This is a genomic window from Collimonas humicola (genome assembly GCF_018304945.1).
Lineage (GTDB): Bacteria > Pseudomonadota > Gammaproteobacteria > Burkholderiales > Burkholderiaceae_D > Collimonas > Collimonas humicola.
Genome location: NZ_JAGQEE010000004.1, coordinates 1 through 57,671, shown reverse-complemented (window position 1 = coordinate 57,671; position 57,671 = coordinate 1). Strand labels below are relative to the sequence as shown.

Sequence of the window (57,671 nt, the reverse complement as noted above, 5' to 3'; positions counted from 1 at the left end):
AAGCCATTGCAAATGCCAGCGGCAAGCCGACTTTTCTGCGGACGCGGATCCGCGCCGCGAATTTGTTTTGTGACATCTAATTTGTTTTTTTAGTTGGATTGAACACGCATGACGCCAGCAGGAATGTGATTCCGGCCTCGCCTCCCCGAGTGCTTCATTGTTATATTTTTAAGCGCAACATTGTGAAATGTCAGGATACGAATGGTATTGAGAATGATTGCAATTAGCAATTACTATCAGTTCTGAACGGCAATTTCCGAGGAATTTGTCTTTTTCTTCCAACAGCTCACCGGCTGGCGGCATAAGGGTTGTTGAAACGCTTAGTTGAAAATTGCGGGAGCGGAACGAGACGCTGATCCGGGCAGGCCGATGTTTACCGGATTGAGCTTGATACGCGGACGAGTTGTGGAATTTCCTCGTCAAATCAACAGGATAAGGGCGGTTCCGGCGGCAGGGAGCGGGCCAGGAAAGGACATGTCGGCTATAATGCCTTCATCCTTTTATCTGAGCGCTTCATACGGGATTTGTCCCATTGGCCTTGCGCTCGGATGTCGAACGCTGGTGTTGTGACCGAATTCCCTTAAGGGCAAATCTGAGCCTGCCAGCGTTGCCTATTGCTAATTGAAATGCTATCAAACACCGCTGAAATCCCTGTGAATGCTGAGAAGTCGGCCAGCTACAAGGGGAGAAAAATATCTGTCGCCCCGATGATGGACTGGACTGACCGCCATTGCCGCGTATTCCACCGTCAAATCACCCGCCACACCTGGCTGTACACCGAAATGGTGACCACCGGCGCGCTGTTGCACGGCGACGTCCCGCGGCACCTGGATTTCGACCAGGTCGAGCATCCGGTCGCACTGCAGCTGGGCGGCAGCGAGCCGGCCGACCTGGCAAAAAGCGCCAAGCTGGGCGAGCAGTGGGGCTACGACGAGATCAACCTGAATTGCGGCTGTCCTTCGGAGCGCGTGCAAAAGGGGGCTTTTGGCGCCTGTCTGATGGCGGAATCGACGCTGGTGGCCGATTGCGTCAAGGCCATGCGCGACGCGGTTGCTATCGACGTCACCGTCAAGCACCGGATCGGCATCGACCAGACCGAATCCTATGAATTCGTGCGCGATTTCGTCGGCACCGTAGCGCAAGCCGGTTGCCAGACGTTCATCGTGCATGCGCGCAACGCGATCCTGAAGGGGCTCAGCCCCAAGGAGAACCGTGAAATCCCGCCTTTGAAATATGAATACGCCTACCGGCTGGCGCAGGATTTCCCTGAGCTGGAAATCATCATCAACGGCGCCATCAAGACCACCGCCGAGATCGATTTCCACCTGCAGCATGTCGATGGCGTGATGCTGGGGCGCGAGGCTTATCACAATCCCTACCTGATGGCGGATTTCGACGCCCGCTACTACGGTGCGGCCGACGCGCAGCCGAAGACGCGCGCCGAGGTGATCGAGGCGATGCTGCCGTATATCCGCAGCCAGCTGGCCTTGCACGGGCGCGACGGCCACGGCTTGCGCCTGAACAGCATCACCCGCCACATGCTGGGGCTGATGGCGGGCATGCCTGGCGCCAAGTCGTTCCGGCAGGCGCTGTCGGATTCGAAACGGCTGGCCCTGGGTGATCCTATGCTGCTGGCGGAGGCATTGGCAAACATGCAACCAATGGCGGCCTGAGCAGGCCTGTCTGGCAGCTGCACGGGGTTTTAGCGTGAAACTGCCGAAAGTAGTGTCCGTAAAACATTTTCAGTCTGCTAAATCCTTTAAAATAGCTACCTCTGGCTTACGCTTGGATAGCCAAGGGCGGCGGCGCTGCCGCTGCCGCTGCCGCAATTCTACTTAAAGTATTAACCTAAACATAATTCATGGCCCGCGCACTGCTCACAAGGCTTCCGTGCGGCTGTCTTCAAGGCGAAACATGTCAATTGCAACTACAGAGGAAATCATTGCTGAACTCCGTGCCGGCCGCATGGTGATTCTGGTGGATGAAGAAGATCGTGAAAACGAGGGCGACCTGGTGCTGGCCGCCGATTTCGTCACGCCGGATGCGATCAACTTCATGGTGCGCCATGCGCGCGGCCTGGTCTGCCTGACCCTGACCGAAGAGCGTTGCGACCAGCTCAACCTGAGCATGATGACCAGCCGTAACGGCACCGCCTACGGCACCAATTTCACGGTATCGATCGAAGCCGCCGAAGGCGTCACTACCGGCATCTCCGCCGCCGACCGCGCGCGCACCATCCAGGTTGCCGTGGCGGCCGACGCCAAGGCTGGCGATATCGTGCAGCCGGGCCATATCTTCCCGATCAAGGCGCGCAAGGGCGGGGTGCTGATGCGCGCCGGCCACACCGAAGCCGGTTGCGACCTGACCGAGATGGCGGGCCTGACGCCGGCCGCGGTGATTTGCGAAATCCTGAAGGAAGACGGCAGCATGGCGCGTTTGCCTGACTTGCTGGAGTTTTCCAAGGAACACGGCTTGAAGGTCGGCACCATCGCCGACCTGATCCACTACCGCGGCCAGCACGAAAGCATCGTCGAACGGCTGGCCGAGCGCACCACGCATACTGCGCAAGGCACCTTCAAGACCATCGCCTACCGCGACACGCCTAGCGGCGGCGCCCATCTGGCGCTGCTGCACGGCACGCCGTCGCCGGACGTGGAAACGCTGGTGCGGGTGCACCAGCCGGTCTCCATCCTCGACTTGCTGGAAACCGAGGCCACCAATCATTCCTGGAACATGGCCTCGGCCCTGGCGGCGATCGCGGCTTCGCCGTGCGGCGTGGTGGTGCTGCTCAACTGCGAAGAATCGGCCGACCAGATCTTCGCCAAGTTTGCCGCGCTGGAAGCTGCCTGCAGCGGCGTCAAGCCGCCACCGCCGCGGGTCGATCTGCGCACCTACGGCATCGGCGCCCAGATCCTGAAAGACCTTGGCGTCGGCAAGATGAAATTGCTGGCCAGTCCGCGCAAGATGCCGTCGATGACCGGCTATGACCTGGAAATCACCGGCTATCAAAACAAGCCGAATGCCTGATCGGGCAGGCGGCAAGCATTAGCAGTTTTTAGCAGTGCCCTCGCAACAGCAGCAAATGGCAGCACCCGGGAGCAACCGGCGGCAGCAATGTGTAGCAAGGCATTTTTGTAATCAATTTGAATGAAAAAAGCGCCTGGTGCGCATAAGAGGAAAGCCATGACAGTCGGAGTTTACGAAACCAACCTGGACGGTGCAGATCTGCGCATCGGCATCGTGCAAGCGCGCTTCAACGAGGATGTCTGCCACGGCCTGCTGGCGGCCTGCCTGGCGGAACTGAAGCATCTGGGCGTGGCGGATGAGGATGTCTTGCACGTTACCGTGCCGGGCGCCCTGGAAATTCCGCTGGCGCTGCAGAAGATGGCCGAAACCATGCAGTTCGACGCGCTGATCGCCATCGGCGCCGTGATTCGCGGCGAGACTTACCATTTCGAGCTGGTGTCCAACGAATCCGGCGCCGGCATCACGCGCGTCGGCCTCGATGCCGGCATCCCGATCGCCAACGCCGTGCTGACTACAGAGAATGACGAGCAGGCGGAAGCGCGGATGGAAGAGAAGGGCACCGACGCCGCCCGGGTCGCGGTGGAAATGGCCAATCTGTCGATCGCGCTGGAAGAACTGGCTGAAGCCACCGGCGAAGAATAAGATGGCCGCGCGGGTGTGGCGGCGTTGACGCGCCTGCCCGCGATGTGATTTCAAGTACGTTCAGATGATCTGCAAGCTCGCGGCCAAGCCGGCCGCCGGCGAGAGATGGAATGCAGATAAACAAGTAGCAACCCAAGCTGGAAAAATTATGACCACCACTAAAACTTTGCACGCCAATCCGAGCAAGAGCCGCACGCCGCGTCACCGCGCGCGCGAATTCGCGTTGCAGGGCCTGTATCAATGGCTGTTGAACAACGAAGACGTGACTGCCATCAGCGAGCATATCCGCCAGGCGCACGGCTTCGACAAGGCCGATGCCGAGCATTTCAATTCGCTGCTGTACGGCGCGATCAAGGATGTCGTTACCCTGCGCGCCGGCCTGGCGCCGCTGATCGACCGCAAGATCACCGAACTGTCGCCGGTGGAGCATGCCGCCTTGCTGATCGGCGCTTTCGAGTTGCAGAACCACGTCGAGATTCCTTACCGCGTCGTCATCAACGAAGCAGTCGAACTGACCAAGTCCTTCGGCGGCATCGACGGCCACAAGTATGTGAACGGCGTGCTGGATAAATTCGCCGCCAAAGCGCGCGTGGACGAAATCAGCGCCGGCAAGAAATCCTGAGCTGTCTTTGTAGGCGGGGCCGCTTTGCGTCATGCATGACGCCAGATGCAGGTCCTTGATGTTTCAGGCGGGACCAGCCGACGGTAACGGGGCGCGGTTCGCCAACCGGAAAATCTGTTCATGACATTCTCGCATCTGGCTTCACGCCTCGATAACATCGCACCATTCCATGTGATGGAACTGGCAAAAATGGCGGCAGCGCTGGAACAGCAGGGCCGCCATATCATCCACATGGGCATCGGCGAACCGGATTTCACTGCCGCGCCGCTGGTGATCGAGGCCGCGGCCAAGGCCATGGCCGACGGCAAGATGCAATACACCTCGGCCACCGGCTTGCCGGCGCTGCGCGAGGCGATTTCCGGCTACTATCGGCAAGTCTATGGCCTGGATATCGCCGCCGCGCGCATCGTCGTCACCGCCGGCGCCTCGGCCGCGCTGCTGCTGGCTTGCGCGGCTCTGGTGGAGAAGGGCAGCGAAGTGCTGATGCCTGATCCATCCTATCCCTGCAACCGCCACTTCGTCGCCGCCTTCGACGGCCGCGCGAAGATGATACCCAGCGGTCCTGCCGAACGCTTCCAGCTCTCCGACCAGATGGTGCGCGAGCACTGGGGCGAGGCCACGCGCGGCGTGCTGCTGGCTTCGCCCTCGAATCCGACCGGCACCTCGATCCTGCACGGCGAACTGGGCAAGATCATCGCCACCGTGCGCGCCAAGGGCGGTTTCTCCATCGTCGACGAAATCTATCAGGGTCTGAGCTACGACGAAGCGCCGTTCTCCGCGCTGTCGCTGGGCGACGACATCATCGTCATCAACAGTTTCTCCAAATATTTCAACATGACCGGCTGGCGTCTCGGCTGGCTGGTGCTGCCGCCGCAACTGGTGGCGCCGATCGAAAAGCTGGCGCAGAACCTGTTCATCTGCCCCTCCTCGATTGCGCAGCATGCGGCGCTGGCCTGCTTTGAGAAGGGCTCGCTGGACCTGTATGAAGCACGCAAGGATGAATTCAAGCGCCGCCGCGACTACCTGGTGCCGGCCCTGGTCGAACTGGGCTTCAAAGTGCCGGTGGTGCCGGACGGCGCCTTCTACGTGTATGCCGATTGCAGCGCGCTGCTCAAGGACGGCGGCGACGCCGACCGGCTGGTCAAGGATATCCTGAACCAGGTTGGCGTCAGCATGGTGTCGGGCCTGGATTTTGGCGCGCACACCGCGCAACGCTATATCCGCCTGTCCTATGCAACTTCGATGGAAAACCTGCAGGAAGCGGTGCGCCGGCTGGGCCAGTACATCAGCCAGAATCAACTACGGAATTGAGACATTGTCCGCTGCCGGCATCTCGGCAGTATTGAAAAAGGAGCCCTCATGCACTTCGTTTTTCCGCCCAAACCGGCAGCTGCGGTACCCGTAGCCGGTAGCGATCAATTGTTCCCTGTGCACAGAATCTACTGCGTTGGCCGCAACTATGCCGAGCATGCCAAGGAGATGGGCAGCAGCGGCCGTGAAGCGCCGTTTTTCTTCATGAAGCCGGCCGATGCGGTATTGCCGGTAGCACAGGGCAGCATCGGCGAAATGCCGTATCCGCCGATGACGCAAGACCTGCATCACGAAATCGAACTGGTGGTGGCGCTGTCCACCGGCGGCAAGAACATCCCGGCGGTGGAGGCCGTCAAGCACATATGGGGTTATGCGGTCGGACTCGACATGACGCGCCGCGATCTGCAAGGCGAAGCCAAGAAACTGGGGCGGCCGTGGAGCACCGGCAAGGGCTTCGACTATTCGGCGCCGATTTCCGCGATCCAGCCTGCCGGCGCCAGCGGCCTGATCGGACAGGGCGATATCCGCCTGAACGTGAACGGCGTTTTGCGCCAGCAAGGCGATATCAGCCAGATGATCTGGAACATCGCTGAAACCATCGAGCAGTTGTCCGACTACTTTGAACTGCAGGCCGGCGACCTGATTTTTACCGGCACGCCGGCAGGGGTGGCGGCGGTAATCAAGGGCGATCTGCTGGAAGGATCGGTAGCAGGCGTCGGCGAGTTGCGCGTGCGCCTGGTCTAGGTACATATCAATGAAACTGTATAGTTATTTCCGCAGTTCCGCCGCTTATCGCGTGCGGATTGCCCTGAACCTGAAGGGCCTGTCTTACGACATCGTGCCGGTGCATCTGCTCAAGCACGGCGGCGAGCAGCTGAGCCAGATGTACCGCACCCTGAACAGCGACGGCCTGGTGCCGACCCTGGTCGAGGAAGAGGCCGCGGGCGGCCAGGCTGTGCTGACGCAATCGCTGGCGATCCTGGAGTACCTGGAAGAAGTCCAGCCGGCGCCGGCCTTGTTGCCGGCGGCGGCGCTGGACCGTGCTTTTGTGCGCAGCATCGCGCTCGCTATCGCCTGCGACATCCATCCCATCAACAATCTGCGCGTGCTGCGTTACCTGGTGCACGAGCTGAAGGTCGATGAGAATGCCAAGAACGCCTGGTACCGCCACTGGTGCGAGAGCGGGCTGGCGGCACTGGAAACCACGCTGGCGCGCGATGGCCGGGCCGGCAAGTTCTGTTACGGCGATACGCCGACTTTCGCCGACTGCTGCCTGGTGCCGCAGATATTCAATGCGCAGCGCCTCAAATGCAATCTGGAGGCGATGCCGACATTGATGCGGATTTACCAGAATTGCCAGGAGCTGGATGCCTTCGTCCGGGCGGCGCCGCAAAACCAGCCGGACGCCGAAGCCTGAGGACCGGGCCACGCCATGAAAAAAGCCAGGATTCGCGAGAGTCCTGGCTTTTTTTTTCAGGCTGCGGCCCGGATTGGTTCCGCCGGATGAAAACTCTCGGCGCGCGCGATCGGCCAGTATTTTGCAAATACCGGATAGCGGTAATTCTGGTTCAGCAAATCGCCCGGCTGCAGGTAAGACAGCAGGTCGGACATCAGCTTCACTTCATGGTCGGAGGTGCGCCGCACGATGTGATGCGCGCGCAAGGCGGAAGCGTGCGGCAAGCCCGCAGCTTGCACCAGTTCCTGCAGCGCATGCAGGGTGCTCTCATGGAAGCGGTGCACGCGTTCGGCCTTGTCGGGCACCACCAGCGCCTTCTGGCGGCCGACATCCTGGGTCGCCACACCGGTCGGGCAGCGGTCGGTATGGCAGCTTTGCGACTGGATGCAGCCCAGCGAAAACATGAAGCCGCGCGCCGAATTGCACCAGTCGGCGCCGATCGCCAGCGTGCGCGCCAAGTCGAAGGCGGTGATCACCTTGCCGCTGGCGCCGATCTTGATACGGTCGCGCAGGCCGGCGCCGACCAGGGCGTTATGCACCAGCAGCAAGCCTTCCTGCAAGGGCATGCCGACGTGATCGACGAATTCCAGCGGCGCCGCGCCGGTGCCGCCTTCCGAGCCGTCCACCACGATGAAGTCAGGCAGGATGCCAGTCTGCAGCATGGCTTTGACGATGCCGAAAAATTCCCAGGGGTGGCCGACGCACAGCTTGAAACCAACCGGTTTGTCGCCCGACAGGGTGCGCAATTTCTGGATGAATTCCAGCAGGCCGATAGGATTCGAAAACGAGGAATGCGTGGCCGGCGAAATGCAGTCCACGCCCATCGGCACGCCGCGCGTCGCCGAAATTTCCGGCGTGATCTTGGCCGCCGGCAGTACGCCGCCATGGCCTGGCTTGGCGCCCTGCGACAGTTTTACCGTGATCATCTTCACCTGCGGCGAGGTCGCCTGCGCCACGAATTTCTCTTCGTTGAAACTGCCGTCGCCGTTGCGGCAGCCAAAGTAGCCGGAAGCAATCTGCCACAGCAGGTCGCCGCCGAATTCGCGATGATAGGGCGAGATCGAACCTTCGCCGGTGTCATGCGCAAAGCCGCCTTTTTTAGCGCCGTGATTAAGGGCGCGGATGGCGTTGGCGGACAAGGCGCCGAAGCTCATCGCCGAAACATTGAACACCGACATCGAATACGGCTGCGCCCGCTCGGCGCCCACCGTAACGCGGAAATCGTGGCTGGCGATGATGGTCGGCGACAGCGAGTGGCCGACCCATTCATAGCCGCGCATCTTGACATCGAGCTCGGTGCCGAACGGCCGGCTGTCTACCTCGCCCTTGGCGCGCTGGTAGACCAGGCTGCGCTCCTTGCGCGTGAACGGCGCGCCGTCGTTGTCGCTCTCGAAAAAATACTGCCGCATTTCAGGGCGGATCATTTCAAACAGAAAACGGAAATGCCCCATCAATGGATAGTTGCGCAGGATAGCGTGGCTGCGCTGGTTCATGTCCCAGATGCCAAGCGCGCTCAGCAGCGCCGGCGCCACCGCCCACCACCAGGAAATTTTTCCAAGCGCGGCGCCGGCGGCGAGCGCCGCCGTCAGCAACAGCACTATCCAGAAACTTAGGTAACGACTGACTTTCATGATTTCTTCCTTTTATCGCTGGTGATTGCGGCTGCGAGACGATTCGCCTGAGGGAGCAGTGCTTCGGCAGTGGCAAGCTGATAATTTTACACACTCGTGGCTCGCTTTGTGCCGGCAAACCTTCCGTTTGTCCTACATGTCTATCCGTTGCCGTCCTATAGGCCATCTGGCCGGGCTTGGTTAGTATGGATACAAGTTGCCGCGTACACGGCCGATAGAGCCAAGTGCGATGCGCTGGCGCTTTGCGCCGCTGCAGCTTTGCATGGCTGGAAAGAGTTGATTTTTACGAATTTGTTTACATTGATGCCGGGCAGCCGCACACTAAACATCAGGCAATGCCTTCCGCTTTGTCCCGGGCCTGCTGCTTGCAAGCGCCAGGCTGCGACAATGCCGGATAACTTAACTGATTGCGACGGTTGAACAGATGATAAAAATCCTGGTGGTTGATGATCATGCTGTGGTGCGCGCCGGCGTCCAGTTCTTCGTCGCTGACATTCCGGAGTACGAGATCGCAGGCGAAGCTGCCAATGCGCAGGAGGCGATACAGCTGGTCCGTGCCAATGACTATGACATCGTGCTGCTGGATATCGCGATGCCGGACAAGAGCGGGGTGGAGGTGCTCAAGCAGATCAAGCGCGAGAAGCCGAAGCTGCCGGTGCTGATGCTCAGCATGCACCCGGAAAGCCGCTATGCGGTGCAGGTGCTGCGCAGCGGAGCCGACGGCTATGTGCAGAAGGAGGCGCTGGCGACCGAGCTGGTAAAGGCAATCGGTACGATATTGCAGGGCCATAAATACATCAGCTATGGCGTCGCCGAATTGCTGACGGCGGACCCGGCAAGCAATGAGAACACGCCCTTGCACGAAACCCTGTCGGAGCGCGAGTATGAGATTTTTTACAAACTGAGCCAGGGCGAAGGCGTGACCAAGATCGCAGAGGAGTTGTGCCTGAGCGTAAAAACCATCAGTACCTATCGCACCCGCGTCCTGCAGAAAATGAGCATGACCAGCAATGCCGATATTATTTATTATGCAATCAAGAATAATTTGATTGACTAGACGTTTACTTTATTCAAAGGACAGCAAGCCGCACTGCAATCATCTGCATGATGCCGTACCGAGGGACTTGCCGGTCCCTGGCATCCGGTCCTGGCGCAATGCATGAAACAAACTCACCTGTCGTCAGCCAATATGGACCATACAACAGCTTCCAATACCATCAGATCGGGCGTCGCGCCGCTGCGGATTTTTCTTGTGGAAGATTCGGTCGACGTGCGCGATCTGATGATTGAAACCTTGAGCGAAATTCCGGGCGTGGTATTCGCCGGATTTTCCGAGGAGGAAGACGATGCTTTGCAAAAAATCGATGCCGACTCTTTCGATGTGCTGATCCTGGATATCGAGCTGAAGCAGGGCAATGGCATGAGCCTGCTGCGCACGCTGTCAAAATCGGCGAAGCCGCTCAATTCGCTGAAGATCATTTTCAGCAATAACGTCAGCAACGCCTTCAGGCGTGCGGGAGAACAATACGGGGTGCGGTTTTTCTTCGACAAGAGTTCTGAGTTTACCAAGCTGCGTAATTTGCTGGCAGCCTTGGGAACCGGTTTGCCGGATCATTGATTGTTCTGCCGTCGTTCCGGATATCATCGGTAATATCGGCCCGCTCGGCTTGAGCGGGCTTTTCATGTTTCTGAAGCCGCGGATTCATCCCGCTGCCGCGCGGGTCCCTGATGCCGGCATGCACATGCAGCGACGTTCCTGGAGGCGATTTGGATAATATAAAGAGCGAAGCAAGCACAGGCGGCAATCCGCATTATCAGGATTTGCTGAAGACGCGCGCGCTGGACAGCCTGGCCTCGACCAAAACCTATGTCTGGCGCACCACCGCGGCCGCGCTGGCAGTGAGCGTGCTGGTGCTGGCGGTGTCGGCGCTGGTGCTGGCCGCCTCCCTGTATCAGATCACGCTGCCGTTTTCCAAATCGCAGCTGACGGCCATGAGCGCCAACACCGCGGCTGGATTCTTGCTGGCGACCGTCAGCCTGATCGTGCAATGCCTGGTGGTGGGGCCGCGGCGGCTGATCATGCTTTTTGGCCAGTTGCTGGCGCTCTTGCTGCTGGTGCTGGCCGGCGCCGCCCTGCTGCAAAACTTTACGGGCGGCGCCGGCTGGCTCGACACCGTGCTTGACCAGCTGACGCCGCCGGCGAGGGCGTGGCTTGCCAGCGGCTTGCATCCGATGGTCGCCATCGGCTTCATTTTTGCGGGAAGCGCGCTGCTGCTGCTCGATTTCCGTCTCGGCAAAGAACAGTACGTCGCCGAATACCTGGCCATCTCCCTGCTGTTCCTCAGCGCCATTCCACTGCTCGGTTACCTGTACAACGTGTCGGCCATGACCCAGATGGTGTATGCAACCAGCATCCCGCTGCTGTCGGCGCTGGCGTTCCTGCTGTTCGGCCTGGCGCTCATGATGTCGCGTCCGCGCCATCGCCTGATGGCGATCATCACCCGCCATGCTCCGGGCGGCCAGATGCTGCGCCGTTCCTTGCCGCAGATGCTGATCCTGCTGGTCGGCCTGCACTGGCTGGCGGACTGGGGCACGCGCCAGGGCTTGTACGACCGCAGTTCGCTGCCGCCCTTGCTGACGCTGGTCGACGGTGTGCTGGTGCTGTTCATTTTCTGGCGCGCCGGCGGCAAGGTCGACCTTGAATACGGCGCGCGCCTGCAGAGCGCGGCAGAGCTGGCCGAAGCCACCGCGCTGCTGATTGCGGTCAGTGACAACACCAACGATCCGATCTTCGTCAAAGACCGCCTGGGGCGCCTGATCTTTGCCAATCCGGCCTGCCTGCGCCGGCTGGGGTTGAGCTGGGAGCAGGCGAAATACCGGCGCAGCCGCGAGATCCTGCCCTTGGCCGAAGATGCCGACAAGGTAGACCAGGACGATCTCCGCATCATGAATGGCGGCGTCTCGGAAACGCTGGCGCAAACCATGCAGCTGCCGGATGGGGTCGTGACCTTCCAGACCACCATATCGCCCTGGTTCGGCCAGCAGGGGCAAGTCATGGGCGTGGTCGGCATTGCCACCGACATCAGCGAGCGCAAGCGCGCCGAAGATTCCCTCAAGCAGCGCGAGCTGGAGCTGGAGCGCACCATCGCCCAGCGCACCGCCTTGCTGCGCGAACTGGCCAACCATATGGAAACCATCCGCGAAGAAGAGAAACGGGCGATTGCGCGCGAGCTGCACGACAATATGGGGGCCTCGCTGACGGCGCTCAGCATGCACCTGGAAGGCGTCTACAAGATCCTGCCGCAGGATGCCCACTGGCAGAGCCGCCAGGGCCAGATGCAGACTTTGCTGAGTTCGCTGGTGGCGACCACGCGGCGCATCCAGACCGAGTTGCGGCCGAATATGCTTGAGCTGTTCGGCTTGAAGGCGGCGATCGCCGAACAGCTGGAAGACTTTGGCGCGCGTACCGAAATCCTCTGTAAATCCAGCTTGCCGGACGAAGACATCACGATCGACCACCGCATCGAAATCGCGGTGTATCGCATGCTCCAGGAGATCTTGAACAACGTGTCCAAGCATGCGCATGCCAGCCAGGTGGAGGTGATTCTGGATATCGATGAAGACCGGCTGGCGCTGACGGTGCGCGACAACGGCGTCGGCATGTCGCAGGAGCGTTTTGAAAACACCAGCACCCACGGTTTGCGCGGCTTGAATGAAAGAGCGACCTACCTTGGCGGCAGGGTGCGTTTTTCTTCTGGAAAGGACAAAGGCACCGCGGTGGTGATCGAGCTGCCCATTTCGGTGCAAGTGCAAAACAGCGGCGAACAGGCTGATACCTGACAAGGCAGTTTGCCGCCGCCGGGCTACGGATCAGGGCAAGCGTGTCTCAGGTCGGGCAGAGATCGGTCGCCACCAGGACGCTGCACGGCACCTTTTCAACCAGCATGGTGTCCACCGAACCGCGCCACCAGCGCGTCGCCAGCGGTTTCTTGCGCGAGTGGCCGACGATCACCAGGTCGATGCCCAGTTTGTTCACCAGGTCACTGATAACATTGACAGGTTCGCCGCTTTCAAAGTGGTCGATCGGCTTGAGGCCGGCGTCGGTGAGGAGTTTGTGGCCTTTGATCAGCTCTTGTTCGAGCAGGGTTTTTTCCGCCCTGATTGCGGATTCGGCGACAAATTCGCCCGCCATCAGATAGGTTGCGAGATTGATGACGCCGAGCAGATGGACCTCAACCCCGGGGCCGGGCGCCAGCTGGATACAGGAATATAAAGCCGAGCGGCTTTCGGGCGTGCCATTGTAGGCGACTAGAATTTTCCGGTACATATGCCCTCCTGAAAATTGTGTTTTTAATGTTATCTGTCTTCATCATAGCGCAGACTTGAGCCGTGAACCAGAAGCCATTGCGCTGATTTCAAAGTGAATTTACCTGGGCGGTTTTGCGTTCCGGATGCGGATTTTGGAGTGGGGTCCGGTTTCCGGTTTTGGCCGGCGGCGTTTTTTGAATACTGCAAATTGGCCTGGCGTGATCAATACAGCGCGAAAATACGTCACTATTGCGCGTTGCGCCATTATAAAAGTAGACTTACTGCGTACTTTGCTGCCGCGCGGATCGAAGAATGTCGAAGCGCTATTGATTAATGAATAGGTGAAGGAAGATGGATGTCGGATGAAATCGTGATTGTAGGCGGTGGCGCGGGTGGGCTGGAGCTGGCTTGCAAGCTTGGCCGCAAACTGGGAAGCGGTCACGTGACCCTGGTTGACCGGGCGCTGTACCACATCTGGAAACCGTCTCTGCACGAAGTCGCAGCGGGCACCCGCGATATCCATCAGGAAGGCCTGTCTTACCAGATGTTGGCACACGACAATAAGTTTCGCTTCGTATACGGCAACATGACGGCTCTCGACAGCGCCGGCAGCAGCATCACCGTGGACGCCGTCACCGAAGTGCCGGCCGCCGACGAATCGGCCACCGAACTGCTGCCGCCGCGCCAGATCGCATTCAGCAAGCTGGTGATCGCGGTCGGCAGCGTCTCCAATTACTTCGGCATCCCGGGCGCCGAGCAAAACACCATTTCGCTGAATTCGACCGAAGACGCCGAACAATTCCGGGTGCGCCTGCTGAAAATGCTGGCGCTGGCGGATTTGAAGAAAGAAAAAGATCCGGATGCCGGCGTCGATATCGTGATCGTCGGCGGCGGCGCCACCGGGGTCGAGCTGGCGGCGGAATTGCGCGATGCCAGCAGCGTCTATACCGACTACGATTTTCCGCATCTGAACCCGAACCGCGACGTCCGCATCACCATCCTGGAAGGCGCGCCGCGCTTGCTGGCGCCGCTTACCGAACGCGTTTCCAAGGCCGCCAGCAAGCTGCTGCAGGAGCGCGAGGTGCGGGTGGTGACGGATTGCCGCGTCGCCAGCATCGCCGAGAATTTTGTCACCGACGCCAACGGCAATAACTACGCTTCCGACCTGTGCGTCTGGTCGGCCGGCATCAAGGCGCCGGATTTCCTCAAGGGATTGGGGCTGCCGGCGATCAAGTCCGGCCAGCTGGAAGTGGATGGCTTTCTCAAGGTGGCCGGTTCCGCCAATATCTATGCGCTGGGCGATTGCGCAGCCTGCGTCGGCAGCGACGGCAAGATGGTGCCGCCGCGAGCGCAGGCGGCGCATCAGCAGGCCGACTACCTGGTCGAGATGTTCGTGCGCGCCAGCAAAGGCCAGGCGGCATCGGATGCGCCTTACGTCTACAAGGACCATGGCTCGCTGGTGTCGTTCGGCAGGAATACATCGGTCGGCACGCTGATGGGGTCGCTCACCAAGCTGGGCTGGTTCGTCGACGGCTTTTTCGCGCGCATGATGTACACCAGCCTGCACCTGATGCATTTGAACGCTTTGCTGGGGCCGGTGCGCACCGGCGTCACGGCGGCCGCCAGCGGCTTGATGAAACACGCCAAGCCGTCGGTCAAGCTGCATTGATTGTCAGGGCAGGGGACAGTCGTTGGTTGTGACGCCAGGTGTAACCGTGTTGTTCAAATGTAAAAGTATGTATCGTTTGCAGGCATTTGACGGCGGCTCGGCTATAGTCCAACTTAACAACCGTGCCCTCGCAGTTGGCGAGGCAGCGGTTTTTTGATGGTGTTATTAGGGCCGTATGTCCCTTGAAGGATGCAATCATGCTGCACAAAAAATGGATCTGTATCGCTCTGCTGGCTAGCTCCGCCGCCGCAGTGTCTAGCTCGGCCATGGCTTACGATGACGGCGCCAATACCGCGATCGGCGCAGTTGCCGGCGCAGTGATCGGCGGCGCTGTCGGCGGCCGCAACGGCGCGATTGTCGGCGGCGTGCTAGGCGCCGCGGTGGGCGCGACTTCCGGCGGCTATCGCCAGGGCGGCTACTATGAGCGCGACGGCTATTACGATCGTCCGGCAACTTACTATCAGCCTGCTCCGGTGTATTACCGTCCGGCCCCGGTCTACTATCGTCCTGCGCCGGTGTACTATCAGCCGGCCCCGGTCTACTACCGCCCGGCGCCGGTCTACGTCGAGCAACGCCGCGACGACTATTACTACCAGCAGCCGTATCAAGGCGGCTACTACGAGCGCTGATCGCCGCTAAGCCAGAAACAGGTTATCTCCCCGCGACGCCGGTCCAGATGTGAATCTGGACCGGCGTTTTGCATGGTCCGGCAAGATTCTCCGCTATCAGGCCGTTGCGCCAGGCTCTATAGTGAAAGATGACGACAAGCCCGTCGCCGCCCGAGAAGGAGACGCCATGTCCAAAACCAGATTGCCTGCCGCTGCCGCCAAGCCTGTCACAGACAAGAAGAAGCAAACCGTCAATCCGGCGGATCGCTGGACCGGCCACGCCCTGGATGGCAGCCAGCAGATGGATATCGTGGAAGAACAGATGTATGCGAATGAGCCGGGGCCGACCAAAGACCAGCCTCTGGTACCGCCGCAGCCCCCCAAATAGAGCACAGACGACATGTCATTCAATGTTGTAGCATGTTAATAAACTTGCTAGCTTATAATCGGACCTGGTGTCCTGACTCAGTACGCCGGATACCTTCCCGAAAAATGCAGCAGCATAAAAAACAGGAAAACCATGTCGATTCATTTGCAGGGACCGGCGGCAACGCGCGCTGTGCGACGGTTGCGTTCCGGCTTGCTGCTTGTGCTTGCCGGCGCCATGTTCGGCGCCGCGGCGCAGGCGGCTGAAGTCGATTCCGCGGCGGTTCCGGATACCATCAAGCAGCGCCTCACCGCCTGTACCGCCTGCCACGGCGAACAGGGACGCGCCACCAACAACGGCTACTACCCGCGTATCGCCGGCAAGCCGGCCGGCTATCTCTACAACCAGCTGCACAATTTCCGCGAAGGGCGGCGCCAGTATCCGATGATGACTTATCTGGTCGATCATCTGTCGGACGCCTACCTGCAGGAAATCGCCGCCTATTTTGCCGACCAGCACCCGCCTTATCCGCCGCCCCAGCCTTACGATCCGTCCGAGGCCACCCGCGCGCGCGGCGAAATGCTGGTCAACAAGGGCGACGCCGGCAAGCAGATTCCGGCCTGCATCGCCTGCCATGGCAGCGCCATGACCGGCGTGCTGCCGGCCACTCCGGGTTTGCTCGGCTTGCCGCGCGATTACCTGGTCAGCCAGATCGGCGCCTGGAAAAACGGCGCGCGCCATGCGGTGGCGCCGGATTGCATGGCGCAGCTTGCGCAGCGCCTGAGCGCTGAAGATATCGGCGCGGTGGCATCCTGGCTGGCGGCGCAGCCGGTGCCGGCCGGCGCCGCCGCGGTTGCTCCCGGCTCCGCCAAACTGCCGCTGGCTTGCGGCAGCGTCCCTGTCCCGAATTGAGCGGAGCGAACATGAAACGATTACTGATGTGGCTGGCGGGCGCAGCATTGCTGCTGATCGCCGCCGTGGTTGCCGTGCTGGCGCTGCTGAATGCGGATGACGACAGCGGCGCGGCAAGGCAGCCGGCGACCGCCGCGGCGGATCCTGCCGCGCAGATTGTCAAGGGCGCCTACCTGGTGCGCAGCGGCGACTGCATTGCTTGCCATACCGCGCGCGGCGGCAAGGAACTGGTCGGCGGGCGAGCCATACAGACGCCGTTCGGCGCCATCTACTCGCCCAATCTGACGCCGGACAAGGACACCGGCATCGGCAGCTGGAGCGCCGACGATTTCTGGCGCGCGCTGCATAACGGCAAATCGAAGGATGGCAGCCTGCTGTATCCAGCCTTCCCCTACACCAATTACACCAAGGTCACGCGCGAGGATTCTGACGCCATGTTCGCCTATCTGCGCAGCGTGGCGCCGGTGGCGCAAAAGAACCTGGCGCCCGCATTGCGTTTTCCCTATGACAACCGGATCCTGCTGTACGGCTGGCGCGCGCTGTATTTCCGGCCTGGCGCGTATCCGGAAGAGAAGGGCCAGTCGGCAGAATGGAATCGCGGCGCCTACCTGGTGCAGGGCCTGGGCCACTGCAGCGCCTGCCACACCACGCGCAACGCGCTCGGCGGCAGCGACCTCAAGGCAGAACTGGGCGGCGGCTTTATCCCGGTGGTGAACTGGTATGCGCCATCGCTGACATCGGATGATGAAATCGGCCTGGGCGACTGGGATATCGAACACATCGCCGGCTTGCTGAAAAACGGCGTCTCGCCGCGCGGCACGGTGCTGGGGCCGATGGCGGAAGTCGTGGGCGCCAGCCTGCAGCACCTGAGCGACGCCGACGTCAAGGCCATGGCGGTCTACCTGAAATCCTTGCCGCGCCAGAAGGAAGCGGAGCCAGCCAAGGAACGCGCCAGCGCGGATGAAGTGGCGCGGGTGCTGGAACTGGGAGGGAAGATCTACAAGAACCATTGCGCCGATTGCCACCTGGCTTCCGGCAAAGGCACGTGGCCGGCGTATCCGCCGCAGGCCGGCAATCATGCCATCACCATGGCCTCGCCGGTGAATGCGATCCGGGTGGTGCTGAACGGCGGCTTCTCGCCGAGCACCGCGGCCAATCCGCGTCCCTATGGCATGCCGCCTTACGGTCCGGCCCTCAGCGACGCTGAAGTGGCGGCGGTGGTTTCCTACATCCGCAACAACTGGGGCAACAAGGCGCCGATAGTCAATTCGGCCGAGGTCAACCGTTATCGGGCCATTCCTTTGGATTGAAACGATTCCGGGTCAAAGACCAGCGCGTCGGCTACACGGTGAATCAGGTAGTCAGCATGATCTTGCCGATATGCGAGCTGCTTTCCATCAGCGCATGGGCTTGCGCCGCCTGTTCCAGCGGGAAGGTCTGGAAGATCACCGGCTTGATTTTCCTGGACGCCAGCAGCGGCCAGACGCGCTCGCGCAACTGCGCCGCGATGGCGGCCTTGAAAGCGATCGGCCGCGGCCGCAGGGTGGAACCGGTGATGGTCAGGCGACGCATCAGCACCTGGCGGAAATCGATGCTGGCGCTGCTGCCGCCCAGAGTAGCGATGAACACCAGGCGGCCGTCGTCGGCCAGGCAGCTGATTTCGCGCGGCACATAGTCGCCGGCCACCATGTCGAGGATCACGTTGACGCCCTTGCCGTCAGTCGCCGCCTTGATCACGGCGGCGAAGTCTTCGGTACGGTAATTGATCCCGCGTTCGGCGCCTAGCGCTTCGCAGGCGCGGCATTTTTCATCCGAGCCGGCGGTCGCAAACACCCGGTGGCCTAGCGCAGTGGCGATCTGGATCGCCGCGGCGCCGATGCCGGAACTGCCGCCTTGCACCAGCAGGGTTTCGCCAGGGCTGAGGCGGGCGCGGTCGAACACATTGCTCCACACCGTGAAAAAGGTTTCCGGCAGCGAGGCCGCTTCCACCGCGCTCCAGCCCTGCGGCAGCGGCAGGCATTGCGCCGCCGGCGCGCTGCAGTATTCGGCATAGCCGCCGCCCTGCACCAGAGCGCACACCAGGTCGCCCTTTTTGAAGGAAGTGCCGCTGAAATCGCCATCGATGATTTCGCCGGCGATTTCCAGGCCCGGCAAATCGGAAGCGCCCGGCGGCGGCGAATAATTGCCGGTGCGCTGGAATACGTCCGGCCGGTTGATGCCGGCGGCCTGCACCTTGATCAGTACTTCGCCGGCCTTGAACGACGGCGCAGGGCGTTCGCAGATTTGCAAAACCTCCGGGCCGCCGGGTTGGGTAATTTCGATAGCGCGCATGGCATGGTCTCGTGGGGAAAACGGTCATTGTATGACAAACACGATTTTCTCTTTTGCGAGCGGCAGTGATAGCTTTTCTGTATTAGCTCGCGCCAGCCATTCACGTTATTATTTTGATGCTTTTGGGAAAAATTTACCGTCAGGTAAGCCGTAGTTATTCGGGCATGGTTAAAACAGCCAATGATCGACCGCACAACTATTGCACGCAACAAGGCCGCCGCCAAGCCGGCGTGGACCAGCAAAAGCGTGTCGCCAGCGACGCGCCAGGCCAGCACGCGCCAGCGCCGGCGCGCGCTGTGGGTCTGTATCGGCATTATCTTAATGACATTGCTGCTGCTGCCGGTCGCCAGCGTCATGGGGCCGGTGTTCCCGTTTTTCCTGCCTTCCTACCAGACAGCGACCGTAGTCGCCTACGTCATCATCACCTATCTGATTTTTGGCCATTACCGCGCCACCAAGGAGGTCGATCTGCTGTACATCGGCGCCGGCTGCTTCTATGCCGCGGTGATCCTGATCATGCAGTTCCTCGCCATGCCCGGCGCATTCATCCCGCAGGAAGGGCTGCTGGGCGGCGCCCAGACCACCATCTGGCTGTGGTTCCTGTGGCATGCCGGCCTGGCGCTGAGCATCCTGCTGTATGCGGTCAGCCGCTGGTGGAGTCCTTCCTGGCTGGCCAGCCATCCCGAGCGCATGCCGGGCTGGCTGATCGCAGTGGTGCTGGCGGCGCTGGCGGCGAGCTTGCTGCCAGTGGTCGTATTCCATTCGGCATTGCCGAAGCTGATCGAGCACGGAAACTTCCATCGCGTCGCCACCAGCGGCCTCGGTTTCCTGCTGCAGACCCTGACCGCGCTGGCCATGCTGATCCTGTGGCGCGCCACCGGCTTCAGGGCGGTGCTGCATGTGTGGCTGGGAGTGGCCCTGGTCGCCCTGCAATGCGACAACGTGATCACCATGGCCGGCGGCAGCCAGTTCTCCATAGGCTGGTATCTGGGCCGCTGCAACGCCCTGATATCGGCCACGCTGCTGCTGCTGATCTATTTGCGCGAAATGAACCAGGTCTATCTCAAGACCGTGCAGGACGCGCGTCTGCTGGCGCTCAACAACGCCATGCTGGAAGTGCAGATGGACCAGGTGCGGCTGGATGACCTGACCGGCCTGCCCAGCCGTTCGCTGTTCCTGGAACTGGCGGAAACCTTGCGCGGCCGCGGCAGCGTCAGCCGCCAGGCGGTGGCGCTGCTGTTCATCGATCTCGATGGCTTCAAATGGATCAACGACACCCTGGGCCATGAGCGCGGCGACGACGTGCTGGTCGAGGTGGCGGCGGCGCTGCGCTCGGCGCTGCGCGACAGCGATATCGCCGGCCGCGTCGGCGGCGACGAATTCGTGGTTTGCCTGGTGGCGCCGGCCCTGTCCATCAAGGCCATTGCGACCGCGGTGGCGAGCCGCATCGTCAGCCGCGTCGCCGAGATTGGCGACGGCATCGGCTGCAGCATCGGCATCGCCCTGTGCCAGGCGGAAAACCTGGAGTGGGATGCGGCCTTGCGCCAGGCCGACGAAGCCATGTACCAGGCCAAGCGGCAGGGCAAGAGCCGTTTTACCGTGTACGGACATTCCCTGATTGACGAAGTAGCCTGAGCCGATGCGCTGCGGTTCGCAGCCGCCGGCCAGCGGCTGCGGGGTTTGTCGATGTCAATAAATCAATGTTCGATGAATTCGATTGTTGCGCCTTATATTTTCCGTTTTTCATTTGATTTCCTGTCAGCCATACTGCCTTGCATCCGCGCCAGCCATGGCTGTGATCCGAGAATCATGGAATGTTGGCGGCGCCGGCTTGTGTTCAATATTTTGAATAGTTAACTCTCAGCCAGCTCAGGAGAACAGCATGCACGCAGACATGATTTTATTGAACGGCCGTTTTCATACGGTCGACCAGTCGCAGCCGCTGGCGACGGCGGTGGCCATCCAGGATGGCAGATTCCTTGCCGTCGGCGACGCCGAAGACGTCATGCGGCATCGCGGACAGGACACGCAAGTGATCGACCTGCAAGGGCGTACGGCGATCCCCGGCCTGAACGATTCCCATATGCACCTGATCCGCGGCGGCCTCAACTACAACCTGGAGCTGCGTTGGGAAGGCGTGCCCTCGCTGGCCGATGCCTTGCGCATGCTGAAGGAACAGGCGCTGCGCACGCCGCATCCGCAATGGGTGCGCGTGGTCGGCGGCTGGACCGAATTCCAGTTCGCCGAAAAGCGCATGCCGACGCTGGAAGAAATCAACGCCGCCGCACCCGATACGCCGGTGTTCATCCTGCACCTGTACGACCGTGCCTTGCTCAACCGCGCAGCCTTGCGCGCGGTGGGCTATACCAAGGACACGCCGAATCCGCCCGGCGGCGAAATCCAGCGCGATGCCGCCGGTAATCCGACCGGCATGCTGATCGCCAGGCCGAACGCCATGATTCTCTACGCCACGCTGGCGAAAGGACCGGCGCTGCCGCGCGAGCAGCAAATCAATTCGACCCGCCAGTTCATGCGCGAGCTGAACCGCCTCGGCGTCACCAGCGCCATCGATGCCGGCGGCGGCTTCCAGAATTATCCGGAGGACTACGCCATCGTCGACCAGCTGGCGCGCGACCAGCAACTGACGATACGCATCGCCTACAACCTGTTCACCCAGCGCAAAGGGCAGGAGCTGGAGGATTTCGAGAAATGGACCGGCATGGTCAAGCCTGGCGACGGCGACGATTTCTACCGCCATAACGGCGCCGGCGAAATGCTGGTGTTTTCCGCCGCCGACTTTGAAGATTTCCTGGAGCCGCGGCCGGAGCTGGCCGCCGGCATGGAAGGCGAGCTGGAAAAAGTGGTGCGTCACCTGGTGTCGCAGCGCTGGCCGTTCCGCCTGCATGCGACCTACGACGAATCGATCAGCCGCATGCTGGATGTGTTCGAAAAAGTGAACCGTGAAATTCCTTTCGACGGCCTGCACTGGATCTTCGACCATGCCGAGACCATCACGCCGCGCAATATCGAAAGAGTGCGCGCGCTCGGCGGCGGCATCGCGATCCAGCACCGCATGGCGTTCCAGGGTGAATATTTTGCCGAGCGCTATGGCGCCGACGCCGCCAGGCACACGCCGCCGGTGGCGCGCATGCTGGAGATGGGCGTGCCGGTCGGCGCCGGCACCGACGCCACCCGGGTGGCCAGCTACAACCCGTGGACGGCGCTTTACTGGCTGGTGTCGGGACGGACCGTCGGCGGTATGCGCTTGTACGATGCGGCCGGCCAGTTATCGCGCCACACCGCGCTGGAATTGTGGACCGCCGGCAGCGCCTGGTTTTCCAGCGAGCAGGGCAAGAAAGGCCGCATCAAGCCAGGTCAGCTGGCCGACCTGGCGGTACTGTCGGCCGACTTCTTTGCGGTCGACGAAGACAGCATCAAGGCGCTGGAATCGGTGCTGACTGTGGTCGGCGGAAAAATAGTCTACGGCGCCGCAGAATTCGGTCCGCTGGCGCCGCCGCCGATACCGGTGCTGCCGGACTGGTCGCCGGTGAAAACGGTGCCGGGCCATTATCGCCAGCTGCGGCATACGCAGCAGCAGCAGCAGCAGCAGCAGCGCCAGGCCCTGCCGCATCATTGCGCCGGCGCCTGCGGCGTGCATGCCCATGCACACGATGCGGCGCGGAAATCGGCGGTGCCGGTGTCCGACTATGCCGGTTTCTGGGGCACCCTGGGCTGCAGCTGTTTTGCCTTTTGATTTTTTACAGCAAAGGATGGTCATGCCTGACATGAATAATCTCCGGACGCGGCAAAGCATTGCCTTGAGTTTCCTGGCCGGCTATGTCGATACGGTCGGCTTCATCGCCCTGTTCGGATTGTTTACCGCGCACGTCACCGGCAACTTCGTGCTGATCGGCAGCGAGCTGGCCAATCCTTCGCACGGCGTGCTGATCAAGCTGCTGGCCTTTCCTGCGTTTATCTTCGCCGTGGCGCTGACGCGCATGGCGGTGATCTGGCTGGAGCGCGGCGGCCGGGCGCCGATGTTCTATCTGCTGTTGCTGCAACTGGTTTTCCTGCTGGGCTTCATGCTGGCCGGTTATCTGGCCGAGCCGGTCACCAATTCGCGCGCACCGCTGGCGCTGCTGGCCGGCATGCTGGGCGCCGCCGGCATGGGCGTGCAGAACGCCAGCAGTCGCCTGGTGCTGCAGCATCTGACGCCGACCACCGTCATGACCGGCAATGTCACGCAGGTGATCATCGACCTGGTCGATATCCTGCGCGGCGCAGCGACCGACGAGATACGGCAGCGCTGCCGCAAGTTCTTCTGGCCTATCGTGGCGTTCGGCGCGGGCGCCATCGGCGGCGCCTTCGCCTACAAGCATCTGTTGTTTCTGGCGCTGCTGCTGCCGCTGGCGCTGCTGCTCTGGCTGAGCGTCAGGGAATATCTTTCTGAAAAGACCGGAACCGCTGCGCCATCAACTTTATAATATCCATTGATGTTTACCGCATTATTGTGAAATTGCCAATCTGGCAATCACGGCTATGGATACGAGGCGACGAAAGCGATGACCTACTTGTTTCATTTGATCGAGCAATACGGGCTGGTCATCGTCTTCTTCAATGTGCTGGCCGAGCAGCTGGGCGCGCCGGTGCCGGCCTATCCGACGCTGGTGATCACCGGCGCGCTGATGCATCGCGGCGAATACTCGGCGCCGGTGCTGCTGCTGACAGCGGTGGCGGCGGCCCTGATCGCCGATTTCTTCTGGTACATGGCGGGCCGCCGTTACGGCCGCAAGGTGCTCTCGACGCTGTGCCGCATTTCCTTGTCGCCGGACTCTTGCGTGCGCCAGACGGAATCGATCTACTCGCGCTGGGGCGCGCGCTCGCTGCTGGTCGCCAAGTTCATTCCGGGTTTCGCTTCCATCGCCAGCGCGCTGGCCGGCACGGTCGGCACCCGGCGCGCCACCTTCATTTTCTACGATGGCCTGGGGGCCGCCTTGTGGGCCGGCCTGGCGATCTATCTCGGCTCGCTGTTCAGCACGACCATCGACGATCTGCTGGGCGTGCTGACCGAACTCGGCCAGTACGGCATGATGCTGGTGGCGGCCGCCTTTGCCGTTTTTGTCGCCAGTAAATGGTGGCAGCGCTGGCGTTTCCGCCGCTCCCTGCGCATGGCGCGCATTTCGGTGGAAGAGCTGGATCAGCTGTTCAAGCAGGGCTTGACGCCGGCCATCGTCGACATACGCTCGCCGGCATCGCAGCAGACCGGGCGCATTCCCGGCGCGCTTGCCATCTCGCACAATGAAATCAATACCTTTGTGTTCGATGCGCCGATAGACCAGGAAGTGATCGTCTATTGCGCCTGCCCCAACGAAGCATCGGCGGCGCTGGTAGCCAAGCAGCTGATGCAGCGCGGCTACAAGAAGGTGCGGCCGCTGTCGGGCGGCATCGATGCCTGGATCGCCGCCGGCTACGCGATCGATTCCTGATGTTTCATGTCGTTGCGCCCATCTCTCTAACAGGAATTCCATGTTCAGAATCAGTCTCGATGCACTGCTGATCCTCGACGCCATCGACCGCCGCGGATCGTTTTCCGCTGCCGGCAGCGAGCTGCACCGGGTGCCTTCGACGATTTCCTATACCGTCTCCAAGCTGGAGCAGGACCTTGGCGTGCAAGTGTTCGAGCGGCAGGGGCCGAAGGTGGCGCTGACGCGCGCCGGCGCGGAACTGCTGAAGGAAGGCCGCTATCTGCTGAAGGCGGCGGAAGACCTGGAACACCGTGTGCGCCGGGTGGCCTCCGGCTGGGAAACCGAATTCACCATCTGCATCGATTCCCTGTTTTCCGTCAGCGCGCTGGAATCCGATATCCATGCCTTCTGCGGCGTCGCCGACAAAACCCGCCTGCGCATCGCCCGCGAATCGCTGGCCGGCACCTGGGAAGCCTTGCTGGAACGCCGCGTCGATTTGCTGATCGGCGCGCCGGGGCAGGGACCGGCCGGCGGCGGCTACGTCGCCGAACAGATGGGGACGATATCGTTCGTGTTCGCGGTGGCGCCGAACCATCCGCTGGCCAAGGTGAAGAAGGTACTGGGCAAGGCCGAGCTGCATCCCCACCGCGCCATCAGCGTCGCCGATTCGGCCCGCAAGATGCCATCGCGCACGGTGGGTTTGCTGTTCGGGCAGGATACGCTGACGGTGCCTGACATGCGCAGCAAATATGCCTTGCAGCTGGCCGGCATCGGCTTCGGCTTCCTGCCCGAGCCGTGCGCGCGCGCGGCGATCGCCTCGGGGGCCTTGATCGTCAAGCAGGTGGAGGAGCCGAAACCCGACGAAACGTTTTCGATGGCATGGCGCACCGGCGAAGAAGGCGCTGCGCTGGCTTGGTGGATGGACCGGGTGCGCTATACCGATGCCATGGCGCGCCTGGTCCGGCACATGCCCGGCGCGCCGGGACAGCCCTGAAAGCAGGCCGGCAGGCAATCGCTTCGCCGGCCCCTGTTGCCGGCCTGAAGATCAGAAGGGCAGGTCGAACAGCAGTACTTCCGCGTCTTCTGCGTGGGACAGCGTGACCAGGCTTTCGGCAGTCACTTTCACGGCATCGCCGCCTTTCAGTGTCATGCCGTTGACGTTCAGCTGTCCGCGGATCAGGTGCACGTAAGCGGTACGTCCGGCAGCCAGCGCGTGCTGCAGGGCCGGATCGCCATCCAGGATCGCTGCGTAGATAGCCGCATCCTGATGTATCAGCACCGAATTTTCGCGGCCGTCGGACGAGGCGATCAGGCGCAGCTGCCCTTGTTTTTGCGCTGCCGTGAAATGCTTTTCCTCATAGCTGGGCGCAATCCCTTTGACGTTCGGCTGGATCCAGATCTGCAGGAAATGCACGGGCGCTGTCTGCGAGTGGTTGAACTCGCTGTGGCGTACGCCGGTGCCTGCGCTCATCCTTTGCACATCGCCGTAATGCAGGACCGAACCGGTGCCCATGCTGTCCTTGTGTTCCAGCGCGCCCTCCAGCACATAGGAAATGATTTCCATGTCGCTGTGGCCGTGCGTGCCGAAGCCCTGGCCGGCCTTTACGCGGTCTTCATTGATCACCAGCAAGGGGCCGAAACCGGTGTGCAGCGGATCGTGATAATGGCCGAACGAAAATGTGTGATGCGAATTCAGCCAGCCGTGATCGGCGACGCCGCGTTCTGTGCCTTTGCGAATTTGAAGCATGGTTTTTCTCCGTCGGTTGCCGCAATTGCCGCCCGGGCCGGGTATCGGCCTGGCAGGGCAGGTGCGGTGTTGAATGAACTGGAATGCAGTATGCGCGCTGCCAAATCAAAAGAAAAACGGAAAAAATGCCGGTATATATTCGAAATTATCGATGATGACGGAAGGCCTTGATTAAAAGGGTTTTCAGCTGAGAGGGCGACTTTCTCTGACCTTTTACGAAATAGAGATAGGGAGAGGCAACGTAAAATTCGAAAATGACGGTCCGCCATCAATGTATCTCCACACCGCGTCGATATATTCAGTCGCAAAAACAACATCCGATTGTCCCTCGCCGGGCGAATAAATAGTTATTAATTGTTTTTGGCGTACGCCAATGGCTACTCAAACGCAAAGCTAACAATTCATGTCAATTGACAAATTAATTGTCAATTGCGTCATTAAATCAATGCTGATAAGTTCCTGAAATTGGCATTACCACACGACCATACTTCTCATAATTGCATCGCAACTATTTGCATGCAATTTTTCGTTTTTGTTTCTATCAACCATGCTCAGGGAAGGCCTCAATGTTCGACTCAACTCGTAGTCTCCGCGTTAAATGTGAAGCCATCCCTGAGGTCATGGGGATACCGGCCTTAGTCCCGATGAGCATCAAAGGCTACGAATCTCTCAACAGTCTCTTTCACTATAAAATCATCCTCAAAACGCCGGACGCTTTAGTCGATTTCGGTTCGGCAGCCAATTATGTGCTGAAGGATTTTGAGCGCAAAGAATTGACTGTGGAAATACAGTTAGAAGGCGCAGGAAGTTTTGTCTCAGGAATGTCCGGTAGCAGCGGTTTTTCCAATGTAGGAGCCGGTACGCGGGAGATATCCGGCATCATTACGCAAGCCACCATGCTGCGCCAGGTCGGGCGCTATGTGTTCTACGAATTCACGCTGGAGCCTTGGCTAAGATTAGCCAACAACAATGCGGATTGCCGTATTTTCCAGGATAAAACCGTCGTTGAAATTCTGGATGAGGTGCTTTCAAAATATACTTTCTCAGTCGACAAGCGGCTCTACGGCCAGTATCCGAAACGGGATTACACGACCCAATATTCAGAATCAGATTTCACTTTTTTCAGCAGACTGTGCGAGACCTGGGGAATCAATTATTTCTTCGAACACAAGGACGGCAAGCACCGCCTGGTTCTCACGGATGCCAACGCCGCCCATAAGCCGTTTGACAGCGAGGCCTATCACGTCCTGAACTACTACGGCGAAAAACCGCGCATCGACCAGGAATACATCCATACGTTTTCGCCGTCGCATCGCTTGACACCAGGTCGCTACACGTCACGCGATTACGATTACACCAGGCCGCGCAGTACGCTTGAAGTCACCGAGAGCGATCCGCGTGTTTCTGACCATAATGCCGAGGTTTATGAGTACCACGCAGATGCGCATTACGTACAGCCGCAGGCAGGTCCCCAGCGAGCGACGAATGATCCACTGGACGAGGGACAGAAAAATGCCCGCATACGCATGGATCGCTTGCTCAACAACGCTCAACGCACTCACGGCGCCGGTCATCTTCGGGCCGTAGTGCCGGGTTGTACTTTCAAGCTAGGCCGGCATCCGTCCGTCAAAGCCAACATCGACTATCTGATTATCGGTACGCGCTTTGAAATGGAAGATGTTGCGCAAGAGAGCCAGCGTCCGGGCGGCGGCTCTCAACAGTTCCGCATCAATGTCGATTTTGACGTGGTGCCATTGCGTGGTGAACAGTATCGCCCTGAAAACGTTACCCCAAAGCCGGTCATGCATATCTTGACGGCCATCGTAACGGGGCCAGAAAATGCGCCAAACTGGACTGATGATTTTGGCCGCATCAAGGTGCAATTTCAGTGGGACCGTCTCAGCCAAGGCGATCAAAATAGCAGTTGTTGGGTCAGAGTATCCAGTCCCTGGGCGGGCAATCAGTTAGGGGGCATCCATATACCTCGACCTAACCAGGAAGTGTTAATCGATTTTATTAGCGGCAATCCTGATTTGCCGATCTGCACCGGACGTGTACACAATGCCGCTAATATGCCGCCGTGGACGTTACCAAGCCAGAACGCCTTGTCCGGCTTTCGTAGCCGGGAACTGACGCCGGGCGGCGGCAATAGCGCCGCCGGGCGCAGCAATTATTTGGTAATGGACGATACCGAGGCGAAAATACAGGCACAGTTCGGAAGCAGCCATCAGCACAGTCAAATTTCGTTAGGCCACATTACACGTATCGAAGACAACGCCGGTCGAAAGGATGACCGGGGCGAAGGGCTGGAAGCGCGCACAGACGGCGCCGCGGTTGTGCGCGCCGCCAAGGGCTTACTGCTGACGACCGATGGGCGTGCCGCCGCTGTCGGCGGCATACTGAGCCGCGACGAGCTGGTCGCTTGCCTGGAACAGGCTTTGAACTATGCCAAGGGACTCGGGCAATCTGCTGCAACACACGAAGGCGGCGAACGGCACATCGAACCGCAACAACACTTGACCGAGGTCATTGATGCACTCGGCCATGGCTTCGGCAATGAAGTCAATGTCAAAGGCAAAGCACCGGCTGGACAGCCTGTGATTGCGCTCAGCTCTCCTGCCGGCATCGCCAGCGCCACGCCTAAAAATCAGACGCATTTTGCGGGTCAAAACATCGATACTGTCGCAGGTCAAAATCAACAGCATTATGCGATGGACGACATGCTCCATACCGCCGGTAAAAATATCGAGCATTTCGCTGTGGATGGCGATATTCGCCAGATTGCCAACAAGGGAAAAATCATCCATCAAGCCCAACACAACGCGATGGAATTGACTGCCGATAAGACTTTGACCGTCACATCAGTCAGCGATGGCATCGAAGTCAGAGCAGAAAAATTCATCATGATGCAGGTCGGCAGTAGTTTTATCCGAATGGAAGAAAGCCAGATCACCATAGATGCAAAAATTGTGAAAATCCAAAGCGATGCACCTAGTTTTACCGGGGCGCATGGCGCGTCGGTGGCAATGCCGAAATTCACGTTAACCAAATTGAACCAGGAACTGAAGGCGCACCACGATTCGGATAAATCAAACCGTGCCACGAAGCGCAAATTTAAGATTACCGAGAATGATGCAAGTGTGGCGAAGAACACCTCCGCGACCGACGGATTGATCCCCCCCAAATAACGATCAACTGTGCGCAGCTTGTACTCAACAATTTACGGAGATCACCATTGAAATTAATTCATCTCGCCGCAGCCGTCGCTGTTTTACAGCTCTCCGCTTGCGCATCGTCCTATTCCCCGCCAACGGCGCCGCAGTATGTACCCTATGCTGGCCCGATTGCGCCGTCGCAAGTGGTTTATCGCATTGATGAGCATCGTTATTTTGAAGTAGTGCCCTATGAAGATTCTGCTTGCGCAAATACTTGGCTTTACTACACAGATACATCCAAAGGAATACACACCAAAATCACAAGCAGCAATGGTTTGATGGAAAGTGAAAAATTCATTATTGACGCCGCGAATGATCAATATCTGGTTGCCTTGGTTAAGAATAGCAATGCAGACTGCGGTGCCGACACCAGCGACAGCCCGGCTTGCTCGAGACGTTTTCCCTACTCGACCGATGCCGGGAGAACTTGGAAATATGTTGCGCCAAAATGGTCTGGATCTAGTCCAATTGTTTTGACCGGTGACAGAGTTTTCTATGCCGATTCGACTGCCAAATTTTCTGATTTTGATAAAGGTTCTTCTGCCTGGACACGATTAGATAATGAGAGTTTCCCACAACCGCGCAAAGCACCGCTCGATACGAAATTTCATTGCATACCGAACGGAAGGGAATAAGCATGGCCGACGAACTTAGCACATTGCCGCTCCGTTTACGACCACACGCTGGCATTTCCCAATGGGTAGAATGCCGGTACAGCTACAGCGATACCAATCCTGAAACTGGCAACGGCACCGACCATGTTGCTGTCCCTGACCTGATGCCGGGAATCATTATTTTTGTACACGGCGTGAATTCGGAAGGGGAATGGTACGACGACGCTGCAAATCAATTCTGCCAAGGCTTAAATAAACGGCTCGGGCGTAAGGATTTGCAAAAGCCAGAATACATTAAAAAAACAAAGCGATTTGAACCATTCAATCCTAAAAATCCGAGCTGTTCTCCCATCATCCCGTTCTATTGGGGCTATAAACTTCAGGATGGCGATCTGGAAAAATATCCTGGCATTTATCACGAAGACGGAGACATGGCCTGGGGCGGAGGCCCGTTCCAGAACGGCACCAATAATCTAAATAGATTTTGGGAGAACGGTTTCAAAATGAAACTGCTGGCCGGTTTGACGGATCTTGACAAAACCACGAAGCGAAAATTTAAGATTACCGAGAATGATGCAAGTGTGGCGAAGAACACCTCCGCGACCGACGGATTGATCCCCTCCAAATAATGATCAACTGTGCGCAGCTTGTACTCAACAATTTACGGAGATCACCATTGAATTTAATTCATTTCGCCTCAGCCGTCGCTGTTTTACAGCTCTCCGCTTGCGCATCGTCCTATTCCCCGCCAACGGCGCCGCAGTATGTACCCTATGCTGGCCCGATTGCGCCGTCGCAAGTGGGATATCGCATTGATACACATCGTTATTTTGAATACGTGCCATTTCAAGATTCGGCATGCGCGGCTGCCTGGCTGTATTACACCGATACTGCCAAAGGGATACATACCAAAATAACCAGCACAAATGGCCTTAGAGACATTTACCCGTTTAGCATCGACGCTGCCAACGACCAGTATCTGGTAGCACCGGTTAAGAGCAGCAACGAAGATTGCGGCGCAGATACTAGCGACAGTGCAGCTTGTTCGGATCGTTTGCCTTACTCGACCGACGCCGGGCGAACATGGAAGTTCACGCCGACGATTAGACATGGGCAAAGCATTCTAGTTGGGTCTAAATTGTTTTTAGACAATAGCAGCGTTGGCATAGTCGATTTGTCTAAAGATGAGATTTTAGAGTCGGACTGGAAGTATCGTGATTTGGGCAATTTCCCTCAACCTCGAAAAGCTCCCCTCGATACGGAATTTCACTGTGTCCGCAACGGAAAGGAATAAGCATGGCCGACGAACTGAGCACACTACCGCGCCGTATGCGTCCTCACACAGGCATTTCCCAATGGGTAGAATGTCGGTACAGCTACAGCGATACCAATCCTGAAACTGGAAACGGCACAGATCATGTAGCGGTGCCGGATTTGATGCCAGGAATTATTATTTTTGTACACGGCGTAAATTCGGAAGGTGAATGGTATGAAGATGCGGCGGAAAAATTCGCAGATGGTTTAAACAAGCGATTGGGACGAAAAGACCTTGAACGACTTCGTGTCAACGACAAGATTAAACACCGATTCCTGCACACAAAGACGGATGGTACGTTGTACCGCTCTCCAATTATTCCGTTTTATTGGGGCTACAAACTCCAGGGCGGCGATCTAGAAAAATATCCTGGCATTTATCACGAAGACGGAGACATGGCCTGGGGCGGAGGCCCGTTCCAGAACGGCACCAATAATCTAAATAGATTTTGGGGGAACGGTTTCAAAATGAAACTGCTGGCCGGTTTGACGGATCTTGACAAAACCACGAAGCAAAAATTTAAGATTACCGAGAATGATGCAAGTGTGGCGAAGAACACCTCCGCGACCGACGGATTGATCCCCCCCCAAATAACGATCAACTGTGCGCAGCTTGTACTCAACAATTTACGGAGATCACCATTGAAATTAATTCATCTCGCCGCAGCCGTCGCTGTTTTACAGCTCTCCGCTTGCGCATCGTCCTATTCCCCGCCAACGGCGCCGCAGTATGTACCCTATGCTGGCCCGATTGCGCCGTCGCAAGTGGTTTATCGCATTGATGAGCATCGTTATTTTGAAGTAGTGCCCTATGAAGATTCTGCTTGCGCAAATACTTGGCTTTACTACACAGATACATCCAAAGGAATACACACCAAAATCACAAGCAGCAATGGTTTGATGGAAAGTGAAAAATTCATTATTGACGCCGCGAATGATCAATATCTGGTTGCCTTGGTTAAGAATAGCAATGAAGATTGCGGTGCCGATACCAGCGACAGTGCGGCATGCTCGAATCGCTTGCCCTATTCAACCGATGCCGGACGGACGTGGAAATACGTACCGACAGTTAGACATGGGCCCAGTACTTTAGTTGGATCTTCAATATTTTTAGGAAAAATTGACGTTGGCATGCTTGATCTATCCAAGGGAGAAATCACAAAACATGACTGGAAATATGATGACTCTAGAGAACTCTATATTCCGAAACCTCATAAAGCACCGCTCGATACGAAATTTCATTGCATACCGAACGGAAAGGAATAAGCATGGCCGACGAACTTAGCACATTGCCGCTCCGTTTACGCCCACATGCTGGCATTTCCCAATGGGTTGAATGCAGGTACAGCTACAGCGATATCAATCCACAAACCGGCAACGGAACCGACCATGTCGCAGTGCCAGACCTGATGCCTGGCACGATTATATTTGTACATGGCGTTAACTCTGAGGGTGAATGGTACGAAGCGGCGGCAAAGCAATTTGCCGATGGATTGCAAAAGCGGCTCGGGCGTAAAGATTTAGAAGCATTGGAACCTTTACGCGAAGATGAGGGGGACAAACACCGATTCAGGCACACAAGGAAAGATGGCAGCTTGTACCGCTCTCCCATCATCCCGTTTTATTGGGGTTACAAACTCCAGGACGGCGATCTGGAAAAATATCCAGGGATCTATCATGGCGACGATATGGCCTGGGGCGGTGGACCATTCCAGAACGGCACCAACAATATCAATAGATTTTGGGGAGACGGCTTCAAAAAGAAACTGCTGGGTGGTTTGAGCGATCTTGACAAGATGAATCCCGAACTGGGACGCCAATTGGAAGATGCGCCGCCACGCAGCTATATGATTCATGCTGCGCGCCGCCTCGCTAACCTGATCGATCAGATCCGCGAAGATTGCCCGAACGAACCGATTAATATCGTTGCCCATAGCCAGGGCAACATGATCACGCTATGCGCGATGCTCTTTTTAAAAGAAAGCACCCGCGCACCGGACACCCTGTTGCTAAATAATGCTCCTTATGCCTTCGACACTAAAATTACAGACTGGCTGACCAAGGATTCCAATCTCAGCGGACCAAGCGAGAATGCCCGTAAAGAAACCTTCGCCAACATCGCCAAGCGCATCGCCAAAGCAAAAGACGGCTATCCTGCGACCGAAACGACCGCGCAGGAATGTATGCGTTACGCGCCCAAAGACCTCAGAACGGTTCATATGCAATATGATCCTAACGATACGGAAGAACAGCGCAATATCTCTATTGGCAGTGGCGTCGTCAATGATAAGGGACAGAGATGGTATGAAGATGTTCTCTATTCGCGCGCCGACTTCGATCATAATCGCGGCAAGATATTCGTCAACTTCAATCCCAATGATCGGGTGATTGGCGTGTCCGCCGTGGAAGGTATCGGCTGGCGCGGCATCGCTGAAAAATATCTCAGCGAGACCAACAGCACATTCCCCAACGTCTACCAACGCCTGTTTGTGCGCAATAGCGACGGTAAAACCGTTGCTGATCCGGTGAAAGGCACAAGCGATGCCGGCATCACGCATATACCGCCGGTCGGACAAAAGAAAAACTATTGGCAACCGTTTTTTATCACGGTAGACAAAGTGCGCCAAAACATCAGCACGAGTGATGAGAACACAATACTTACTACCGGCGAGGGTGAGCCTGTAGCGACCGAGAATTCACAGTTGCGCACGCACGATGGCTACACGCCGTTTGCATTTTGGCGGGCAGCCCCGAACAATGCACACGGTTTGCCGGTGCCGGTGCAAGGCACGCCCGGTACGTACGAGCGTGTATGGATCAACGCCCCCGTCGTCCCTGAGCCTGCCATGTTGGGCGATAAATTCAATTCCAGCATGGTGCCGCTAAATGGGGTGGGTGTGGATGATGGTGGCGAACAAATGGAAGACTATCGGATCTACAAAAAATTCTACGTACCTAATCAACAGATTACGGTGCGCGGACCAGATGGGCAGATCATCAGCCGCACAGAAACCTACGATGAAGCATGCAAGCGAATCGATGCAACCGAAGGCCCCGTTCTCATCTCTCCTACAGATCATTCACGATTTTTACGGTACGGTAGTGACGAACTTGGGAAAACGAGTCATCCGGTAGCTCAAGTACTCGCCTACGATCTGTGCGTCGGTTCCGGCTATGCATTTGGTGATCACGAATATTGGAAATATCTGCTTGATCTGGCAGATTGGAAACGGTCAGATCCTTGCTATGTAAACGGTGCGCCCTATCCAGCGCCGGGGCCAATGCCGACAGGTTTGGTGACGGATTAATCATGACAACAACCAATGGCAGTCCTTTGCCAGCCTCGATAGATTCTCTCGAATTAGTTGGTGTTGGCGTCGGCGTAGAATCGTTAGGCAACCACACACAACATCCTTCTGGCAATTTATGGCAAGCGGTGAAACAAAGCAACGGTAGCTATCTGTTTTCCGATGGATTACCAAGCTATCCGAGCGGCTTTTCCCGTGCTCTCGACGCCAGCACCAAACGCAGCAAGATTGTCATTCATACTGCGCTACGTCATTTCATGGATAGCTATCCACTGCCCATTGCAGTAGCTGGCCCGTCGTCGTGCGTGGAAGATATCGACACCGAAGGCGAAGCCCAGCGCCAGGCCAACGCCCGCCGGTTTGTCACCACCGCAGCAAAGGAAGCCCATTCGGCACCAGGAAGGCTGGCGAATCTCTCGTTACAGCGCGGCCAGGTTCTTGGCTCGTATTTGAACGATGACTCCGACATGCTGTGGCAGAAGATTTTTAACAGTTTTAACCAGCATCAGGATTTGCCCGCAATGGCAGTCGCCGTCGATGACGGGGTTGTGCATCGTAGTGCGGCGCTATATGAGCAACACCGCGATCTGTTCGAGCAAGAAATCCGTTCGGCATTTGCGCCTAAGCATGCGCGCATACTCAGCGACAGCTGCACCTTGATTGCGCTGGCGTGTCGTGGCCGAATCGACTGGCTACGGCAATACGCCCCCCTGGTGCAAGACGCGATGACCATTAGTTTTGAGGGTAACGATGCAACGCGCACTCAATCCGCATTTGCGCGTTGGAAAAGCCAACCTCCTCAAAGTTTCGCGCCGACCTCATTTATCGCACAGCCGTGGACGAAATTTCAGATTGACCAGTATGACCATTTGGAAACCATGGGGCGAGTACATCGCCCGCAAGCGGTTTCCTATCTGGATGACGACGGCAACCCGGTCAAGGCCGGCGAGCGTAAAAAACGCATGGAAACAGCCGTGCGTGCCGCGCTGGCTCCAGTGGACGGCAGAATCCCTGCGCGCGTTTTCTACGACTATGACAGCGTGCGGCGCGAGCGTACCGATACAGAGCGATTTTTACCATTCTCACAAAGCCTGCGGGCCATTGATGACGAATTCGATTTGCACAACCCGGAGCGCGGTTACGACCTGGCCGCCATTTTGGGCGACACCGGCGCTGGTAGTCCGTTTGTTGCGGCGGCACTGGCGACCATGGCCGGCCTGCAATCCGGTGGCGCCACCTTGGTGGCGAACCTGCGCCGCGACGATGGCGCCACGTTGTTGCTGATTACGCCGCCAACAGTCGCCGAACGTCAACGCGATGCCGCAATTCGCCGGCCGTTCTGGCCGCGATTCGGTTTCTTTTGATAAACGACAATGCGAGGAATCTGTTATGAGCCGTTCTATTTCCTGTGAAGGCGACGCCACCAGTCACGGCGGCAAAGTCATTACGGTCAGCGGTAGCATGTCCATTGACGGTCGTCGCAATGCGCGGCGCGGTGATTGGGTGAGTTGCCCAGAGCATGGAGACAATCAAATTATCGAAGGTTGCACCATGCTCGATAACGGCATTCCGGTTGTGATACACGAATGCAAAACCGGTTGCGGCAGCGTTGTAATCGCTACTGGCCTGCCAACTATCGTCATCTGAACCATTCCTTCCATTTTCTGCCCATTCCCATGGCCAAAAAAAAGCCTGCAAAGCGGCGCGACAGTTTTGCAACAACGGACGGTATCAGTACGCCGACTATCGCGGCACAGATTGCCGTCATCGCAAAAATTGAGGCTGACGACCCCGATGCGATAGACCTTGAAATTAAAAATATCGTCCACGCGGCCAGCGAAACCAGTCAAGAAATAGAAAAGCGGCTAGTGGCTATCAAAGCCGCCAGGAACCCCCTCAAGAAAGCCGCACAACCGCTGTTACATACCTTGGCAAAAACGTATACGGCCCAGTTCAAGGGCAAGGTCGAAGTGGAAGCGTTCCGCCAGTTGTTGAAGCAAGAAGTGATTAATTTTAAGACGTTATGCACCCGGGCCAATATCAAGCGTGAACATGCCACCGTCGTCAGTTACAGCCTCTGTACCGCCTTGGACGAAGCGGCCAATAGCACCCCATGGGGCGGCGGCACGACGCCGGGCGAAATTGGCCCATGGGCATCGGACATGCTGGCAAAAACCTTCCATGGCGATATAGACGGTGGCAAGAAAGTGTTTTTGTTCATCAGGCGGTTGGCGGTACAACCCCATCAGCATGCCGATGTGCTGGAAGTCCTCTATCTGATTCTCAGTTTTGGTTTTGAAGGCGAGTACAACGCAATGAATCATGGTCGACAGCGAGTCGAAGAAATTCGTCAAGCCTTGTATCCGCTTTTTATGGCAGGGCGTGAGCCTGTACCGTCTGCGCTGTCGCCACATTGGCGCGGTGAGCCTGCCGGAAAGCTCGCCTCGCTGTATAGCATTCCGGTATGGGTAACGGTTGCTGCACTTAGTCTGGTGCTGCTGGCGCTGTTCTTTTGGTACAAATACCGGCTAACTATCATGACGAATCAGATCGAGGGCGACATGGCGGTCATCAGCCAGATGATGCCGCAGGTGGAACAACCGAAGACCGGCGAACCAACCACCGTCATTGAAAAGTGAGTATTGTCAGACTTGAGCAAGTTGCCATACGGATTCTTGAAAGTATGTTTCCTAATGGAAACTAAAATGCGAGAAAAAGCGATTTTCATTCTTGTTTGAAAAGTAGTAACTGTACCCATATCGATTGAAGGGATTGCATCAGGTGTTTTGCTCCGCGATTTTGCCTATATCTGAGCTATTGGCGAAAGGGGAGCAGTGATGAAAATTAAAATACCGCCATTCTTTATCCTGTCGTGCTGGGCGGCGGTGGCAATCGCCCCCGGCATTGCGCACGCCCAGATATATAGCGGCACGAGTGCTGCGGGGACCGTTGTTCTTTCCAATTTCAGCAGCCCTGAGGCAAGGGTGCTCTTGATCGCGCCATCGCGCGACGACCATGAAGTCCCCGCTGCTACGGCTGCGGCCGCAAAAAACACGTCCGCCATTCCCAGCGCTTTCAACGACATGATCGAGGACGCCGCCCGCAAGCATGACCTCGATCCCAATCTGCTGCACGCCATGATCAAAGTCGAATCGGGCTATAACCCGAAGGCTTTATCCGCCAAGGGCGCGCGCGGACTGATGCAGCTGATGCCCGACACCGCCCGCCGGTTTGGCGTTTCGGACGCCTTCAACCCGAAAGAAAACATTCGCGCCGGCGCCGAATACGTCCAGTGGCTGCTCAAATTGTTTCAAGGCGATGTGGAGCTCGCGCTGGCCGGCTATAACGCCGGCGAGCAAGCTGTCATCCGGGCGGGCTACCGGATTCCCAACTATGGCGAGACGCAGAAATATGTCCCGAAGGTGATGGCGCATTACAAATGAGGACAACGCCGGCAACCAACGACAGGGCGGAACGGGTCCGCCGTGGTTTTTAGCAGAGCTTACAAATGCGGGATATTGCGGTACCCGATATATTTTTCATAAGTTCATATCGAGCTGAGGATTGTTCGCCTAAACTAAATTTTAGGCGGGCATACCCTACCGGATTCTGGGGGTGTTCATCCACTGACGGATGACGCCGGATGAAGCAAAGTGGTAGGTATGAGCGAATGCCATAAAAAGTCCAAACGGAAAAGGCATTCCACAGGGAGAGCTGGCATGCTGAGCTATCGTCGTGTAAATGCGTCTTGGTTACCTGTGGCCGAACTGCGCCGCAACCATCCATGCGCCGACGTCCTGGCCGGCATCTCTGCAATCCCAGGCAACGCTGCCTTGCCGACAAGCATCCGGAGCGCCGCATCTCTGCGCGTTCTTCATCACATTCTTCATCACAGTCACCGGTCAGTACCCCTTCCCCGTTTCCTGGCGCCGCGGCTTCGATGGTAGATGCCCGGTCATCGGCAGGTAGAGCGGTCGGATAAGAAAAGCCTACAGGGAGTACGGCTATGTTGAAATTGCAGCAGGTGCTGGGTGTCATGCGAAAAATGCGCAGCGAAATCGAATTGTCGGAGCCGCAGTTCGGCGAGCTTACCGACCTGTTCGGGATATCGTCCCTCGTTATCGATAACGAAGGCGCCATTTCGAGCATCAACGATACCGCCGCCGACATGCTCGGCTTTAAAGTGCAGGAGCTGTTGGGCACCTTGCTGATGCGCCTGGTTGTGGATGGCGAAAGAGCCCTTAACCATCTGCTGCGCCAGGGGCCCAAGAGCAGCGGCTTTGAACCGTTCGACATGGTCCTGCATGGCCGCAGCGGCCGCAAGAGCGCAGTGTTCGTGGTGCCGGTTCCCATCGACCAGGTCGACGGCGCCCCCTGTTCGATCATGCTGATGCTGACGGAAAAGGCCAAGCGCCAGGCTTCGTCGCACACGCTGCAGCACTCCGAGCAGGAGCTTCAGCAGTTCGCCAATCGCCTGATTGTCGCGCATGAGGTTGAACTGAAACGCGTTTCGTCGGAGCTGCACGACGGTATCGGACAAGTACTGGCGATGATCAAGTTCATGGTCGAAGATGCGTCGCGCAGGCTGAAACAGGGCAAGGTGCAGGAAGGGGCGCACATTCTCGACGAGACCGTACAGCGCCTGCGCGACGCGATGGATGATGTCAGGCGCCTTTCCAGCGAGCTGCGGCCCAGTACGCTCGACGACCTGGGCTTGCTGCCGACCGTGGAAGGGCATTGCCGCAAATACGAGGATGCGTACGACAACATAAAGCTGGAGCGCCATCTGAACGTCGAAGAAGCAGAGATTCCAGCGCATCTCAAGTCGGAGATATTCCGCATCATCCAGGAGGCGATGAACAATGCTGCCAAGCATGCTTGCGCCTCGACCGTCGCGGTCTCGATGCTGAGCGACCACGGCAACCTGATCCTGGGCGTCCAGGATAACGGCATCGGCTTCGATGCCAAGCAATTTACCGGCGGTCACATCGGCCAGCAGGGCATCGGCTTGCGCAGCATGCGCGAGCGGGCCGAGTCCACAGGCGGATTTTTTGCGATCAAATCCTCTCCCGGCAGCGGCACGACGGTAGAGGTGCGCTGGAAGCTCCATTCGGTAGTGATGCGGGGAGCGGCCAACGGCATGCAGTCGAATTGATGAGGTCATGGCGCAGGGTAGGCCGGAGCAATGGCAATCCGCGGCCACGGTGGCAGATGAAGTAGATGGCGGCGCTCCGCGCGCATGGCGTTGGCGGAGCATGATGGAGGTCATATGTTCAGCACACAGTTATTTAGCCGCGGCATGCTTGCGCTGCTATTGCTTGCTTTTGCAGCGCCTGTATTTGCCCAGTCGTTCCGGGTGCAATGCCCGACCAGCACAGTGCTCCATCCTGCCGTTGTCACGGCAGGCGTCAGCGGAGCCATCAAATGCCAGCAGATTTCGGGCGGCGACGGCTACTCGACAATGGCCGACGGCAATCAAACCTATATGTTTTCTTTCGGCCCTTTGTCCGGCCTGGCCGATATCAGGGCCGGCAATCCCGGCACGGAGCCGGCGTCAGTGTTCAACACGGTCGGTGATCCGGTCAACGACCCGACCTTCAATGGCGCGGTCGGCCTCGCCCCTGATCCGGATTCCGTGCCCGCCGGCCAGATCACGGGTCATGTCGATCCACGGCCGATCATGGACATCGGCGTCATGAACGGCAACATCCCGGCGCCGGAGATGGCGATCGACGAGGACGACGAATTCTTCCTGACCCTGACCAACGTCGGCATGATCATGCGTCCCGACCTGTTCGAGAAGCACACCGTGCACTTCCACGGCTATCCGAATGCTTCCTCGTTCTATGACGGCGTGCCGGACGCGTCGGTGGCCATCAATATCGGCGCCAGCTTCACCTATTACTACCTGGCGCCCGATGCCGGAACCTATTTCTGGCACTGCCATATCACCCCGCCGGAACACCTGCAGATGGGGATGGTCGGCCAGATCTACGTGCGGCCGCGCCAGAACCGCGTCGCCAGCGGCACGCTGTATGCCGGCCTGGTGGGGCAGCAAGCCGATCTGCGCACCAAATGCGGCAGCGATATCCTGTGCTCGTCGCCGCTGCCGCCGGCCAATACCACCACGCACCTCAACAACAAGTCCGGTACGCCGACGCTCTACGCCTACAACGACGGCGATGGCTCGACCGCCTATGACGTCGAGTATCCGGTGCAGATCCACGGCTTCGATCCCAACTTCCACTTCGTCGGCATGACTTTCAATCCTGAGGCGTTCACCGACATGAAGGACAAGCACTTCCTGCTGAACGGACGCAGCTATCCGGATACTGTGACGCCGGGACCGATGTCCACCGAAGTGTCGGACGGCACCCAGCATTTTTCGCAGCCGCTGCCAACCATCATCAACATTCCGGTCGGCGGCAAGGCTTTGCTCAGGATTTCGGACCTCGACGTTACCGAGTTCCAGACGCTGGCCTCGCTTGGCATCCCGATGCACGTGATCGGCGTCAACGCACGCCTGCTGCGCGACCTGTCCGGCAATGACCTGACCTACAACACCAACTCGATCACGCTGGGCGGAGGCGAGTCGATCGACGTCATCCTGGACGCCAGCGACACCGTCAATCATCCGGCCGGCGCAGTCTACTACCTGTACACGCCGAACCTTGATCACCTGTCGAACGATGCTGAAAACTTTGGCGGCCTGATGACCGAGGTCCACATCTGCAATTCCGTGAACCCGACCAGCAAGTCCTGCGTCTAGGAGAAGAGCCGTGAGCCCTATAACCAACAACAATCGAAGCGCAAAAGCTGCGCGGCTCGCCACGCCGTTTTTGCTGCCCTTGCTGCTGTCGCTGTTCGCGCTGCTCGCGTTGCTCTGTGCGCCGCCGGCGCATGCCGCCGCCCCGGGCATCACGGGGACGACATTCAATCTGAATGCGGCGGACAGCACCATCAGCCAGCCCGACGGCATGAACGTCTATTCCTGGGGCTACGGCTGCAGCACGGCGCCCTCCGGCTTTTCGCCGGCAGGGATGGCGGGAGCTGCCTGTTCTAACATGCAGGTGCCGGGGCCGACACTGATCGTTCACCAGGGGGACAAGGTGACGATAACGCTGACCAACAATCTGCCGGCGGCAGCAGGCAATACCTCGATCCTGTTTCCCGGATTCCAGGTTTGCACAGCTGTCATGAATCCGGACGGCAGCTGCCCCGCCGTGCCGACCGGCGTACCTGGCCTGCTGACGCGGGAAGCCGCACACGGCGGTTCAGTCACCTACAGTTTCGTCGCCAGCACCGCCGGCACCCATAGCTACTACAGCGGCACCCAGGGCGACCTGCAGATCGAGATGGGACTGTACGGCGCGATCATTGTGCTGCCGACCGTGGTGCCGGCCGGCTGCCGCGCCGTGGCATCGACGCTGCCGGATGGCCAGCCCGACTATCGCAACGCCGCGGCGGCCTACAACCACAGCGCCAGCTGCTACGACCGCGAGTACCTGTTCCAGTTCGCCGAGATGGATCCGCGCATCCACAACCAGGCGCAACAGCAGGCCGCGGTGGCATGCACCCAGCCCACCGGCTGCATGACGGTCGAGACCGAACCCTATCATCCAGCCTATTTCCTGATCAACGGCCGCTCCATGCCCGACGACATGGATCCGAACTATGCAGTGCAATATCCGCACCAGCCGTATAACGGCAATCCGCACATGCATCCAGGCGAGCTGGTGCTGCTGCGGGTGATCGGCAACGGCCGCTGGCAGCATCCTTTCCACGAACACGGCAACCACGTGCGCGTCCTCGCTCGCGACGGCAACCTGATCCTTAGCCAGACCGATGCGACCAAGCTGGCCGGGCCGCTGCTGTTCACCACCACCACCACGCCGGGACTGGCGATGGACGGCATCTTCTACTGGACCGGCAGAGGGCTCAACTGGGACGTCTACGGCCATACCGCCGGCGCGCTTTACACCGATGCGGCATTTCCGGCCTACCTCGGCAAGCCTGTGGTCTGCATCCCGGACGCCAACGGCTATTACACGGCAGATCCGCTCGCGCCTAACTATTACGAGTGGTGCCAGGATCACGACAAGCCGCTGGAAGCGCATGCCTTCGGCGCCGTCGGCAGCGGCGGCCCGGTGACGCTGCCGGATTCGAACATCCTGACCAACGGCCAATGGTATGGCGGCAGCGCCTATCTCGGCCCGGATGCGACCGCTCGCGCGGTCGGCCCGACGGGGACTACGCCGCCTTCCGGCACGCTGGCGAACCCGCCGTCGACCGAAGCAGGTTTCGCCTTCATGTGGCACTCGCACAATGAGCGTGAGATCACTACCAGCAATATTTTCCCGGGCGGCATGATGATGATGATGCTCGTTGACCCGCAAGCCTTCTTGATAAACGAAGCTAATTAGAAAAGCAGGAGAAATGCGATGAGAACCAATCAGGTCAAAGCCATGCTTTTAGGCTTGGTCAAGGGAGGGCTGGTGGCATCGCTGCTGGTCATGGCCAGCAGCGGAGCTTTCGCGCAGAGCGTCAACCTGACGGCCCAGGCCGTCAACGCCACGCTGCCGGACGGGCAGCTGGTGCCGATGTGGGGTTACAGCTGCAGCGCGGTAGCGGTGGCGCCTGCCACTTGCGCCGCCACCAATCCGAATGCCGGCACAGGCTGGTCACCGGTGGTGATCAGCGTGCCGCCGGGAGCCCTGACCATCAATCTCACCAACAGCCTGCCGGCCAGCGTGCCGACCTCGCTGGTGATCGTAGGGCAGCTCGGCGGCGGCCTGGGAAACACCGCAACCACTACGCCCAGCCCGACGCACTCGGCGAAGACTGCGACCACCTGGCCAGTCGCCAACGCAACGCTGACGCCGCCTGCGAACTTCACGCCGCCAGCTCAAGGGCCGCGGGTGCAGTCGTTCGCCACCGAAGTGGTGCACGGCCAGACCAAATCGATGACCTGGAATAACCTCAAGCCCGGCACCTACCTGATCGAGTCGGGCACCCATCCCTCGATTCAGGGGCCGATGGGCTTGTACGGCGTGCTGGTGGTGAGGACGCCGGCCAGCGGCGCGACCCAGGCCCAGGCCTATACGGGTGTCGGCTACGATGCCGATGTGCCGCTGCTGCTGAGCGAAATCGATCCTGCGCAAAACACCTCTGTGGCTGCGGCAGTGGCGAAAGCCGGCTTCAGCGAGACAGCGGTATGGTCGGGCCAGCCCGGCGGCTGCGGCAATCCGGCCTCGCCGACTTTCCAGACCTGCTATCCGCCGGCCGTGAATTACGATCCGCGCTATTACCTGATCAATGGCGTCAGTTTTGACCGCGGCAACGAAACCAAATCCCAGTTTTCCATCACCGCTCCTGCGGCGGCCGGCCAGGTCCTGCTGCGTTTCGTCAACGCGGGCTTGCGCATGCATGTGCCGACCGTGGTCGGCGCCCAAACCGGCAGCCCTGCGGCCTCAGGCTTCTCGCTCATTGCTGAAGACGGCAACCTGTTGCCAGGCAGCCGTCGGGTCCAGAACGAAGTATTCATGGCCGCCGGCAAGACCTACGACGTGATGATGAATGCACCGGCCGCCGGCGCCCTGGCGCTGCCGGTGTTCGACCGCCAGCTCAGCCTGTCCACCAACAATCAGCGCGACGGCGGCATGCTGGCCTATGTCAGCGTCAATGGCGGCGCGCTGCCGGTAGCGGCCGGCACCCAGAATGCGATTGCCAATCCCGACAACTATTACCTGGTGCCGGGCAATACCCTGGCTGTCACCGATCCGGCCAAAGGCGTCATCGCCAACGATATTCGGGTCTATGGGGTCAAGCTGGCGACGCCGCCGGCCGGCGGCACGGTCACCTTGAATCCTGACGGCACCTTCACGTATGTGCCGTTCGCCGGCACTACTTCGGACAGCTTTACGTATATGGCGAACGGTAATCCGGCGATCACGGCCAAGGTCACCCTGGCTGCCTGCACCGCTGTCTCCGGCTGCCTGGGCGGCGCGCCGATCGCCAACAACGACACTTACACCAGCAACATCGCGTCGCGGCTGCAGATCAGCCCGCCCGGCGTGCTGGCCAACGACAAGGACCCCGGCGGCCATCCGCTGCATGCCTCGGCAGCCACCAACGTCGTCGGCGGCACGGTGACATTGAATCCGGACGGCTCCTTCAACGCGGCGCCGACAACTGTTCCCACCGGTGCCTCGACCGCCACGATGTCATTCAAGTACACGGCGATCAATTCACAGAACACCAGTTCCGCGCCAGCCACCGTTACTGTCACCTTCAAGGGCGGCAGCGGCCTGGTCGTCAAGGTGCTTGATGCGCCGAGCGCGAAGACCGCCACCCCGGTCCAGCTTACCGACTACCGCTGGATCATCGAGGAAGACCGCACCTTCCAGATCGACCCTGCATGCCAGGTGAACTCGACGACGCGCCCGGCGACTTGCCCGCCTATGCCGGTGCCCAGCCTCGGCGCCAGTTTCCATGTCAGCTACATGCCGGTGGTAGCTTCCGGCTGCGTCGGCAAGATCGCTTGCGAATCGGGGCAGACCGTGTTCGACCCGGTCAGCAACGCCCATGTGCCAGCCGTATGCGACATCGGCAACGGCACCTGCCGCACCACTGCCACGCAGCAGGTGGCAGTCAACCCGAGCCAGGTTTCGCTGGACCCGACCAAGCACTACTACATCTCGATTCTGCCGGGCGACGCCGGCAACTCGTTCTCTAGCGGCGCAGGTGCTCCCAAGCCGGTCAATGCCAGCAATCCCAGCGGGCCGCAGCGGCCTTTCAGCATCGCTCTGGATTGCCCTTCTGGCCCGGGCGGCGCTGATTTTGCGCCCGGCACCGGAACCTGCGGCCACAGCATGAGCGGCGCGCCGATCGCCCCCGCTGCCTCGACAGTGAGCGTGCTGGTGCCGCAGACGCCGATGGCGACTGCCAAGATTTCGGTATATGTGTTCGAGGATGACGCTCCGCTGAACGGCGAAATCGACGTCAGCGGCGGCCTGGACGCCTTCGGCACAGCCCGCGAACCGGGGCTGGGCGGATTCGAGATCAAGCTTTGGGACGATGCCGGCGGCAGCGGCGATGCGACCGGCCAGATGAGCTACGACATGTTCAACATGCCGCTCTCCAATTCCTTGCAGGGCATGATCGATCCCTCCACCGGACTCAATGCCTGCCCGATTTCAAAGGCGACCGATGGCCTGGTGGGCATGATTCCGACCTGTCCGACGTTTGAATCGGACGGCGTGACCAAGTCACCCTTGGTCGGCCAAGCCATCATTGCCAACCTGATGCCCGGCAAATACGGCGTGATCGCCACGCCGGCAGCGGACCGCATCGGCAGGGGAGAGGAATGGATACAGACCAACACGCTGGACGGCCAAAAAGCCCATGACGCTTTCATCAAGATCGGCGGCCCGGCCTACTTCCAGGAATTCGGCCCGGCCGGCTTCCACGTCACTGTCGGTTTTGCCAATCCGAAGATCATCAATGACCGCCGCACCAATGCACAAGGCGCCGGACTGTGCGACGCCGCACCAGGCGGTTCTGGCGTCTCTTGCACCAATTCGGTCAAGGGCAGGATCACCAACCTGCACTACAGCCGTCCGCCTAACGAAAATCTGTATGGCAGCGGCTCGCGCACTTCCCTGAGCTTCACCCAGTGCTACGTCAGCTTGGGCGATCCGGATGGCGAAGATATCGCCTTTACCAAATGCGACGCCGACGGCAGGTTCAGCTTCACCGGCATCCCGAACGGCACCTTCCGCTTGACCGTGCTCGACCAATGGAACGACCAGATCGTCGATGGCCTGGCGACGGCGGTGCAGCTGACCGGCAACCAGGTCAAAGACGTCGGCGACCTGCCGGTGCTGCAATGGCATACCAATCTCTACACCCGGACTTTCATCGACCTCAATGGCGATGGCGTGTCCCAAGGCGGCGAGCCCGGACTGGGACTGGTGCCGACCATCGTCCGCTTCCGCGACGGCAGCATCTCCAATTTCAACAGCACCGACCTCAACGGCTATGCGCCGTTCAACGAAGTGTTCCCTCTGTTTAACTGGTATGTGGTGGAAGCCGACACCACGCGCTTCAAACAGACCGGGGTGCACCTGGTGTATGACGCCGGCGGCCCGCCGGACGGCACCCCTGGCGGCGGCGCCTCGACCATCGCGGCCAACTTTGCCAATACGCTGGAATCGTCTACCGCGCATCTTCCTGTCGCCCAACGGATACCGGGCGCGGTGTATTGCGACAACGCTGACTGCAACGGCTTTTCGATCCAGAACGGCCCCGGCAGCAGCGCCGCCAATCCGTCCACCGGCAGCATAGTGCCACCGTCGGCGACGACCATCGGCTGGCAAGGATTCTCCGGCCAGAGCGCCTTCATCGAATTCGGCAAGACGCCGTTCGCGCCGACTGAGAACGGCGGCATCAAGGGTGAGGTGATCTACGCCTCGACCCGGCCGTTCGACGATCCATCGCTGCTGCTCCATACCAAGTGGACGCCGAACGTGCCGAACGTCACCGTCAACCTGTATCAGGAAAATACAGCGCCGGACGGCAGCGCCACGCTGACGCTGGTCGACACTACCCAGACGGCAAGCTGGGACGATTGGGCACAGGGCTTCCGCTCCGACGGCGTTCCTAACATGAACTGCCCGGGCCAGGAAACCACCGATCCCTTCTTCTTTACCTTGAAGGGCACTACCCAGTGGCTTGATCCATCGCATCGTGCCTTGCCTGCCAATGCGCAGTTCAAGTGCTACGACGGCATGCACGCCTTCAACCAGCTGCAGCCTGCGCCCTTCGACGGCATGTACAAGTTCCCCAGCGTGACGGCGACCAGCCCGACCACCGGCAAGCCGACCGCCAGCAACTGCTCGATCTGCGTGGCGAATCCCAGCGGCGACGGCACTGTCATGCTGCCTGCCGGTAAGTACGTGGTTGAAATGATCGTGCCGCCGGGCTATGAACTGGTGAAAGAGGAAGACAAGAACATCCTCATCGGCGACAACTACATCGCACCGGTGACGCAGCAGTTCGGCGGGATCGGCAATGTTTTCATCGTGCCCGACCAGGCTGCGGTGAACTCTTCCTATAACCAGAACAATGCGCAGAATCCGACCCAGGACCTGGGATCGGTCACCTATCCGCGGCATGAAGGCGACACCGGCAGCGTCGAAGCCTACTGGCCCTGCGTCGGCGCGCTGCGCATCGTGCCTGACTATATAAGCCTGTTCCCCGGTTCGCAGGAAGTGTCACCTTTCGCGGGCGCTTCGCGGCACCTGTGCGACCGCAAGGAAGTGCAGCTGGATAACCAGAGCACGGTGCTGGCGAAATTCTGGGTGTTCAGCTCGGCCCACGTCGCAGCGCACTACACCGGCTTCATGCTGGACGACTTCTCATCGGAATTCGATCCGTATTCGCCGCAATTCGGCGAGAAGTTCGCTGTCCCTAACGTGCCGATATCCTTCAAGGATTTCGCCGGCAATGAAATATCGCGGACGTATTCCGACCAGTGGGGCATCTACAACGGCTTGAACTATTCGACCTGGCAGGTCAACCCGCCAAATCCGACCGGCTATGCGCCGACCATGATGGTCGCCTGCATGAACGATCCCGGTCCGATCCCCGATCCGGCTCATCCTGGCCAGACCATGACCGATCCCTTGTTCAATCCGGCCTACAGCCAGTTCTGTTACGAGATTCCGTTCATGCCCGGACAGACCCAGTACATGGATACGCCGGTGGTGCCGGTCTCGGCCTTCGCCGAAGGCTACAATCCGCCTGACTGCGCCTATCCCGACGCTACGCCTGCCATCGCCAAGGTCACCGGCGACGCCATCACCGGCGGCGCCGGCCCCTGGGTCAAACTGGCGGGCAGCGCGCTGACCATCACAGCCATCAACAATACCGGCGATGCGACGGTGCTGAACCATGCCTACTCCGGACCGGCCGCCACCACGGCGCCGTACAACCAGAAGTTCATCACCCGCCACTACGGCTTCGGCGCCAGCCAGGGCAGCGGAACGGTAACGATAGGCGGCGTCAATGCGGTCGTCACCTCCTGGAGCGATACCCAGATCAAGGTGCTGGCGCCCTTGCTGAGCGCGTCGCAGTCGAGCTGCCCGGTCCAGCAACGCGGTACGCTGCTGCCGGCCATGTGCGGCGAGCTGGTGATCACGACCAACGCCGGCAAGAAATCGATCGACACGGTGACCGTCACCATCGGCGGCAATACGCCGAAATACATCAATGGCGAGAATGCTGCCGGCAATGCTATCCAGAGCGCGATCGACAGCGCCACTCCGGGCGACATGCTGATCGTCGGTCCCGGCATGTATAGCGAAATGCTGATCATGTGGAAGCCGATCCGGCTGCAAGGCGTCGGCGCTTCCTCTGTGACGGTCAACGCCAATACGCATCCGTCCGGAAAGATGGACCCGTGGCGGCGCCAGATCGACTGCCTGTTCGGCGTGTCGATCAACGGCGGCTTGCTGTCGTCGACCAATCCGTTCGATCCGACCGGCACCTACTCGTGCCCGGCGGCGATGCAGCGCAAGGTTGACCCGATTCCGTTCGAACCTACCATCGGCTGGGACAACACCCTCAACGGCAATCTCGGCGAGCTCCTGATAGAGCCTTCGATCATGGGGGCGTATGAAGGCGCGGCCATCACTGTCCTGGCAAAAGGAATACGCGACGTGCTGGTGGGCGGCACTTTGCAAGCCGACCCTAACTTCACCGCGAACGGCATCTTCACGCCGCTCACGGCCAGCAACGCGGATTGCACTACCTATCCGAGCAACTTCCTGTGCAATCCATCGCGCATCGACGGCATCAGCTTCACTAACAGTTCGCAAGGCGGCGGCGGTATCTTCCTGCACGGCTGGAACCACAACATGGAACTCGCCAACAACCGCGTCTATGGCAATGCCGGCACCCTGACCGGCGGCATTACCGTCGGCCAGGTTGAAGTTTCGGACGGGACCATAGCGGCGGATGGCGTAACCGAACTGCCGTTCGGCTACAACAACGCCGTCAACGTGCACCACAACGCGGTCACGCTGAACGCTTCCTACGGCGATGAAATCAACTCCACTACGCCGTCCTCGGCCGGTGGCGTCACCTTCTGTTCCGGGGCCGACAACTATCACTTCAATTACAACTGGGTGTGCGGCAACATGAGCAGCGGCGACGGCGGCGGCATGGCGCACTTCGGCTTCAGCTACAACGGCGACATCTCGCATAACTGGGTGCTCTTCAACCAGAGCAACAACCCGACACTGCCGACCTACGGCGGCGGCGTCATCGTCCAGGGCGTCGCCCCGGACGGCACGTTCTGCGAGAATACCGCGGTCGACCAGGATTGCGCGCCTGAACTTACCGACGGCGCCGGTCCCGGCATCACGGTTGACAGCAACCTGATCATCGGCAATACCGCTGAAAGCGGCAAGGGCGGCGGCCTGCGGCTGCAGAACATCAACGGCACCGAGGTACAGCGCAGTCCTAATAACGCCAATGCCTGGTATCAGGTCGGCGTCACCAACAACATCATTGCGAATAATGTCGCCGGCTGGGCCGGAGGCGGCGTCTCCTTGCAGGATGCTGTGCGTGTCAACTTCGTCAACAACACCATCGTTTCCAACGACACCACCGCTTCGGCAGGCGTGTTGTTCAACACCGCTGCGGCCGGTCAAGCCAATGTCGGCCCGCCGAACTGCACTACGGTCGGCTCGGAGACAACCTGCAGCCCGACCACCACTTCGCAGTATGAGCCGGCTGGCCTGGAAACAGCCCGTCACACCACCAACCTGATCACGGCGTTCACCGTGCCAACCGTGGCTTGCCCTGCCGGTTTGCCGAATTGCACGACGTTCTCCAATCCGGTGATGACTAACAACCTGTTCTGGCAGAACCGTTCGTTCTATATCACGGTGGGCGGCCTCAATCCGGCGATAGCTGGCTTGCAGAATGTGGTGACGCTGAATCCGACCTTGAACCAGCTTGGCCACAGCACGGGTTATTGCGATCCTAACGCGGTCTACTGGGATATCGGCGCCTTTGGCGATACCGGCCCGGCCAACCATGGTTCGGGATTGACGCTCAGTCCGCAGTACTCGATCCTGACCGACGCTGCCGACTATCCGGGAGCCAACAACCTGGGCAGCAATCCGACCGTGATCAGCCAGTACTGCAATGGCGCACGGGTGCCGCCGGAAGGTGGCGGCAACGGCTTTGCCATGCCTCCTGGCATCGCCGATGCGGTCATACCCAATCCATTGTTTACCCTGATGCCTTCGGCCACGCCGGATGAAGGCAACCAGTGGATCAATATGTTCTACGGACCGCTGTCCTTGACCAATACAACCGTGGTTTCCGGCAGCGCCGGCTACGGTCTGCCGCTGGGCAACTACGCCATCGCTTCCGGTTCGCCGGCGATCGACAGCGGCACCGCGACCGGTGCGCCTAACCATGACTACTACGGCAACAGCAGGCCGCAAGGAGCCAGGTTCGATATCGGCGCGGTTGAATTCGTGTCGGCGCCGGCTGCCGCCGCGAATGTCACACCGGCCTCGCTGACCTTCAGCGGTACGCCGAGCGGCACCACCAGCGCAGCGCAAGCGCTGACGCTGCACAACTCAGGCACGGCTTCGTTGACCGGTATCGCGCTGACATTCACCGGCCCGTTTGCCCGCGGCGCCGGCGACACCTGCACCGCGACCCTGACCGCTGGAGCCAGCTGCACCATCAACGTGGTGTTTACGCCGACGGCGGTGGCTGTCGCTAACGGCACGGTAGCGATTGCCGCCAACGTCCCGGTCACCGGCTCGCCTGTACCGCTCACCGGCACCGGCGTGGCGCGGGTGGTCAGCGCGACCCTGGTGCCGACTGCGTGGACCGCGCCGGCTACCGTGAGGCTGTTGAGCAACGTGCTGGGCCCGGTCCAGAACTTTACGCTGACCAATACCGGCAATGTAGCGCTCACCGGCATCACGCAAGGAACGCTGTCAGGCGCCAGCCCGGCTGACTACGCTGTAGTGGCGTTGACGTCGACCTGCGGTCCGGCCGTTGGCGGCCAGCTGACGGCGACGACAAGCCTGAATCCGGGCAACACTTGCATCGTTTCTGTACGGTTCCAGCCGCGCACCAGCGTGCCGATCAACAGCGTCAGGAATGCCAGCGTATCGGTCACCGATGCGGCAGGCACGCAGACCTCAACCATGACAGGAACGGCGAAATGAAGTAGGGCGGCAGGTAGTGCTGCCCGCGGCAGGCAAGCGCGGGCAGCCACGGAATCCTCAGGCGGCAAGGTATCGGGAGGAAGGAATCACATGAAACTCTATCTGTTTGTATCTTTGTCTGCATTAGCCAGTTTCTCCCTGGCGCTTGCGGCAGAGTCATCGCTGGATGGCGCCAGGCTCGGACAAATGGAAGCGGTGGTTGCCCATTGCGGCAAGCTCAGTCCGGCCGACAACGCCAGGTATCGTGAATTGTTGAAGCCGGTGATCGCCGATGCATCGGCGGAAGATCTGGCGGCTGCGCGCAAGACTGAGACATACCGGCGCGCTTATGAGGAGGTTTCCGGACAGTTGTCCGAAGCAAAGAAAGAGGAAGCGATAGCGGCATGCGCGGGCGCCATAGCGGCGAATAACTAAAGCAAGAACGAAAGCAAGAACGGCCATAGCGGCCAACAGGGAAAAACATGAACGTGTCCGGAGAGACAGTGAAATCAGCCGCGCTGGCGGCGCTGCTGGCTGGCGGCTTGTGGGTCATCGCGGCCCCGGCTCAGTTTGCCCGGGCACAGCAGGCGCCGTCAGCTGCGCCCGGCGCTGTGCGCCCGGCGGCGAAAAAATCCTCTCCCTATCAGCCGGTGAAGATACCGAAGCCGGCCAAGACTTTCTACCAGGCCTATGGCGGCGTCGACAACCTGACCGTGCGCCAGACTGCATCAGGCAACCTGATCCGTTTCAGCTACCGGGTGGTCGACCCAGCCAGAGCCAAGGCATTGGGCGAAAAGACCGCGATACCTTACCTGATCGGTCAACGAAGCCATGCCTTGCTGCAAATCCCGGTCATGGACAAAATCGGCCAGCTGCGGCAGAGCGGTACGCCGGAAGCCGGCCAAGAGTATTGGATGGTGTTTTCGAACAAGGGCAATCTGATCAAGGCGGGGGACCGTGTCAATGTGCTGATCGGCTCCTTTCATTTTGACGGGCTGGTGGTCGAATGATCGCCTGCCGGCAATCGACGATGATTGAACCGAGATAAACAAGCTGAGGAGGATCTACTCATGAACCGATTTCTTTTGCTGGGCTTGGGCCTGGCGTCGCTGATGGCGACACCCGCCATGGCAGTTGCGGCAACCGCAGCGGCCAAGGCCGCGGCAAGCGAGGGCGCTACGGTCAGCCGTTTAAGCGCGGCGCAGATCGTCGACAGGAATGTGGCGGCGCGCGGAGGCCTGCAGGCCTGGCGCGCGGTCGGCAGCATGAGCATGTCGGGAAAGATCGATGTCGGCGGCAAGCAGGAGACTTCGCTGCCGTTCGTGATGACCATGAAACGGCCGCACAAGAGCCGCTTCGAGCTGCGCTTCCAGGAGCAGACGGCGGTCCAGGTCTACGATGGCGTGCAAGGCTGGAAGGTCAGGCCCTTCCTGGGGCGCAATGAGGTCGAACCTTTTACGCCCGTCGAAGCCAAGGCTGCCGCCGCCTGGACTGAGCTGGACGGGGCGCTGATCGATTACGCCGGCAAAGGCACGACAATCGAGCAGCAGGGCATGGAGTCGGTGGAAGGACATAGCGCCTACAAGCTGAAGCTGACGATGAAAGACCATGTCGAGCGGCATTTGTGGATAGACGCCAAGACTTTCCTGGAACTGAAAATCGACGGCGAGCCGCGCAAACTCGACGGCAGAATGCATAACGTCGCCATTTACTACCGTGACTACAAGACCGAAAACGGCCTGACCCTGCCGTACGTCCTGGAGACGGTCGTCACCGGCGCCAAGGCCAGCCACAAGATCAGCATCGAGCACGTGACGTTGAATCCGCCGACCACTGACGCCATGTTTGGGAAGCCGCAGCTGGCGCTAGCGAAGGCATCCAGCCAATAAGGGACGGCCAACCATGAACCTGCCTTCAAACCGGCTCGCGCGCTGGGCTTGTCTTGCTTGCGTTTCTCTCTCGGTCTCTGTCTGCATTTCCGCCGGCGTCTCGGCTGCTTTTGCGACGCTCGCCCTGGCGCAGGAGCCGGCGGCAGAGCAAGGCGGCGAGCATGGCTTGAGCGCGGCGCAGATCGTCGAGAAAAACGCCGCCGCGAGAGGCGGTGCGGATGCCTGGCGCAAGATCCAGACCATGGCCTGGATCGGGCATGTGGAGAGCGCCAATGCGGCGGTGCCGACGCTGCCGTTTGTGCTTGAGCTGAAACGCCCGAACAAGACGCGCTTTGAAATCACCGCGCTCGGCCAGGTAGCGGTGCGGGTGTATGACGGCGCCAACGGCTGGAAGCTGCGTCCGACCCGCAGCGGCAAACCGGATCTGCAGCCATATACGCCGGATGAGCAGAAATTTTCGCATGAGGAGCAGGTCATCGACGGTCCGCTTATCGACGCCCAGGCCAAGGGAATTGCAGTCAGCCTGGACGGGATGGATGAGATCGAGGGACGCAAGGCCTATCGGCTGAACGTCAGGCTGCCGTCCGGCGTCAGCCATCACCTGTGGGTCGATGCCGAGACTTTCCTGGATATCAAATACGACCGCCAGACCCGCGGCGCCATCGGCCAGCCAGCGACGATATCGGTGTTTTACCGCAACTACCGGAACGTCGAAGGCTTGCAGATTCCGACCGTCATTGAAACCGGCCTGGGCACGATTCAGGCCAAGAACAAGCTTGTGATTGAAAAAATCGCGCTCAATCCGCCATTGGAAGACTGGCGCTTCGCCAAGCCCGGTACGCAAGGGCGCAACAACTCGGTTTCCATCGGACCCGACACTGCACAGGCAGCACAGGCAGTCAGGGAAACCGGGCGGCCGGCGCGCTGATCATGAACACGCATCTGTCGTTGCCGAGCATCGGATCGATCTGGTCGGCTCAGCGGATGCTAGACAAAGAGAGAAGCTTTGCAAGGATAAGAATACTCCTCCGTGGAGTTGTTTTTGCACAAGTGCAGCGCCCCGCATCGCTTGCGCTTGTGCTTTTTTTTGCCTTGGCGCTTGACGCAGGAAACCTCTCCGCGGCGCCGGCAACGCTTGCAACGGCCGGCGTGAGCAGCGCCGGCAAGCCGGCGGCGGACGCCGGCGAGACGATTTTCCGGCGCGGCATACAGGGCTCCGGCCAGGCGCTGGTAGCCACCCGCGACGGCGGCGTGCAGCTGCAAGGCGCCGCTGCCGCCTGCATCAATTGCCACCGCCCCAGCGGCCTTGGCGCCAAAGCCGGGCGCGACACCATACCGCCGATCACCGGGCGCTATCTGTTCCATCCGCGCGCCAAAGACATGGAAGATCTCGACCTGCCCTATGTTGACGGCATCCGCGCCGACCGCGATCCGTATACCGATGAAACCATCGCCCGGGCGATCCGCAGCGGCCTCAATTCGGAAGGCAAGCCGCTCAGCTACCTGATGCCGCAGTTCGCGCTGAACGATGCCGACATGGCGGCGCTGATCGCCTACCTGAAGCGTCTTGATCAACGCCGGCCGCGCGGGGTCGCGGATACGGTGCTGCATTTTGCCACTATCATTACGCCGGATGCGGACCCGGTGAAACGGCGCGGTATGCTGGATGTGCTGCAGCAGTATTTCACCGACAAGAACGTTTTCCCGCTCGGCGCGACGCCGCCTTTGCGCACTTCGCGCAGGATGATGTTCATGGTGAACCGCCGCTGGCAGCTGCATGTCTGGGAGCTGACCGGCCCGCCGGACGGCTGGGAGCAGCAGTTGAAACAGCATCTGGCGGCAGAACCGGTGTTCGCCGTGCTGTCGGGGCTGGGCGGCAAGACCTGGGCGCCGATCCACGCATTCTGCGAGGACGAAGCCATACCATGCCTGTTTCCCAATGTGGAGACTCCGGTGGGCGGCGACAGCGATTTTTATTCCTTGTATCTGTCCAAGGGCGTATTGCTGGAAGCAGAGCTCATCGCAAAGAAAATTCTCGACGCGGATGGAACCGGTCGCGGCAGGGCGGTGAAGAGCGTGCGCCAGATCTATCGTGCCGGCGACAGCGGCGAGGCGGCTGCCCAGGCGCTCGCCGCGGCGCTGAAGCAACATGGCATTGCGGTGTCGAGCCGGGTTGTCCGGCCTGATGAGAACGTCGCCAAGGCCTTGAAGGGAGCTGCGCGCACGGATGCGCTGGTCATGTGGCTGCGCCCGGCCGATATCGCCGCGCTCGCTGCCGCGCCTGCGCCGAAGGCGTCGACCGCTGTGTTCATGTCGGGGCTGATGGGCGGGCTGGAGCACGCGCCGCTGCCGCCGAGCTGGCGCAGCAGCACCAGCCTGGCCTATCCGGTCGACCTGCCGGAGCGCCGGCGTTACCGGGTCGACTATGCCTTCGGCTGGTTCGCGATCCGGCATATTCCGGTAGTGGCGGAACAAGTCCAGGCCGACACCTATCTTGCCTGCGGCCTGCTGGCGGAGACGCTGAGCCATATGGTCGATACCTTTGTCGGCGACTATCTGGTCGAGCGCATCGAGGACATGCTGGAACGCCGCATCCTCACCGGCTACTATCCGCGCCTGACGCTGGCGTCGGGCCAAAGGTTCGCCTCCAAGGGCGGGTATATCGTGCGTTTCGCCGAACCTGACGGCGTGCGGCTGGTCGCCGAGGGCGACTGGATTGTGCCGTAGCTGAAGGATCCGGCGCGGTCAGGTGCAACTGGTCTAATCCTGGGAGAAAATATCATGAAAACAGCTATTAAATCTTTCGCCGCCGCCTTGGCGCTGACAGCCGCCGGGACGCTTGCGGCGCCGGCTTTTGCCGCCAGCATGTCCGCTGCGGATGCGCCGGATCCGCACGCCCATCACCATCACATGATGTCGGACATCATGCGTTCGACGGTGGATTACACGGCGCCGGCGGTGTCGCTGGTGAGGGCGGATGGCAAGGCGGTGTCGCTGGTCCATGAACTGGACGACGGCCGGCCGGTGATCCTGACGTTCATCTACACGACCTGCACGTCGATCTGTCCGATGATCAGCCAGACGCTGTCGCAGTTGCAGAGCGATCTGGGGAGCGAGCGGGACAAGGTGCACATGATGTCGATCTCTATCGATCCGGAGCAGGATACGCCTGCGCGCCTGACGGAGTATGCGAGGAAATACGGGGCGGGGCCGGAGTGGCAGCACTATACGGGCACCGTGGCGGCGAGCATTGAAACGCAGCGGGCGTTCGATGTTTATCGTGGGGATAAGATGAACCATAACCCGGTGATGTTTTTGCGGGCGGCGCCTGGCAAGCCTTGGTTGCGGATCGATGGTTTTGCGACGGTGGCTGAGTTGCTGGGCGCTTACCATGAGCTGGTGGCCTCGAAATGACCTAAATTGATTCACCCGCGCTCGATCACATCAAGCGGAGCAGTTAAATGGGGTCAGAGTTTTTTTTCGGCAGCTTTACCGCCGAAAATTACTCTGACCCCATTTAACGGGCCACGGAGTGAGTGCGGTGGCATGCTAAGAACGGTCTGCGGGTTGCTAAAACGTTTTCTACTCCGTGGATGCTTGCCAGGGGTGGCCCGGCAGCCGCTCACTTTCTTTTGCTTGCCTACGCGGCCCGGCCAAAAGAAAGAGGTAACTGGGGTCAGAGTTTTTTTTCGCGTTTTTTTGCGAAAATTACTCTGACCCCAATTGCCGGGCTACGGAGTTAGTGCGGTGGCATGCTAAGAACGGTCTGCGGGTTGCTAAAACGTTTTCTACTCCGTGGATGCTTGCCGGGGGTAGCCCGGCAGCTACTTACTTTCTTTTGCTTCGCCAAAAGAAAGTAAGCAAAGAAAAGGCGACCGCAAAGCCGTTGCCCTCCCTTCGGTCGGGTCCCCAAATCCGGCGCGTGTCAGCCGGGTGGGGAAAGCAACTCGCCTTCGGCTCAAACATCTTTCCCCACAATTCCCGGCTGACACGCG

45 protein-coding genes (1 of these 45 running past the window's edge) are annotated in these 57,671 nt (G+C 59.6%); 40 read left to right on the top strand and 5 right to left on the bottom strand.

All coding sequences use genetic code 11. The annotated features are described in order from the left end of the window. Nucleotides 1-76 carry the 5' portion of a cytochrome-c peroxidase gene (locus KHU30_RS14290; protein WP_211443309.1) on the bottom strand. 1,172 nt of this gene lie to the left of the window's left edge, so the window shows 76 of its 1,248 coding nt (coding positions 1-76); its start codon is at nucleotides 74-76; its stop codon lies beyond the left edge, outside the window. Nucleotides 77-626: 550 nt separating this feature from the next. On the opposite strand from KHU30_RS14290, the gene dusA reads away from it, so the two are divergent. The 7 genes from dusA to maiA all read left to right on the top strand — a co-directional run bounded on the left by dusA (nucleotide 627) and on the right by maiA (nucleotide 7,019). Next, nucleotides 627-1,673: a tRNA dihydrouridine(20/20a) synthase DusA gene (gene dusA, locus KHU30_RS14285; protein ID WP_211443308.1), complete on the top strand. Its 1,047-nt coding sequence runs from the start codon at nucleotides 627-629 to the stop codon at nucleotides 1,671-1,673. Between the two features lie 241 nt (nucleotides 1,674-1,914). Beyond that, a complete protein-coding gene (gene ribBA, locus KHU30_RS14280) occupies nucleotides 1,915-3,027 on the top strand; it encodes a bifunctional 3,4-dihydroxy-2-butanone-4-phosphate synthase/GTP cyclohydrolase II (protein ID WP_211443307.1) in 1,113 nt (370 codons plus the stop codon). Nucleotides 3,028-3,183: 156 nt separating this feature from the next. Beyond that, nucleotides 3,184-3,669: a 6,7-dimethyl-8-ribityllumazine synthase gene (gene ribH, locus KHU30_RS14275; protein WP_211443306.1), complete on the top strand. Its 486-nt coding sequence runs from the start codon at nucleotides 3,184-3,186 to the stop codon at nucleotides 3,667-3,669. A gap of 148 nt (nucleotides 3,670-3,817) precedes the next feature. Beyond that, nucleotides 3,818-4,291: a transcription antitermination factor NusB gene (gene nusB / locus KHU30_RS14270; protein WP_098493760.1), complete on the top strand. Its 474-nt coding sequence runs from the start codon at nucleotides 3,818-3,820 to the stop codon at nucleotides 4,289-4,291. 120 nt (nucleotides 4,292-4,411) lie between these two features. Next, on the top strand, nucleotides 4,412-5,602 hold the full coding sequence (locus KHU30_RS14265) for a pyridoxal phosphate-dependent aminotransferase (protein ID WP_211443305.1): 1,191 nt from the start codon (nucleotides 4,412-4,414) through the stop codon (nucleotides 5,600-5,602). A 48-nt stretch (nucleotides 5,603-5,650) separates the two neighbouring features. Next, complete coding sequence (locus KHU30_RS14260) at nucleotides 5,651-6,346, top strand: fumarylacetoacetate hydrolase family protein (RefSeq protein ID WP_211443304.1); 696 nt, start codon at nucleotides 5,651-5,653, stop codon at nucleotides 6,344-6,346. Nucleotides 6,347-6,356: 10 nt separating this feature from the next. After that, the gene (maiA, locus tag KHU30_RS14255; RefSeq protein ID WP_211443303.1) at nucleotides 6,357-7,019 is read left to right on the top strand and encodes a maleylacetoacetate isomerase; all 663 of its coding nucleotides are present in this window, start codon (nucleotides 6,357-6,359) and stop codon (nucleotides 7,017-7,019) included. 56 nt (nucleotides 7,020-7,075) lie between these two features. On the opposite strand, the gene KHU30_RS14250 is transcribed toward maiA, so the two are convergent. Continuing rightward, a complete protein-coding gene (locus KHU30_RS14250) occupies nucleotides 7,076-8,689 on the bottom strand; it encodes an FMN-binding glutamate synthase family protein (protein ID WP_211443302.1) in 1,614 nt (537 codons plus the stop codon). A gap of 424 nt (nucleotides 8,690-9,113) precedes the next feature. On the opposite strand from KHU30_RS14250, the gene KHU30_RS14245 reads away from it, so the two are divergent. The 3 genes from KHU30_RS14245 (at nucleotide 9,114) to KHU30_RS14235 (ending at nucleotide 12,529) form a co-directional block, all read left to right on the top strand. Further along, complete coding sequence (locus KHU30_RS14245) at nucleotides 9,114-9,746, top strand: response regulator (RefSeq protein WP_211443301.1); 633 nt, start codon at nucleotides 9,114-9,116, stop codon at nucleotides 9,744-9,746. A gap of 102 nt (nucleotides 9,747-9,848) precedes the next feature. Continuing rightward, entirely contained in the window at nucleotides 9,849-10,307 is a 459-nt protein-coding gene (locus tag KHU30_RS14240; RefSeq protein WP_230427393.1) for a response regulator, read from the top strand. 149 nt (nucleotides 10,308-10,456) lie between these two features. Continuing rightward, entirely contained in the window at nucleotides 10,457-12,529 is a 2,073-nt protein-coding gene (locus KHU30_RS14235; RefSeq protein WP_230427392.1) for a PAS domain-containing sensor histidine kinase, read from the top strand. Between the two features lie 46 nt (nucleotides 12,530-12,575). Here the strand turns inward: KHU30_RS14235 and KHU30_RS14230 are convergent, their stop codons facing one another. Further along, the gene (locus KHU30_RS14230) at nucleotides 12,576-13,016 is read right to left on the bottom strand and encodes a universal stress protein (protein WP_211443299.1); all 441 of its coding nucleotides are present in this window, start codon (nucleotides 13,014-13,016) and stop codon (nucleotides 12,576-12,578) included. Nucleotides 13,017-13,352: 336 nt separating this feature from the next. Between KHU30_RS14230 and KHU30_RS14225 the strand changes: the two genes are divergently transcribed. The 5 genes from KHU30_RS14225 to KHU30_RS14205 all read left to right on the top strand — a co-directional run bounded on the left by KHU30_RS14225 (nucleotide 13,353) and on the right by KHU30_RS14205 (nucleotide 17,863). Then, nucleotides 13,353-14,666: an NAD(P)/FAD-dependent oxidoreductase gene (locus KHU30_RS14225; RefSeq protein WP_211443298.1), complete on the top strand. Its 1,314-nt coding sequence runs from the start codon at nucleotides 13,353-13,355 to the stop codon at nucleotides 14,664-14,666. A 197-nt stretch (nucleotides 14,667-14,863) separates the two neighbouring features. Then, nucleotides 14,864-15,295: a glycine zipper 2TM domain-containing protein gene (locus KHU30_RS14220; RefSeq protein ID WP_211443297.1), complete on the top strand. Its 432-nt coding sequence runs from the start codon at nucleotides 14,864-14,866 to the stop codon at nucleotides 15,293-15,295. 166 nt (nucleotides 15,296-15,461) lie between these two features. Continuing rightward, nucleotides 15,462-15,662: a hypothetical protein gene (locus tag KHU30_RS14215; RefSeq protein ID WP_211443296.1), complete on the top strand. Its 201-nt coding sequence runs from the start codon at nucleotides 15,462-15,464 to the stop codon at nucleotides 15,660-15,662. A 132-nt stretch (nucleotides 15,663-15,794) separates the two neighbouring features. Next, a complete protein-coding gene (locus tag KHU30_RS14210; RefSeq protein WP_211443295.1) occupies nucleotides 15,795-16,553 on the top strand; it encodes a c-type cytochrome in 759 nt (252 codons plus the stop codon). A gap of 11 nt (nucleotides 16,554-16,564) precedes the next feature. Beyond that, nucleotides 16,565-17,863, top strand: coding sequence for a c-type cytochrome (locus KHU30_RS14205; protein ID WP_211443294.1), 1,299 nt, complete (start codon nucleotides 16,565-16,567; stop codon nucleotides 17,861-17,863). Between the two features lie 43 nt (nucleotides 17,864-17,906). On the opposite strand, the gene KHU30_RS14200 is transcribed toward KHU30_RS14205, so the two are convergent. Next, a complete protein-coding gene (locus KHU30_RS14200; protein ID WP_211443293.1) occupies nucleotides 17,907-18,884 on the bottom strand; it encodes an NAD(P)H-quinone oxidoreductase in 978 nt (325 codons plus the stop codon). A gap of 180 nt (nucleotides 18,885-19,064) precedes the next feature. Here KHU30_RS14200 and KHU30_RS14195 point away from each other — a divergent pair, with 180 nt between their 5' ends. From KHU30_RS14195 to KHU30_RS14175, 5 genes are all read left to right on the top strand, one after another. Beyond that, nucleotides 19,065-20,519 (top strand): GGDEF domain-containing protein, encoded by a 1,455-nt coding sequence (locus tag KHU30_RS14195; RefSeq protein WP_211443292.1) that lies wholly within the window; start codon nucleotides 19,065-19,067, stop codon nucleotides 20,517-20,519. A 247-nt stretch (nucleotides 20,520-20,766) separates the two neighbouring features. Next, the gene (locus KHU30_RS14190) at nucleotides 20,767-22,638 is read left to right on the top strand and encodes an amidohydrolase (protein ID WP_211443291.1); all 1,872 of its coding nucleotides are present in this window, start codon (nucleotides 20,767-20,769) and stop codon (nucleotides 22,636-22,638) included. Nucleotides 22,639-22,669: 31 nt separating this feature from the next. After that, nucleotides 22,670-23,368, top strand: a complete 699-nt coding sequence (locus KHU30_RS14185; RefSeq protein WP_211443290.1) for a YoaK family protein — start codon at nucleotides 22,670-22,672, stop codon at nucleotides 23,366-23,368. Nucleotides 23,369-23,446: 78 nt separating this feature from the next. Continuing rightward, the gene (locus KHU30_RS14180; RefSeq protein WP_211443289.1) at nucleotides 23,447-24,370 is read left to right on the top strand and encodes a DedA family protein/thiosulfate sulfurtransferase GlpE; all 924 of its coding nucleotides are present in this window, start codon (nucleotides 23,447-23,449) and stop codon (nucleotides 24,368-24,370) included. 40 nt (nucleotides 24,371-24,410) lie between these two features. Beyond that, entirely contained in the window at nucleotides 24,411-25,343 is a 933-nt protein-coding gene (locus tag KHU30_RS14175) for a LysR family transcriptional regulator (protein ID WP_211443288.1), read from the top strand. 51 nt (nucleotides 25,344-25,394) lie between these two features. On the opposite strand, the gene KHU30_RS14170 is transcribed toward KHU30_RS14175, so the two are convergent. Then, a complete protein-coding gene (locus KHU30_RS14170; RefSeq protein WP_211443287.1) occupies nucleotides 25,395-26,096 on the bottom strand; it encodes a pirin family protein in 702 nt (233 codons plus the stop codon). Nucleotides 26,097-26,662: 566 nt separating this feature from the next. On the opposite strand from KHU30_RS14170, the gene KHU30_RS14165 reads away from it, so the two are divergent. From KHU30_RS14165 to KHU30_RS14070, 20 genes are all read left to right on the top strand, one after another. Then, entirely contained in the window at nucleotides 26,663-29,284 is a 2,622-nt protein-coding gene (locus KHU30_RS14165) for a type VI secretion system Vgr family protein (RefSeq protein ID WP_211443286.1), read from the top strand. Between the two features lie 47 nt (nucleotides 29,285-29,331). Continuing rightward, a complete protein-coding gene (locus KHU30_RS14160) occupies nucleotides 29,332-29,946 on the top strand; it encodes a T6SS immunity protein Tli3 family protein (protein ID WP_211443285.1) in 615 nt (204 codons plus the stop codon). Between the two features lie 2 nt (nucleotides 29,947-29,948). Beyond that, nucleotides 29,949-30,554, top strand: a complete 606-nt coding sequence (locus KHU30_RS14155) for a T6SS effector phospholipase Tle3 domain-containing protein (RefSeq protein ID WP_211443284.1) — start codon at nucleotides 29,949-29,951, stop codon at nucleotides 30,552-30,554. A 47-nt stretch (nucleotides 30,555-30,601) separates the two neighbouring features. After that, nucleotides 30,602-31,219 carry a T6SS immunity protein Tli3 family protein gene (locus KHU30_RS14150; protein ID WP_211443283.1) on the top strand — a complete coding sequence of 206 codons (618 nt, stop codon included), beginning with the start codon at nucleotides 30,602-30,604 and terminating at the stop codon, nucleotides 31,217-31,219. A gap of 2 nt (nucleotides 31,220-31,221) precedes the next feature. Then, nucleotides 31,222-32,505: a T6SS effector phospholipase Tle3 domain-containing protein gene (locus tag KHU30_RS14145; protein ID WP_211443282.1), complete on the top strand. Its 1,284-nt coding sequence runs from the start codon at nucleotides 31,222-31,224 to the stop codon at nucleotides 32,503-32,505. A gap of 2 nt (nucleotides 32,506-32,507) precedes the next feature. Beyond that, nucleotides 32,508-34,547 (top strand): T6SS effector phospholipase Tle3 domain-containing protein, encoded by a 2,040-nt coding sequence (locus KHU30_RS14140; RefSeq protein WP_211443281.1) that lies wholly within the window; start codon nucleotides 32,508-32,510, stop codon nucleotides 34,545-34,547. A gap of 2 nt (nucleotides 34,548-34,549) precedes the next feature. Beyond that, entirely contained in the window at nucleotides 34,550-35,911 is a 1,362-nt protein-coding gene (locus KHU30_RS14135; protein ID WP_211443280.1) for a type VI lipase adapter Tla3 domain-containing protein, read from the top strand. A gap of 25 nt (nucleotides 35,912-35,936) precedes the next feature. Continuing rightward, entirely contained in the window at nucleotides 35,937-36,194 is a 258-nt protein-coding gene (locus KHU30_RS14130) for a PAAR domain-containing protein (protein WP_211443279.1), read from the top strand. 29 nt (nucleotides 36,195-36,223) lie between these two features. Next, nucleotides 36,224-37,186 carry a type IVB secretion system protein IcmH/DotU gene (icmH, locus tag KHU30_RS14125; RefSeq protein ID WP_211443278.1) on the top strand — a complete coding sequence of 321 codons (963 nt, stop codon included), beginning with the start codon at nucleotides 36,224-36,226 and terminating at the stop codon, nucleotides 37,184-37,186. A 198-nt stretch (nucleotides 37,187-37,384) separates the two neighbouring features. Continuing rightward, nucleotides 37,385-37,990, top strand: coding sequence for a lytic transglycosylase domain-containing protein (locus tag KHU30_RS14120; RefSeq protein ID WP_211443277.1), 606 nt, complete (start codon nucleotides 37,385-37,387; stop codon nucleotides 37,988-37,990). A 563-nt stretch (nucleotides 37,991-38,553) separates the two neighbouring features. After that, a complete protein-coding gene (locus KHU30_RS14115; RefSeq protein ID WP_211443276.1) occupies nucleotides 38,554-39,702 on the top strand; it encodes a sensor histidine kinase in 1,149 nt (382 codons plus the stop codon). Nucleotides 39,703-39,816: 114 nt separating this feature from the next. Then, nucleotides 39,817-41,316, top strand: a complete 1,500-nt coding sequence (locus tag KHU30_RS14110) for a multicopper oxidase domain-containing protein (RefSeq protein ID WP_211443275.1) — start codon at nucleotides 39,817-39,819, stop codon at nucleotides 41,314-41,316. Nucleotides 41,317-41,326: 10 nt separating this feature from the next. Further along, nucleotides 41,327-42,970: a multicopper oxidase domain-containing protein gene (locus tag KHU30_RS14105; protein ID WP_407928083.1), complete on the top strand. Its 1,644-nt coding sequence runs from the start codon at nucleotides 41,327-41,329 to the stop codon at nucleotides 42,968-42,970. Between the two features lie 18 nt (nucleotides 42,971-42,988). Continuing rightward, nucleotides 42,989-51,808, top strand: a complete 8,820-nt coding sequence (locus tag KHU30_RS14100) for a choice-of-anchor Q domain-containing protein (RefSeq protein ID WP_211443274.1) — start codon at nucleotides 42,989-42,991, stop codon at nucleotides 51,806-51,808. A 90-nt stretch (nucleotides 51,809-51,898) separates the two neighbouring features. After that, entirely contained in the window at nucleotides 51,899-52,222 is a 324-nt protein-coding gene (locus KHU30_RS14095) for a hypothetical protein (RefSeq protein ID WP_211443273.1), read from the top strand. Between the two features lie 47 nt (nucleotides 52,223-52,269). Further along, entirely contained in the window at nucleotides 52,270-52,797 is a 528-nt protein-coding gene (locus KHU30_RS14090) for a hypothetical protein (RefSeq protein ID WP_230427391.1), read from the top strand. 60 nt (nucleotides 52,798-52,857) lie between these two features. Further along, nucleotides 52,858-53,676 carry a LolA-like protein gene (locus tag KHU30_RS14085; protein WP_211443272.1) on the top strand — a complete coding sequence of 273 codons (819 nt, stop codon included), beginning with the start codon at nucleotides 52,858-52,860 and terminating at the stop codon, nucleotides 53,674-53,676. A gap of 13 nt (nucleotides 53,677-53,689) precedes the next feature. Further along, on the top strand, nucleotides 53,690-54,604 hold the full coding sequence (locus tag KHU30_RS14080) for a LolA-like protein (protein ID WP_230411173.1): 915 nt from the start codon (nucleotides 53,690-53,692) through the stop codon (nucleotides 54,602-54,604). Between the two features lie 56 nt (nucleotides 54,605-54,660). Next, on the top strand, nucleotides 54,661-56,403 hold the full coding sequence (locus KHU30_RS14075) for a c-type cytochrome (RefSeq protein ID WP_211443580.1): 1,743 nt from the start codon (nucleotides 54,661-54,663) through the stop codon (nucleotides 56,401-56,403). Nucleotides 56,404-56,457: 54 nt separating this feature from the next. Beyond that, nucleotides 56,458-57,090, top strand: a complete 633-nt coding sequence (locus KHU30_RS14070; RefSeq protein WP_211443271.1) for an SCO family protein — start codon at nucleotides 56,458-56,460, stop codon at nucleotides 57,088-57,090. Nucleotides 57,091-57,671: the final 581 nt, after the last annotated feature.

Coding starts and splice junctions, on each gene's coding strand:
- ribH (WP_211443306.1), top strand. CDS start 3,184: ATGACAGTCGGAGTTTACGAAACCAACCTGGACGGTGCAGATCTGCGC.
- KHU30_RS14145 (WP_211443282.1), top strand. CDS start 31,222: ATGGCCGACGAACTGAGCACACTACCGCGCCGTATGCGTCCTCACACA.
- KHU30_RS14185 (WP_211443290.1), top strand. CDS start 22,670: ATGAATAATCTCCGGACGCGGCAAAGCATTGCCTTGAGTTTCCTGGCC.
- KHU30_RS14240 (WP_230427393.1), top strand. CDS start 9,849: ATGAAACAAACTCACCTGTCGTCAGCCAATATGGACCATACAACAGCT.
- KHU30_RS14130 (WP_211443279.1), top strand. CDS start 35,937: ATGAGCCGTTCTATTTCCTGTGAAGGCGACGCCACCAGTCACGGCGGC.
- KHU30_RS14140 (WP_211443281.1), top strand. CDS start 32,508: ATGGCCGACGAACTTAGCACATTGCCGCTCCGTTTACGCCCACATGCT.
- KHU30_RS14175 (WP_211443288.1), top strand. CDS start 24,411: ATGTTCAGAATCAGTCTCGATGCACTGCTGATCCTCGACGCCATCGAC.
- KHU30_RS14215 (WP_211443296.1), top strand. CDS start 15,462: ATGTCCAAAACCAGATTGCCTGCCGCTGCCGCCAAGCCTGTCACAGAC.
- KHU30_RS14265 (WP_211443305.1), top strand. CDS start 4,412: ATGACATTCTCGCATCTGGCTTCACGCCTCGATAACATCGCACCATTC.
- KHU30_RS14230 (WP_211443299.1), bottom strand. CDS start 13,016: ATGTACCGGAAAATTCTAGTCGCCTACAATGGCACGCCCGAAAGCCGC.
- KHU30_RS14110 (WP_211443275.1), top strand. CDS start 39,817: ATGTTCAGCACACAGTTATTTAGCCGCGGCATGCTTGCGCTGCTATTG.
- KHU30_RS14170 (WP_211443287.1), bottom strand. CDS start 26,096: ATGCTTCAAATTCGCAAAGGCACAGAACGCGGCGTCGCCGATCACGGC.
- KHU30_RS14190 (WP_211443291.1), top strand. CDS start 20,767: ATGCACGCAGACATGATTTTATTGAACGGCCGTTTTCATACGGTCGAC.
- KHU30_RS14095 (WP_211443273.1), top strand. CDS start 51,899: ATGAAACTCTATCTGTTTGTATCTTTGTCTGCATTAGCCAGTTTCTCC.
- KHU30_RS14260 (WP_211443304.1), top strand. CDS start 5,651: ATGCACTTCGTTTTTCCGCCCAAACCGGCAGCTGCGGTACCCGTAGCC.
- maiA (WP_211443303.1), top strand. CDS start 6,357: ATGAAACTGTATAGTTATTTCCGCAGTTCCGCCGCTTATCGCGTGCGG.
- KHU30_RS14120 (WP_211443277.1), top strand. CDS start 37,385: ATGAAAATTAAAATACCGCCATTCTTTATCCTGTCGTGCTGGGCGGCG.
- KHU30_RS14220 (WP_211443297.1), top strand. CDS start 14,864: ATGCTGCACAAAAAATGGATCTGTATCGCTCTGCTGGCTAGCTCCGCC.
- KHU30_RS14080 (WP_230411173.1), top strand. CDS start 53,690: ATGAACCTGCCTTCAAACCGGCTCGCGCGCTGGGCTTGTCTTGCTTGC.
- ribBA (WP_211443307.1), top strand. CDS start 1,915: ATGTCAATTGCAACTACAGAGGAAATCATTGCTGAACTCCGTGCCGGC.
- KHU30_RS14210 (WP_211443295.1), top strand. CDS start 15,795: ATGTCGATTCATTTGCAGGGACCGGCGGCAACGCGCGCTGTGCGACGG.
- KHU30_RS14100 (WP_211443274.1), top strand. CDS start 42,989: ATGAGAACCAATCAGGTCAAAGCCATGCTTTTAGGCTTGGTCAAGGGA.
- KHU30_RS14165 (WP_211443286.1), top strand. CDS start 26,663: ATGTTCGACTCAACTCGTAGTCTCCGCGTTAAATGTGAAGCCATCCCT.
- KHU30_RS14245 (WP_211443301.1), top strand. CDS start 9,114: ATGATAAAAATCCTGGTGGTTGATGATCATGCTGTGGTGCGCGCCGGC.
- KHU30_RS14155 (WP_211443284.1), top strand. CDS start 29,949: ATGGCCGACGAACTTAGCACATTGCCGCTCCGTTTACGACCACACGCT.
- KHU30_RS14085 (WP_211443272.1), top strand. CDS start 52,858: ATGAACCGATTTCTTTTGCTGGGCTTGGGCCTGGCGTCGCTGATGGCG.
- KHU30_RS14075 (WP_211443580.1), top strand. CDS start 54,661: ATGCTAGACAAAGAGAGAAGCTTTGCAAGGATAAGAATACTCCTCCGT.
- KHU30_RS14070 (WP_211443271.1), top strand. CDS start 56,458: ATGAAAACAGCTATTAAATCTTTCGCCGCCGCCTTGGCGCTGACAGCC.
- nusB (WP_098493760.1), top strand. CDS start 3,818: ATGACCACCACTAAAACTTTGCACGCCAATCCGAGCAAGAGCCGCACG.
- KHU30_RS14115 (WP_211443276.1), top strand. CDS start 38,554: ATGTTGAAATTGCAGCAGGTGCTGGGTGTCATGCGAAAAATGCGCAGC.
- KHU30_RS14090 (WP_230427391.1), top strand. CDS start 52,270: ATGAACGTGTCCGGAGAGACAGTGAAATCAGCCGCGCTGGCGGCGCTG.
- KHU30_RS14200 (WP_211443293.1), bottom strand. CDS start 18,884: ATGCGCGCTATCGAAATTACCCAACCCGGCGGCCCGGAGGTTTTGCAA.
- dusA (WP_211443308.1), top strand. CDS start 627: ATGCTATCAAACACCGCTGAAATCCCTGTGAATGCTGAGAAGTCGGCC.
- KHU30_RS14195 (WP_211443292.1), top strand. CDS start 19,065: ATGATCGACCGCACAACTATTGCACGCAACAAGGCCGCCGCCAAGCCG.
- icmH (WP_211443278.1), top strand. CDS start 36,224: ATGGCCAAAAAAAAGCCTGCAAAGCGGCGCGACAGTTTTGCAACAACG.
- KHU30_RS14180 (WP_211443289.1), top strand. CDS start 23,447: ATGACCTACTTGTTTCATTTGATCGAGCAATACGGGCTGGTCATCGTC.
- KHU30_RS14250 (WP_211443302.1), bottom strand. CDS start 8,689: ATGAAAGTCAGTCGTTACCTAAGTTTCTGGATAGTGCTGTTGCTGACG.
- KHU30_RS14205 (WP_211443294.1), top strand. CDS start 16,565: ATGAAACGATTACTGATGTGGCTGGCGGGCGCAGCATTGCTGCTGATC.
- KHU30_RS14135 (WP_211443280.1), top strand. CDS start 34,550: ATGACAACAACCAATGGCAGTCCTTTGCCAGCCTCGATAGATTCTCTC.
- KHU30_RS14225 (WP_211443298.1), top strand. CDS start 13,353: ATGTCGGATGAAATCGTGATTGTAGGCGGTGGCGCGGGTGGGCTGGAG.